Origin of the sequence: Mesorhizobium sp. L103C131B0 (genome assembly GCF_000502275.1) — a bacterium.
GTDB lineage: Bacteria > Pseudomonadota > Alphaproteobacteria > Rhizobiales > Rhizobiaceae > Mesorhizobium.
On sequence record NZ_AYXC01000020.1, the window covers coordinates 1 to 57,671 of the forward strand.

Consider the following 57,671-nt stretch of genomic DNA (forward strand, 5'->3'; position numbering starts at 1 on the left):
TTGGCCGTCGAGACCAATGAAAACTGGATGGAGGCCAACCGATACATCAATATGGACGACCTGCGCGAGCACAAGAAGCTCGCTCTGCGCCAAGCCGCATGACCAGCATCATGGCCGCCCCATTTTGCAGAACTTGACGCACACAACCCTGTCCGGCTGATGCAGACAGAGTGATAATGTAACTTACGGACAGTGGGTGCGGTGGACAGATGGGCCCGCCTTCAACACCAGACGATCTGCCCCTTCCGGACGATGAAATGACTTTTGCAGCCGCTGCGCCGCCAGACCGAAGGCATGAGCGTTGCCGGGCCGCTCGCTGCGGACGGCACGGACCACCGTGGCCGGACCTGGGGCAGAAGATTGAGTCCGATCGTCTCGCCGCAACCACATGGGCACGTCATCGCGGCGCCCCAGAACTCGCCGGCATCGCCGGCAAGGTACACGCGGCCGGGGGCGGGCTCGTCGGGGAAATCCTCCACGTGCTCAAAGAGCCAGATAACCTGCCGGCGGAACAGGCGGTGAAACAGCCGCGAGGGCGCTGAAACGAACCAGGCCCAAGCGGCGAGCAGCAAGGTCAGGATGGGGTTCACGACTCCTCCTCGCTCAACGCCGGCATGTTCAGCTGCGGCGTTGCGTCGCCCCGCCCAACCCATTTTGAGAACATGCCTGACGGTTCGCCTTCCGCGCTGCGGATCACTTCGGAGCCAACGAAGTTGACGCGGACAATGGCGGTCGAGGCGTTGTCGTCTAGCCGGTACGGATGGAGGCGCGCCAGAAACTCGTTCACAGCGATGCTCGCAACCTGCATGTTGATGCTGATCACGGCGGGACGATCCTCCGAGACGCCGCGAATGTAGCCGCGGGCGACTTGGTCGCGATAGGCGGCGGGATCGGTCCGCCTCAGGCCCTCGGCCATCAGCTGCTTCTGGGTAAAGACGCGGCGGTCCATCAAGGTGTCGCCATCGGGACGCAGATAGTGGATAGCCCCAACGGCTTCATCGACGCCGCCCTTCCCGTCAGCTTCGAGCTTCACGCCAAGGTCGAAGTACGGAATGGTGTAGAAGGCAGCGATGCGGTTCAGGATCGCACGGCCTTCGACGCCGTCCATGCAGCCGAACAGGACATCGCATTGGGCGACGGCCTCGATGCCGGCTGGCGTGCTGAGGTCGGCGCGGATGATCTTCAGCTCGGTGCCGAAGCCCATGGCGGCAATCGATCGCGCCATCACTTCGACCTTCGGGCGCTCAAGGTAGCTGTCTTCGCGCGTGCTGTTGAGGATGCGATTGAGGTTCTTCTCCTCAACGACGTCGGGATCGATCAGCACGAGTCGACCAAACCCGAGGCGTGCGAGCTGCTCGATCAGCGGGCTGCCGGTTCCCGAGCAGCCGACGACGGCGGCCGACATCAACCTGAGACGGCTCACGGTGCCGGCCCCGAACATCTGGGCGTGCCGCCGCGCGAAGCCGGGCGTCGCAGCCGAGGTCACCGGGGTGAAAATCTTGATGTCGTCGCCGACGACCGAGATAGCGTCGAGCGGCTGCATGCTGCCATCGGGGAGAATAGCCCGCCCAAACATTTCGCCGTCGGGCAGCATCACCGCACTTACATGCGGAAAGGCGCTGTCGGTCCAGCCATAGACCGAATTGAAAATGTCAGCGTCGGACTCGTCGTCTACGGACGAAAAAGCCCGATAGCCGCCGGGGTGGCTGTGAATCTTCAGGACTGCGAGATCGTATTTGGCCGCACGCTCAAGCAAGGGGATCATCCGCCGGGTCGACCAGGTCACCCGATCAGGCCGCCGTACGCTGCATTCGTCGTAGGGGATGGGGAGGATCTCGAGGACACTCACCGCGTGCACCGCATCGCCGCGCCTGCGCCCGCAAAGGGCCACAGCGACGGCCTCAAGGCCGTCGCCGGGCAGAAGGTGCGCCTTGAGGGCCTGCTGCTGGCACCCGGTCATGCGCAGCTTGATCGCCCTCATTTCGCAAGCTCTCGCTGAAGCCATGTGTCCACCTGCAGCAGGTGCGTGCAGACATTGTCGATGCCCGGCCGCCACGGGTTTTCCGCCGTGCGATGGCGTGACCATTGCTGGTACTGCCTGCCGTCGAGCGCCAGCGGGGACAGGTTGGCGATCATGCGGTCGCTTTTGAGGGAGATCGGCGGGTCAAAATAGACCATATCGATCTGCTCATCCGGGTAGTTCGGCGGAATGCGGAGCGCGGCCGTGGCCGTGCTCACGTTGTAGCCGTCCGGGATCTGGTGACCGGGAAGGATCAGCCACTTGGCATCACCTTCCCGGATGGCTTCCCAGACACGGCCGCCCTGCGCGAGGCACTCCTCGTCTTCTTCCGAAAGCTGAAATGCCTTGCGCATATCAACCTTCCGAGGGATCGAGGGCGAGAGTCTGGAAGCGCTCCACGTGGTCGACGTGGAAAACCACCACCTGATCGGGAGCCACCGGCTGGAAGCCGGCGCCGTGCACCTTCATCGACAGCAGGTACTTGTCGGGCGCCTTGTTCACCAGGGCCAGGATCTGCGTCCCGGTCATCTGGTGTACCTCGACGACCTTCTTCTCCTTGTCGATCCGCAGACGGTACTTCTTTGCCTTCTTGGGCTTCTGGCCCGCCTTGGCCTGCTCTTCGAGGTCGATAAGCTCTTCAAGCTCCTCGATGTCGCGCTCCAGCTCAGCCGCGTCATGCTTCAGTTCCGCGATCTCGCGGCGTTCATCTTCGGTGTCAGTCATCTTCGCGTTCCTAGGTCTTTGTGTTCGGCGGGCGATGCCGCGCCGGAGGTCGATCTCCGACCCTTGATCAATCCTTAGCATATGAGTTTACGTTTTGGCAAGATACGTTTACACATGAGAAAAAAGTGTTGACTAAGTGGCTGAAAAGGATGACACTTTGAGCATGGAAATCAGCACAAAAACACTCATCACCCTCCTCCAGGCCGCGATGTCGGCGGACTACACCCAGGTCCGCAGGACTGCGAACGGGCTCTCCAAGCAGCTGCTCGACACGAAAGACGTCGACGGCGCACGCGCAGTGCAGGCCGTTGTCCGAAAAAAAGGCGTTCCGCTTCAAACGTCTGGCTATGTCGAGACTCTTCCGGTCGACGCCGGAACGCGACTTCCGCTCCTTGAGGAGGGCGTGGCGCCGACGACGCCTGTGATCCTTGATGAGGCGGCCGGGCATGTCGTAGGGCAGTTCATTGAAGACGCTCAGAATCACGACCAGCTGGAACAGGCTGGGGTGGACGCGCCCATCCGGCTGCTGATTTTCGGCGAGCCTGGGACCGGCAAGTCCTTGCTCGCCTCCCATATCGCGGCGCAGCTTGGCCGTCCCTTGTACGTGGCGAGGCTGGATGCGGTGATTTCGTCACGGCTAGGCGAGACCGCGAAAAACGTGCGCGGGATATTTGATTTCATTCCGGTCCGGAACGCCGTTCTGTTCCTCGATGAGATGGATGCGATCGCGAAGCTGCGCGACGACAGGCATGAGCTGGGCGAGCTCAAGCGCGTGGTCAATGCCGTCATTCAGGGCCTGGATACGCTGACAAACGACGTCATTGTCATTGGCGCGACCAATCATCCTCACCTTCTCGATCCTGCGATCTTCCGCCGGTTTCCGTACAAGCTTGAATTAGGCCTACCATCAACCGCCACGCGCGCGGAGATGTGGAAGGCGTTTCTACGACTTGATTCGCCAGAAGGCATAGCTGACGCGGAAACACTGGCGATCGTATCGGACGGCCTGACCGGAGCAGATATCCAGAATATTTCCTTAAGCGCACGTCGCCGAGCGGTTCTGGATAAGGCAGAAATAAACCTGCCAAATCTTCTCGTGGCGCTGCTTTCATCAAGGCGTGGAAGCCCTTCTCTTGCTGATACACGGAAACTCACAACCGATGATAAGAAGCAGCTTGCCCTGACGCTCCATGACCGTGCGAAACTTCCAGTAACGGAAATCGCGAGAATGGTCGGTGTGAGCCGTCAGATGGCACACAGATACCTGAAGGGAGAGGACGGGGAGGTAGATGGCTGACGAGCAACCACGGCGCCCGATCCTCAATCCGGTCCTGCGGTTCACCAAGGACCCGCGCCCGGAAGGCATAACTGGCCGGTCGAAGAGCCGCACGGGAATCCGCTTCGAGCGGCTGGACGATCAGCGAAACGCGCTCGGCGATGCGTTCGCTAACTTGAGCCGTCGTAGAGAAGCTTTGCCGTCTGCGGCGGGGCGGACGATGATCTATGCGTCGATGTTCAGCGACTCGCGGGCCACGACTTGGACCCCGACCGACATTTTCCACGCTAATCGCGGTGCTTCGATCATTGCACCTTATCGGTCGGGGTATCTCATAGAGATCGAGACGAAGCGGCTCGCGTTCTACTCTAACCTCATGATGGCGGCGGACGATGACCGCGACATGGTCGACATCTCTCGCGTTGAGGATGTCCGGGCGTATGATGTGAATGACGTCTCGCACGGCTATAGCGTTGACCAGCTGTGGGACTTGGCGCCGGAGACGCCCGAAGGCAGGGCTTTTACCCTGTGGTTCATGCCATATCGGAGCAATGACAGCGTCGAGGTTGTCCTGCAGGAGATAGCCCGTCTGCGCAATGAGCAGGTTCTGGGAAGCCTGCCGCAGGCGCCGCTTCTGCAACTGCCCGCCCTCCCCGTCGCTCCCGGCGATGAAGCCAATCAGCGTCAGAGGCTCGTCACGACTCTGACGGACCGTATAGCATTTGCCCTGCGCGACTACCGGGCCCGGCATCGCGCAAAGGTGGGCGTGACGGTGCGCGACAAGGACCATCTGGCCTCCATTCTGGGGTCTGCGGCAGTATTCCGCCTCGACCCGTTGCCGGTGATCACCTCGACCTCGCCCGGCCAAGGCACTGAACCGCCGCGGCCGCTCCCCTCCTCACTTGCCGCAATGCCGATCGTCGGCGTCGTCGATGGCGGCCTGACGGCTGCGTCGTATGGCGCGGCAGAGGCCTGGAAGGCGCAGCCGCTCGTGCCGGCTGGAGTTGCCGATGCGGCCCATGGCAATATGGTCAGCTCCCTGATCGTACAGGGGCATGACTGGAACAACAACCTGCAGCTGCCACCGCTGTATTGCCGGGTCGGCACCGTACAGGCGGTGCCACGTGCGAACGCGGGCTACCTTCTCGATCCGGACTCCCTCGTCCCCTATCTTGACATCGTCATGGGCGGGCATCCGGAAACCAAGGTCTGGAACCTGTCGCTCAATCAGCGGACGGACTGCGACCTGAACTCCGTGAGCGCGCTTGGGCACGACCTCGCCGTCCTTGCGCGCAAGCACAACGTCCTTCTCGTGATCTCGACGGGGAATCAGCCGAGCGGGCGCATTCAGCCGCCCGCGGATTGCGAGGCGGCGCTGACCGTGGGTGGACGCCTGCACAGGCCTGATGGTACGCCGGGCGCAAAATGCCCCGTGTCCCTGTCTGGTCCGGGGCCCGCCAGCATGCTCAAGCCGGAAACGGTCCACTATTCGCATGTGCGTACGATTGGCGGCTCCGTTTCGGCCGGGTCCAGCTTCTCGACGGCCCTTACTTCACCCCTTGCCGCCCACACGATGGCGGCGCTGCGTGAGCCCTCGCCGGACCTGGTGAAGGCGCTGATCCTGCACAATGCGGACAATCCCAAATACGATGTCGCGCTTGGCTTTGGGTCGCCTGGCGTTTCCATGCCGTGGAACAGCCCGCCGGGAGGGGTCACCCTGCAGTGGACGGCATCCCTCAAGACGGGCGCGGCCTATTACTGGGAGCTTCCCATCCCCGCCGCCCTCATTACAGGCGGAAAGCTCAACGGGTACGGCAAGCTCACAGCCGTTCTGGATCCGCACCCCCTCGTCAGCGAAATCGCCGGGCCGAACTATTTCTCCGCCAGGCTTGCGACAGCGCTGCAGGTGGAGCGCGGCGGCAAGAACCACAATCTGCTCGGTTCGCTCGATACCAAGAAAATTACCGAGGAAGAGGCGCGCGAAATCGATCACAAGTGGAGCCCCATCCGGCATCACCACAAGCGCTTTTATGGTGTCAGCTTTGATGGCGATAACCTGCTGGTCTACGCCCGCATCTACACGCGCGACCTGTATCTGTATGGCTACGACAACCCGGACGAGACGCCTGAAATGAGCGTCAACTTCGTGCTGACTATCGGCACGGGCCAGGAGAATGACGCCGTCTTCAACCAGATGCATAGCTCTCTCGGAGCGTTTGTCGAAAACTCGACCATTGAGAGCGACATCGAGGTTAACGCCTGAGCTGGATCCCGGCATGCGCCTGCCCAGACGCGACTGTCGTTTCGCCTCATCGCGGAGTCCCCATGAGGCGGAGCGTGGCAGGCCGGCACATCGCCCCTCTCTCCTGCAACGCCCGCTTTTGGCGCAAAGGAGCCAACGCGCGACGTTTGATGGATGTCCGCTTCTGGGCAGCGCCCGTCAACACGGCAATGACCGAGAGGAGGCGCAAAGCTGCCATTCACGTCGTGGAGAACTTATGAGAAGGCGACCTTGACTGCTGAGTGTACTGCATCAAAATCTCTAGTCCTTCCACTTATCAGATTTGCTTTGGTGATAATTGCCTTGGCGCGTTCGACAAGCTGCCCCAATCTTTCGATGGTCGGGGGCGCTTCGGTGCCTGCCTCCGTATGACTATGGTGTTGATTTTCACTGAGAACTGACCCGGCGTTTCCACCGAGATTTGACCCGCCTTTCATGTATGTTTCGGTTCGGGATTGAGGGTCAAGGTTCTGGCTTTCTCCTTCGCTTTTTTAGGCTCGTGGGCAGAGCTGTTTTTGAATCGGAAGCTGTCGTTTCCGGTTTCGCGGATGTGGCAATGATGGGTCAGCCGGTCGAGTAGCGCGGTTGTCATCTTGGCATCGCCGAAGACACTGGCCCACTCGCTGGGCTATTGGCGATCTGGCCCGATCGTCCCTGTGCCTTCTGCTGTTCCAGCGCATTGACCAGCTCGACCGTCGAGAAGAAGCGAACCCACTTGTGATGATGCTTGGCATATCTTAGCGCTGATCCTTCTCGACGTCTCAGAGCAAACCCGACACTCCAGACCGTGCGCTCTTGCGCGTCGAGGCACTGACACTTAGGTGAGAAATGAGCCGCCTGCAGAACGACGGGCAGCAGCTGAATATCTCGGCAACACCGGGACGTCCTTCCTCGTCAGCATATTCTTGCGCAACGTCTGCGAAATCAGCACTGACATTATACCGGCACCTTCACTTGCAAGCGTTGAATGCGTGGCTCTGCGCCCGGTTTTGGGACATCGGATATGTCGACGAATTGTAAATCGCAGAGCTGATAGGTGATTTTGACATTCTGCTGGGAGCCTTCCGGGAGAGGAAGCCCGCCCTGGGAGTCAAAGCGGATGATCTTCGTGGATTGGCCGTCGACGGTCGTATTGTCTGCGGTCGTAATAAATATCTCTGGATATGATTGACCCGAGCTGTCCACTACCTGCTTGTCATCTTCGGTATAGGAATAACACGGGTACCGCTTGAAAACGATCGCCGACCTGAGCCCGTAGTTCACGAACAAGATTTCAACATACCCGGCCTCCCCCGGGCTGGACCCTCCGCCCACAAAGCTGGCAGCCACAATGGCACGATTTTCCGTCACTTGTTTGGTTAGTGCCGGAAGTCCGACGACCAGAAATGTGGCGATTGACGCCAAACCGGTGATTATAGCCAAGACCGTTGACGCGTTCCCAAGATTGCCCCACCAGCTCTTCTTTTGAGATGTGCCACAGTGAGGACACTTTTCGGCGCCGTGTTCGATTTTGAGCCGGCATGCCATGCAGCGGTCTTCTGAGAAATCTGCAGCTTGAAGTGTCACGGTTCCGTCTCCTTTAAGTTAGCAGGTGCAACACGCTGCGTTTTGGCGGGTGGCTGCGCGCCTTTTCCATGAGTGATTGCTCAGGATCCGCCAAAACCGTTTATGGGTCGTAGGTGGTCACGACTGCGAAGTGATCGGACCCGTGCAACTGACAAGCTTTCGCCGCCCAATCGGTCTGCGCCAGGTCGACGCCGGCGTTGCAACCAAGCGTCGGCGCTTTGAAATCGGCTTGATCGCCAGCCGGCACAGCCATGTGATCGATTGCAGCGTCGGCAAAAGCGGTGTCCTTGTAAGTGCGACCCAGCCCCTGTGTAAGCAACGCAAACGCGCTTGCACCGATGAGGGGTGTCGTCAGGATTGCGAAAGTATCGTCGAACCCGTCGCCGGCGACGCAGGCTGCGGCGGGAAAGGGCGCTTTCTTGCATTCAAACGGCTGGAGATTGCAGTCCGCGAAAGCGGACCCTGCTTTGCCCTGTTCAAGACTCGTATTGAAGTCGCCGGCGATGATCGTTGTGCGGCCTTCTGCGGTCGCTTTGTCGGCGACGACCTTCACCGCGGCGATCACGCGTTCTCGCTCGGCCGCGTTGCGTTTATCGGCATCTACTTGACGGGCAAAGCCTTGTGCTATCGCTGTGGTGAGCTTGGCTGGAACATCGATGGCCATATTTTCCAATGCCCGGTTTGCGTCCGTCGCGTCGGAGCATGCATTGTTGATATTGCTCTTCAGATGCACAGGAAAGATCGTAAGGCCGTTCGCCAGATCCACGCGCAGGGTACCGCGGTCGTTGCCTCCTGTTGGCTGGACCTGCGAAAGACCGCTCGAAGTTAGAAGTTCTTCCGCCACTTGCAGTCCGCCGAAGCTTCCAAAGACCTCATGCGTCCGCCCGTCGAGTTTCACATCGTACTCTGTGACGCGGATCATCGGAATCTTGGAGATAACCGCGACCTCCAGGCCCTCGTGGGCTGCTGTATTTGGAACCGATAGGTCGGATACCGCCACGTGATAGTTTGACCGCCCTAAGTGATTGGCAACGATTACGGCGCCAGTTCGCCCGATCACCACGACCATTACGACCACATCGGGTGACAATTCAGCATCCAGGCCCGCGAAGTCAGCTTGCCGGCCAAGCATGGACTCCTCCAACCCAGGACCTATGTTCCAGGATACAATTGTGGTCGACTGTGCAAGACAACAGCCCGTCCACGCACAAAGCCAAGCGAAAGTCACAATTGCACGCATCAACGTCGTTCCTCTAGGTGCTCACCCTGCGGTGGGAGACCTCACACCGGCAAGTTGCGGTAAGCGTTCTTCATGGTTCGTCGCGGGAAAACGGCGAAGGACCCACGTGGGACCTGTCTTGTGTCGGCGGCAGTATCCTGGACAGTGCTGCTTCGGCGTTGCCGCTCTTTTCTGCTTCAAAAATGTAAGGGGCAACATCGCGCGTTTCCGCGGCCTGGGATGAAAACTTTAGATCCACCCAACGGCGAAAATTGAAAATGCCACCCGCAAGCTGGAGTGAATAGTCGAGCGACTGGGTCTCGGCGACGAATGGTTCTGTGGGTGCGCGATTCTTGAAATAATGTCTCAGCGCCTGTTCATCGTAAGGATTGATGGTGAACGGCAAAAGGCCATTCATTTCATCAAAAACAGGGCCTTCAGGCGGAATTCCCCGACCCCAATCGAGGGCACGCGCATGGCAGGCAAGGCATGCAGACTTGAAGTTGTCGACGGGTCCATTGAGGCGCCCAAACAGTCCAAGATGGTGCCGAGGCAGCGAGAAAAACCGGGCAGCTACCGTGGGATTGACCCAGCTCTCCTGCACGGTGCCTCCATCTTCCTGATACTTCTTGGCAGTCAGTTCAGGGTCGTTTCCCCACATCAGTCCCACGGGAACGAGCTTTGACCAGACATCGTCACCAGGTGCATAGGCGTCGTACATGAACGTGCCAAAAACCCAACCTGTCAGGGCGCCAGCCGCTGGATCCTTCACCGCAACATCCACCTGCAAAAGGCGCATTTCCTGCACGGAGCCGCCTTCGCCGATGGCGGCGTTCCATATTTTCGACCCGGTTAGATATGGCACCCGCGAAACCGGCGCGGTGGTGAAGAGCAGCTTGATTGCAAATGTGTTGGGCGGGAACACCATGCCCTTGGTCTTCGGTCGCGCGGGGTCCCCCCAAACCTGACCGAGCCCATAGCATCCAACCCCGTTGTAGAACCCAATTGCCCAGTTTTCGGCGCGAGAGCGTTGATGCTCCGAGAGTTCGAAGAGGCGCGATCCTCGCTCGCGGGTCATACCGTGAATGCGCTCGCGAATATCCTGAAACCACGGCGCGTGGCACCAACTTTGCGATCCTTTCTCGATCCTCCAGTCAATAGAGACATTATCCTTCAGCCCATAGGCAAGAAGAGTGCGAAGGTAACGCTCAGGCTGTACTCGAAAGTCGATCCCACGCCATGGAGTCTCCACGGCTGGGAGGGTCTTCGGAAAGGAAAAATTGGCAACGAACTCCTTCTCCCCGGCAGGCAGACCAGCAAGAGCCATAGTGCTTGAGCAGTTGAAGAGGATACTCGCCGCCGTATCGAGCGAGGCGTTCTCCGCAACGTCGCAGGCGGCGTGAGCCGGCCGAGGCGCAATAGCAAAGATGCCGAGCAACATCCAAATCAGCGTTATAGCATTTGCACAGACACGCATCCGCGTCCCCCATTGGTGTAGTCACCGGTCTGCCAGATTATGTTATACCTGCAGTGATCGTTATTTTAATACCGCAAGGTCCCTCAGTGTCGTCAGGCATAAGGTCTGGCAAACCGTTGCTTCGGGCGACGGTGTTCTACCTCAGGGGATCGCTCTCGCCTTCGACGATACCCCGTCCCACTGTCCATTTTCTGGGCGATCCGTGTTAGATAGACAGTACGGTCTCAATTGCATCAGCAACGATGTCGGCGTGATGTGGTTCATGGCCGTCGTGGAACACTATCTGCAACGAGCTTTCGATCCACCTTTCAGCTTCCGGGCAGTGTGTCTGCTTATAGTCAAAGACAGTCTCGGGGATATCCGGAAAGATTTGTCGCGCAACCAGCTCGGCCGGCCAGATTGGAGTTTCGTTGTTGGGTTGTCCGAAAGTGTCGAAAAAGTTTCGGTTCCTGAACACCCCAGTCCGATAAAGGGTCTCATCGCCGTAGGATTTACCGACGCCCATGCCGACCGAAGTCGCAGCGGCGCGCATTGCCTTCAGCACATCTTCCCGGCGCGCTACAAGATCCGGCTCCAATCGAAACATTTGAAAGAAATAGCTGGAGATCGCTTTGCCGTGGTGTTGCTGCGGCCGCACACCGGGGATCTTTGACAGCCTCTCATCAAGCCGTTGGCCAACGGCTGTAAAGCGAGCCGCTACTTTAGCCAATTTGGGAAGCTGCGCCAGGAGCATGGCGAACTCCAGGTCGCTCATCCGGTAATTCACACCTGACCCGTTGTATATGTAGTGCTCGCTATTGGGATCCGTGACGCCGGTCCGGTTGCGGTGCTTGTCGGAGAAGTTGAGGCACCGCAGGAAATCATCCTCGCTCCTTACGAGGACAAAGCCGCCCTCGCCACACGTGATGTGTTTTTGGGAGTTGAGGCTGAAGCAGCCAGCATCGCCTCGCGTTCCCGCGGGACGTCCTTTATAGCTGGCCCCCTGAGCCTGCGCAGCATCTTCGATCACTTTGATATTGTGTTGCCGACAGAAATCAAGAATCGGATCCATATCTGCAGGCGAGCCCCCCAGGTGCACGACAATGACCGCCGAAGTGCGACTGGTAGCGACGCGCGCGATCGTTTCGGCCGTCAGCAATCCGGTATTCGGATCAAGATCGGCGAACACGGGAATCGCGTTCTGAAAGATCACCGGCATGACAGTTCCCATGTCGGTGATTGGTGGAACGATAACCTCCGTTCCGGCGGGAATTTGGAGGCCGCCAAGCGCGACGTGGATGGCGGCGGTGCCAGATCCCGCCGGGACGGCGCGGAGACGCTCGCCGCTCGTGTCGCTATAGTAGTTTTCCAAAGCCTCACGGGCCTCGTTCCAGAAATTCCGCTTTGGATCGCCGCTGCTGGTATAGGGCCATAGTTCCTGCCCTGCCAACGCGGCGTCAAGCAGTTGCCGCTCGGCACTGTCAAATCTGCGTCGCTCAGGTGCGGTCACAGGCTGTCCTTTCTGGTCGCGGGTTGTCGTGCGCGACATGCGTCGATTTCTTCACGCCCGAGGCGATCGCGACGTTCGGGCAGTTTGTTTGTCCACCCAGGCAACAAGGCCTCCTAGCTGAACGCGATTGAAGCTTTCTTCGAGTAAATGCGCTTCAGGAAAAAAAGGATAGTGGGCGCTGGGGCTCTTCAGGCCGTCGGGGACGAATTCACGACGATTTCACGCAACGGCGGTAGGACGCCAGACCGCGTCGCTAGCGGATGGGCCAGCTACGCTTCCAGCCAGTCATCGGCCCGGCCCGCAGCCTTCTTTTCTATTGCTGCCATGATCGGCAGCCGCCGCAGCGTGTTGACCGGATAGGCCGGATCAAGCAGCGCCGCTGGAGCAAAGTCGGGCTCCTGCTCTCGCAGAGCCTTAACAGCTTGGCGAAGCTGGGGCACTTCAACGCGGCGCAGCTGCAAGGCCACCTCATAACGCCGTGTCGAGACAAAATCCGGGCGGAAGCGAAGCGCCGTTCTGGCGTGCAGCAGCGCCTGATCGTAGTCAGCCAGAGCGGTTGCGGCCATGCAAGCGAAATGCTCGAAATAGAACTGATAGGGACTGTGCTTTGTAAGTTCCAGAGCACGCCGGGCTGTCTGGTATCCTTCTTCCAACTTGCCGTTTGTGCTCAGGGCGTTGGAGAGCAGCGCCCATCCCAACGGGTCCGTCGGATCGCGCTCGACGCCGCGCTGCGCCATCACGAGCGGGGTCCGCAGATTGCCTTGGTGAATATATTCAATCTGCGAACTGATTGTCTGGACAACGGCATCGTCGGGCGAGTGGCGGAGCGCCTCCGCAGCGAGCTCGGTGACCGGCGCAACGTTGTCCAGGAATGACATCGTTCGATGTTGAAAGAATGCGGCATTGCGCAAGAAGCCCCGCCACACCAGGTACCGGCCGCGCGGCTCTATCTCAAAGGCGCGCTTGAACAGGCTGTCAGCAGCAACGAGGCTTTTCTTGTCAAGACGAAAAAACAGGTTCCGCGCCTGGTGCGCCAGGACAGATGCGCAAGCATCCGCTCCATCAATCGATGCCGATTCGGCAAAAGCTTCGCAAACCCGTTCGACTGTGTTGAGCGCAAGCCTATCCAAGTCGACCGACTCGTGCATCGCGCCGATGGCGCCAGGTACGCTTGCATTGTCGGACCACAGCCGTCTTCCATTCTGAATTTCGCAGGACAGGAAAACGTCACCACCAACCGCAACGGAAAGCACCCGGATCAAGAGCATCGCCTGCGGTTGGCCTGCGGGTGCATCGAGATCATCCGCGCCGCCGTCCCCGTCCGCACTCATGATCTCCAAATCGTCCATCTGCCGCAATGCGCTCAGAATCCGATTCTGCAACAATCGTGCGCCGACATCGGCCGCTGGCGCTCCTCGTGCATCGCTACGCACCAGCACGATGCGTCTTCGGCGCGGCGCTGCCCTACGCTGCTGCATCCATCTCTCGAGGACATGGCTGCGCACGTCGCGGATAACATGTTCGAATTCATGGTCGTGCACGTCGACGTCTTCAAAGGCCTCGACCGTGCCTGCCCGCCTCATGTCGGCAGACGCTTCATACACGACCTTGAAGCTCGCTGGGTCTAGAGTCACGGCATGGCGCGAGGCCACCAGCAGTTGGCCGTGCGGCCCCAACGCGCGGCGTATCTCACTAAGGGCCGCCCGCAAACTGCCTGCCGCTTGTTCCGCGGCCCGGTCGCTCCACAGGCGCTGCTGCAGCCATGCCCGCGTGCGGGTGTGACCAGGCGCGACGGCCAAAAGAGCAATCGCGCCGCGCGCCTTGCCACCTTGTGGCGCGAAATCACGCCCCCCCTCATCGGTGAGGGTAAGCCTGCCGAGAGCATTTAGCTTTAGCATGTCCGCCCTGCAGAAGTATTCTGTGCCCCATATTTACTTACTGCAATTTTCTGCGTCCCGCTATCCATTAGAAGAAGCAAATGTTCATGCGTCCTTGCTGATCCTCGTGGGGAAAAGCAAAATCCTGCTGCTGAAGGGAGCGAAGTCCGTTCGGCAAGAGTTGCTGGGTAAGCGTGAGCTGACACACGCACAATAGCGGCTCCATTCACCCCTTAAGCTCGCATCGATGTATTTCACGGTGTTTTCACGCCCGCGATTTTTTTCCTGATCTAGGATTGCGAGCATCTCGAACGAACAATTTTGCAAAGCCGATTTGGTGAGATCGTTCGAACGATTGAATTGCCCATCGAAGGAGGATGCGTTGGATACCCAGGCACCGAAAACAAAGGTCAGATCGAATACCGGCTCGCACCGGGCAACCAGCGCGGCATCCGCCGATCCGCTGGGCATCATTGTCGACCTCTTGCCACCGGGTTTCCCGACGCGGCCTGGCACACGGATACGGCCGACCACTATTACCATTCACAACACCGACAACCCCGGTCCGGGCGCCGATGCCGACGCGCACAATCGATACATTCGCGGCAGCGACGCAGTCGCGCGCAAGGTATCGTGGCACTTCACGGTGGACGACAACGAGATCTACCAGCATCTCCCGGTCAACGAGATGGGCTGGCACGCCCATGCTGCCGCCAATGCATCCAGCATTGGCATCGAGATCTGCATGCATCGCAGCATGAATGAAGCAGCCGCATACGACCGGGCGGCACGGCTTTGCGTGTTTCTGGGCATGCAGCTCGGCATCACCGTGCCCGAGGGCCTGCGCCAGCATCATGACTGGACCGGCAAAAACTGCCCCAGCGTCCTGCGCGGGCGGCCAAATGGCTGGCAAACGTTCCTCGACCGCGTCGCCTTCTACAGCAGGGGATCGCGCAGGCGCGCAATGCCCGACGTCACCTTTGTCGCAGCGGCAAAGGCGGGAGCCGCGAGCAAGCTAGCTCCAGAGGCCATGGACGACGCGCTCAGGTCCATCGATCATCACTTTGCAGCGCATGCCGACGCCGGCACCGCTGCCGAGCAGGCCCTGCCGATCCCGACCGGGGACCCGATTGCGTTCGCCGCGTCCACAGCAAGCACAGTCTATTGGCCTGTTGTGACGCGCCATCCGCGCGCCTTGGAAGTCAACACGCGACTGGTCGGCGGAGGCGCTTCGGGTGCCAACGCCTCACGTCGCTTCCTTGCCGATCGAAGCGGCGGCGCCCGCTATCACTGCGCGATCGATCTCTATTGTTCCGAAGGAGACGCGATCGTCGCCGTTGAAGACGGCAGAATCGCAAATTTCTACCCCTTCTATGAAAACACCAACGCGCTCCTGGTGCAGCACGATGGATATGTGGTCAACTACGGCGAAGTCTCGCCCAACTCGCTCGCATCGCTCGGCCTGAGCGTCGGCGACCGGGTGAACGCCGGGCAGCGGATCGGCACTGTCGGCCGATTGAACATGCTGCATTTTGAAACTTATTCGAGCGGCACGACCAAAAACTATTCCTGGCCGAAGGCCAACCCCCGCCCGAGCCGGCTGCGCAATCCAAGCCAGCTTCTTCTTGACCTCGCTGTATCTGCCGTGCGGCTCGATGCCGATCACGCCACGACTGCCCTCAATGTTGCAAGATCGGACCGCATGCAGACTGTCAGCGCGCCCTCGATTGCTTTCGCGCCGACGGCCGTCCCGCCAATGGATGAGAAGGATTGGCATCCTTTCGGCAACGGAACAAGGGAATGGCGGTACGACGCGCGTGGCCTTGCCACCCGCGAGAACGGCACCGTCGAGCAACAGCGTTCGGAGCAAAGTCTCGATACGATAAGGAAGATCATGCAATACATGGGCTCGGAGCTGCTTGCCGCGAGCGCCAAACACGGCATACCGCCGGCGCTGCTCTTGATGACGGTGGCGACCGAGACGCACATCTACAAAACCGACAAGTTCACAGGCCCGAAGACATTTCGCTGGGAGGCGCATGTCGAGAACGATGACGTCAATCCGCCGACGCTTGGGGACTATTCGGCGGGCCCCGTGCAATCGCTCGGCACGACGGCGCGCTGGGTCATCCGCTCGAAAGGCACGGCGTTCGGCCTCAACTACGATCCTTTTGCGGTCGCACCGGTGTATCCGGCCAAACCCCACCCCAAACCGGACAGTCATCCGCTGTATGACTTTGCGACCAATCTTGATCTTGGCGCTGCAGAAATACGGATCCGGCTCGACAAGAGCGGCATTGATCCGATCTTCGTGGCAGCCGCGTTCAACGCCGGCGGACTTTACAGCAGCGCGCATAGTCCGTGGGGTCTGCGCACTTATGGCGATCATCTCGACCGGGCGGCAAAATGGTACGGCGATGCCTGCGCGCTTTTGATTGAAATCGGGATTGTCTAGCCGGCGGGTTCGACAGACGGCAGCAAGGAGGCAGCTATGAACAGGAGCGTCGGCATCGCTATCGTTTTCTTTTGCGGAGCCGCAGCGGCCGGATCGACGGCCGACCTGCAGCGATACAGTGGGATTTGCGAGCCCTCCGGCGGAGCGTTTATCGGCCCATCAAGGTTCGCCGTCGCAAGCGACGAGTCGAATGTGATCCGGATTTATGAGCGCGGATCACCCACCATCTCTGCTTCCGTGGATCTTACGACATTCACCGGGTACGAGAAGTCTGATCTCGAGGGCGCCACTGCGAGAGGCGACACGGTCTATTGGACTGCCTCCCAGTCCAATAGCTCGGGCGGTAGCGACAAAAAGAGAAAGGTGATCTTCGCGACCCGGATTGTGCAGGGCAACGGCGGCACGACGCTCGAACCGACGGGGGTCTTGCGCGAGGATCTGAAGCCGCAGCTGGTGAAGCTTTCAGGATCATCCGACGGTCGCATCAACATCGAGGGTCTCGCCGCCGCACCCGATGGAGGCTTGCTGTTCGGGTTTCGCAATCTCGTCGACGGCAAGGCGGCGGTTGTGAAGCTGAAGAACGCCGACCTGGTGCTCGCCGCGAAAGACAGTCTGGCTGAATTCGGCGATACGGCGATGCTCGACCTGGATGGGCGCGGCATTCGCAGCCTGGAACGGGTTGGGGATCGCTATTTGATCGTTGCTGGCAAGGCCAGTGACGCGGCAGCCGTCGATTACGCGCTCTACTGGTGGGATGGGGAGCCCGAGCACAAAGCGGTGGCTTGGGGGACACAACCGAATCTCTCCGGTCTTGATCCGGAAGTTGCCATGGTGCTCCAGGACGGACGCGCGATCCAGATTATCAGTGACGATGGAGACCGTTGTGCGGAAGTCGAGGAGGAGGATCCCCCTTCAGATCAGCGCGGCTTCTCCAGCATTGACGTTCCCCTCTGAGCGGCAGCGAGAACTACGAACTCGGATCGAGGCGATCAACTAGATGCGGCTGCGGGGCCTAGCCGCCGAGTACCGTGAGCTGACAGCAAATGAAAAGCGGCAGGTGTGTCGTCAGCGTCTCACCGCCAATCGCAGAAACACTTACGATGTAACCTGGAGCTAAGGGTATGAACTCTCCGATGACTGCATTCTTCGGCAGTGTTATCGCAGTACTTCTTCTATGCCTGTTTTCGTTTTCGACGTTTTATGTGATTTCGTTGGTCGTCGAAAATTGTCGGTCCATGCCGGTATGCGAGCCGGCATCTCCGTTATTTGGAGACGGCTTCAAGTATGTCGTCACCACCGTAGGCGGCTTGGTCTCTGCATTGGTCATTGCCCACCTGACGGTTACCGAACCAGGAAATGCGCCCACCGTTGGTTCCTTCGCGCCGGAATCCAAAGCCGCCGTCTACGCGACCAACACCGTTGTTGTGCTCTACCTTCTGGCATGGATCGCAACTGGCTTGGCCGCACTCGTTGTCGGCGTCATGCTCTACCCAAAGGCCAGTTCGACCCTTTCCGATATCGGCTCCACCTGGCTTGGCCTGGCAGTATCAGCGGCGTACGCATATTTCGGCATCAGGCCTTCATCCGATAGACGGGTAGGCGGCGGTCCTGCGACATTTACCACTGGCGACCTATCGCAGGGTCAAAAGGTCCCCAACGCATCGGAGTTGGTGACCTGCGGCCCGATCACTAAAAAAATTACACGCACCGATCCCGAATTCGCCGGTCTTGTCACGAATACAAACGCCAAGATCGTATTCAAGGACGAGGAAAACACCGGCGCGGATCGCATGATGACGCCCCGCCTCAAGAGCAAACTGGATTCCCTTGCCAATGTGGTTGCGTCGGAATGGCCCGGCGCCAAGCTGCGGGTTACGGAGGCTTGGGATGAGGACAATGAACATGCCGACGCCTCGCTCCATTACGAAGGCAGGGCCGCCGACCTCACGACCAATCCGGTCGACGGTGCAAAGCTCGGCAGGCTAGCTCGCCTGGCGGTGGATGCGGGTTGCGACTGGGTTTTCTTTGAGGACTCGTCCCACATACACGTCTCGGTGAAAGCTGGATAGGCAAACAAGAAGGTCAACTGCAGCGGCAGGTGTTTCTCGTCACCGCGACACACGTAAGTTATTTCTGGCAGCACAGATCAGCTTGATCGAACTGCCAAAGGTCTTGTGTTGAGTCGCATAGATACTGTTTTTATCATAATATACTGTTGTATCATACAAACAAGTATGACATATATTATAATTTCTAACTGCCGTAATGTGTAAGATGCGTAAAACTGACGTCAGCGCAAACAATGCGCATGCACCGAACGTATTGGAGGATAGGTCGATGGCACGTTCACACGCGAAGACTACGGCGTCCAAACAAGCTGGTAACGCCAATCCGTTCAAACTGACGAGAACGAAAAAGGCGCAAGTCAAAGACGCCCACATTATTAGAGAGGGTGTGCGTTGCGACACGGAAAAGAGGGGGCACACAACGCCACACGGACGCACGCCGCTAGAAATTGTGGTCGATGCGTCCGAGGGCTTTATTCCGCTGTGGGCCAAGGGCACCACACTGCGCTGGCGTTTCCGTGACAATTCCTTCGCAGTGTTTGAAAATCAGGCCGCGGCGAAAGCGGCTGTAGAAGAACTGCTCGGCCAAGCCATCTTAAAGTGGGGCGACTCGGCTCCCGTCAAATTTGCCAAGCGCGACGATTCCTGGGACTTCGAAGTCGTCATGAGATCGACGGACGATTGCGATGACAATGGGTGCGTCCTGGCCAGTGCGTTTTTCCCAGACGCAGGGCGTCACAAGCTAACGCTTTATCCGCGTATGTTCGAACAGCCTTCGGAAGAACAGGTCGAAACGCTTATCCATGAGATCGGCCACATATTTGGCTTGAGACATTTTTTTGCATTGATCAGCGAAACCGACTGGCCTGCCGAGATTTTCGGGGAGCATAAGAAATTCAGCATAATGAATTACGGCAACGACAGTAAGCTAACCTCCCAGGACACATTCGATCTCAAGCGCCTTTATCAGATGGTGTGGAACGGCCTGTTGACGGAGATCAATGGGACACCGATCAGAATTGTAAAGCCATTTCATGCGAGCGGCGCGGCCACCGAAAGCGCGCTGGCGCTTGCGGCAACGCGGACCGTTGTCGCGCCATTGCCCGGGGCTTGAGATTCGCGACAGCGGAGCGGGTTTCGCCAGTGCAGACCGTCGGCAAACCACCCATATTCTGAACTCAGATAGTTCTGCACTGGAAATTGACGCAAGAGGCATCGAATCGGTCATGACTTCCTTTGCATCGCAAAATCAGCTGCGCGAATTCCTCACGAAGACGACGGCGTCCAAAACGATCGAAGAAATGATGCCCGGTGCTTCTGGGCCGGAAAGCGCGGGGGCGGCTGAAACTCTGACCCGCACCACACTTCAGAAGCTGGACCGTGGCGAAATGCTCGATCCCCGTGAACGCTACCATCTTGAAGCGGTCATCTTGCCGGCGAAGCGACCCGCCATTGACATTGTGGGCGGCGACTTCAGCACACGACACCCCGATTGGCTGCATCTGAACAAGCCGGAACTCCGCGACCGACTGAAGGCGAAGTTCCCCGGCATCGGCCGGATTGAACTGCCAAATCACCCCACGCTGCCTTATGGCGGCACCGGCTTCGTGGTCGGACCCCGACTGCTCATGACCAACCGGCATGTCGCGGAGACATTCGCGGAGGGCCTCGGGACGTCGGGTCTGAATTTCATTCAGGGGCTCGAAGCAGGCATCGATTTCCTGAAGGAGCGCGGTCTCCCAGCGACGGCCTATCTGCAGGTGTTGCGGGTTGCTATGATCCACCCCCATTGGGACATGGCCCTCCTTGAGGTCGAAGGTCTACCCGCGATCCGCCAGCATCTGCGTCTCTCAACCCTCGATCCCGGCGCGATGACGGGCAAGGAAGTCGCCGTGATCGGCTATCCGACCTTCGACATTCGCAACCCCGCCGACATCCAGAACGATGTGTTCGCGGGGGTCTACGGCATCAAGCGCCTTCAACCCGGAAAGATACGCGAGATCGCAGCCGTCGACACCTACTACAACCGCGTCGTCGACGCTGCCCTCCATGACAGTTCCACGCTCGGCGGCAATTCGGGGTCGTGCGTGCTCGATCTTGAGACCGGCGATGTGCTCGGTCTCCACTTCGGTGGGCGTTACGCCGTCGCAAACTATTGCGTTCCCGCGGGCGCCCTGGCCGCCGACGGGCGCGTCATCGACACGGGCGTGACCTTCGCATGCCCGGTCACGCGCAGGGCGACCGCATGGGACGACGCCTGGCGCCAAGTGTCCACCGGCTCGGCTCGGCCCGAGCCCGTCGACATCACGACTGGGCCTATCGCCGCGGACGCATCCCCATCATCTGGCTCAGGAGGACGTGCAATGGCCGCGAATGGCGAAGAAACGCGCATCACCATACCGCTCGAAATCACGGTCCGCCTCGGCCAGGCGCAACTCGGTGCCGCGTCCGTGACCACGCAACAATCCAACGCTACCGCGACGGTTATCGTCGAGCGCGCCGTCGAGCCGGTGCACGAGACCGACTATTCGACACGCAAAGGCTATAATCCGACATTCCTTGGGGTCTCCGTCCCCATGCCGAAGCCGCGACGCCCGAACGAACTGGTCCGCATGGCGGATGGCAGCCACGAAATCTCCTACCATCACTTCTCAGTGGTTATGCACAAGGCGCGACGGCTGGCCCTTTTCGCGGCGGCAAATGTCAGCGCCGATCCCGCCAGGAAGAGGCCGGGCAATCGGCCACAAGCGGACTATGGCCGCAAGGGCCTCGGCGGCATGGGCAAGGACGATAGCGAGAAATGGTTCGGCGATGGGCGAATCCTCGACACCGAGCAATTGCCGGACAAGTTCTACAACAAGGACCGCAAGGCCTTCGACAAGGGTCATATCGTGCGGCGGGAGGACGTCGCCTGGGGCGACACCTACGCCGAGATGCAGAACGCCAATGGCGACACGTTTCATGTCACCAACTGCTCCCCGCAGACAGCCCGTTTCAATCGGCCCGACGAGGAGGCCGACAATTGGGGCGCGCTTGAGAACCTGGTGCTGAAGAGCGCGCGAACCGAGAACCTGGCGGTCTTCGGCGGACCTGTTCTCGCCGGGGACGATCCGATCTTTCGCGGCGTCGACACGGAGGGCGAGATCGCGATCAAGATCCCTCGAAAGTTCTGGAAGCTGATTGTCGCCAGCACCGAGGGCCGGCTGCAGAGCTACGGCTTCACACTGGAACAGGACCTGTCGGGCGTCGACACCGAGTTGGTGGTGCCCGACAAGTGGGTCAAGTACATGCGCCCGATCGCCGAAATCGAGCAACTCGCAGGGGTCGATTTCGCCCGCAAGATCCGTGATGCGGACCAGTTCACCACCGCCGAGGGCGCCGGCATCATGGCGTCGGCCGGGGTCGCCGCCGGGCTGGCGGCCGGCGAAGGTCCGGCCGCGCCGCCTCCGCCGGCCGGCGCCGACATCGCCGATATTGTGGCCTTCTGGGGCGACGTGCAGAAAAGCCAAAAGCCCTCCGCCGACGATATTCGGCTCGTCGTCACCCTGTCGACCCCGATGACCGACAGCACTATTCGCGCTGAGGTCAGCCGAGCGCTCAACCTCGATGTCGAGGTCGGGCCGCTGTTCGATGCCGATCCTCAGCTCGACCGTTTCCGTCTCATCACCATCCCAGGCGTGGTCGCCACTGATCGCTCGGACCTGTTCGACGTCGCTCGCCACCTCAACCATCTGCTCGGCAGCGAAACGGTGGAGCCGGACCTGTCGACCAACTATTTCGCCGTCGGCGCGGCGCCGCCGGCGGACGGCACCGCCGAGAGCGCGAATTTTGCCTTCTGGTGTTGGGTGGACGAGAAGGACGACGCTCCGCTGGACCCGGACTGGGCAATCAACAAGACCAATGTTCGCCAGGCCTGGGCATTCTCGCAGGCGCAGGGGCGCCCGCGCGGCGGCAAGGGCATCCTCGTGTTCCAGCCGGACACCGGTGTGGTGCCAACCCACACGGAAATGCCCACGAAAGTCGACAAGGACAAGCGCTCGGCCAATTTCATCGAGCCCGGCAAACCGCCCGTCGATCCGATGAAGGGCTCTGGCAACATTGGCCACGGCACCTCGACTGGCAGCGTGGTTGCCAGTCCCGAGGCTGGCGCGATGAGCGGCAGCGCGCCGGAGGCCACCCTGATACCGATCCGCGCCATCACCTCCGTCGTCGTTATCGACCAGAGCCGCGTGGCCCAGGCTATCAACCATGCCAGGCTGCAGGGCGCGCATGTGATCACCATGAGCCTGGGCGGGCTTTTTGGTTCGGCATTGCAAGCCGCGGTCCGTAAGGCGGTGGACGCCAACATCATCGTCCTCGCAGCAGCCGGCAACTGCGTCGGGACGGTCGTCTGGCCGGCGCGCTATGACGAGGTCGTGGCGGTTGGCGGCATCAATGAGAAGATGCTGCCCTGGAAAGGCTCGAGCCACGGCCAGGCCGTGGATATCTCCGGCCCAGCAGAACTTGTGCTGCGCGCTGACGCGCGCGATCCGACCAATGCCGGCAAGGTGGGCGGCGGCGAGGGAACATCGTACGCGGTCGCTCACCTGGCTGGCGTCGCCGCGTGCTGGCTTGCCCACCATGGGCGCAACCAGCTTGTTCAGAACCTCAGGCCCGGAACGAAGTTGCAGTCTGTGTTCAAGGCGACAGTGCAACGAAGCGCCCACGTACCACCCGGCTTCGACACGGACGAGTATGGGGCAGGGATCGTCAACGCCGAAGCGCTGCTGCGCCGCGCGCCCGACTTCGCGGGGGCACCCGAAGCGGCCGGTGCTCGCTCGACGACGGATCAGGTGCGGGATCTGCTGGCGGAGACCGGAGCCTTCAGCCAGCTCGAGGCGGTGGCCCCGCTGTTTAGCGACAATCAGGGCTTGCTGGAGCTTGCCTGCATGGGGCTCGACCGTGCCCGCATGGCGCGTGCCCGCGAGGGCAGTCTGGAAGCCATGCCACCGGCGCGGATCTCCAGGGGCTTGCGGACACAATTGGGGCCGTCTCTGACACGCACCACCGCCACGGGAGGGCGGCCATGAGCGATATCGACACGCTGCGGCTTGAGCATACAGCGAGCCGCGTACACAAGATCCTTGGGCGCGCCCCGGGCCAGCTTGAGGCAGGCGGTGTGGCGAAACCGATGGGTAGTCTCGAAAGCACTGGCGCGGAGTCGGGTGGCGCGTCCAGCGGCGGTCCCGCTGACCGCGACGTCCTAGCCATCGCCAGGCGACTGATGGCCTCGCGTGTCCAGGAAGGCCGACCTATCGGCCCCGCGGAGGCGGAAGGGATCGCCCGTACCATCGTCGCCAGCGCCAACCGGGCGCTTCTGAAACTCGACGTAGCGTCCAACGGATCACTCAACCAAGCCGAGGCGATCGCTCTGGAGGCGGTGGTCCATGTGCGCGGCCGCCCTGCGGTCAGGGTGCTGTCGGAGGGGTTGGAGGACATTGGCGTCTACCCGGAGGCCGGTCTGTGGAAACTGCTCGCCGATGAGCACTTCAAGAACCTTTGGACGGTCACGTCGGCAACCGCTGCAGTGCGGGTCACCGACCGGCTCATTGCCAACCGGCCTCCCTGGGTCCAGGGAACGGCATTCCTGATCGGCCCTGATCTGGCACTGACCAACCGCCACGTCCTGTTCCCGCCTGACGGTGGCGTACGCATCGCGCGGCGTTTCCCTGGCACGAACAAGGCCCGCATGAAGGGTGACTACGAGGTGCTGCTCGACTTCGCCTTCGACAACGGTGCGGCAAGGCAGATCCTCTACCGGATAATGGACGTGCCGTTTGTGGCCTCCGATTCCGATCCTGTCGACGCCGCGCTGCTGCGCGTCGAATGTGTGCATGGCGCCGGCCCGTCTCCCCTTGCCGTATCACGCGCCGATGTGTTCGACATCGACCGACTATATATCGTCGGCCACCCCGGCTATCTGGAGAGCGTGCCCGACGACATCATGGCGGTATTCGGCCGCCCGGACGAGCGTAAGCGCGTGAGTTTCGGCGAGTTGATGGACCCGGTAGCCCCGGAACAGACGCACATCGTCCACGACGCCTCCACGGTCGGCGGCTATTCGGGGGCCGCCGTCGTCGGCTTTGCCGCGCCGGACGTCCGCGCGCTGCACTACTGGGGAGACTCCAAGTCCGGCAACCGCGCCATCCCGGCGGATGACATCGTGAACCACCCCGAACTGGGCAATCTGCTGCCGCGGCCATGAAAAGCCAGCGTCTTGCCCCGAGACTGCGAACATGAAGCTGACGCCAGCAGAACTGGACGTCTTTGCCACTGCGTGCGCGCGTGACGTCGCGCCGAGCCGTCTTGAACGGGAAGTGCGCGCCTTCGAGATTGTTCCCGACTACGAGGCGTTCGTGAAGGAGAAGTCCGCCGGGCAGGCTGACCCCGTGCTTGCCCTGTTTCGGGCGCTCCTTCATGAATTCAACGAAAGGGGACTTGCGTGCGATCTCGCCGAGAGGCTCTTCTTCGAAATCTCATGGTCGGGGGATCACCAGGAAAGGATAGCGGCATTGGCGCGATCGGTTCGAATGCCGGCCGCGCCGCCAAACGCCCTCCAGGCGCTGCTGAAAAAGCGCAGCCATTTCATCACCGACCGAGGACTTTCAGAGCTGTTTACCAAGGTCCGCCCACGGGTGGCCATTGTGGTGGGAACATTCCTCAACGCCCAAGGTCAAGCTGTCTCGACAAGCGGGACCGCCTTTCTCGTGGGTCCCGACCTGATCTTGACGGCTCTACACACCTTCGACCCACTGCTTTCATCAGGTCGGTCCGCCCAGGTGCCTCAATCGTTTAAGGTCGTTTTCGACTATTGGGCGGGTGATCCGATTCAGGGCACGGCCGACCTCGCCAATCTCCATGGCGTGCGCGTGGTTGGATTGCACCCAACCAACTGGTTGGTTGCACAAAGCTCGCCCGTTCCATGGGCGGGCACCGTGGCGGCGCTGAACGACGAAGAGCTCGCGCAGCTGGCAACCGATCTTGATTTCGGGCTTATCAGGCTGGACGAAGCTGTTGGAAACCTTCCCGTCAGCGGCGGCTTCAGGGCGCGACGTGGCTGGTTCGCCGTGGACATGCCTGCGCCGCCGGCCTACGCAGTCGAGAGCCAGGTCGTCATGCCGCAGCATCCGCAAGGCATGTCAATGCAGCACGCATTCGGCAGGATACTCGGCAACTGGGATCCCAACACCCGTGTGATCTACGAGTTGGAAACTGACGAGGGCTCTTCTGGCGCCCCCTGTCTCAACAGCCGGATGGAACTGATCGGCATCCACAGCGCTGCATACAGGCCTGCAGGGGTACTCAAGGGAAATCTGGCCGTCCGCATCGATGCAATCCATCCGAAAGTCCTCACACATCTTCCGATCAACTCCGTGCAGCGAGCGGCAAAATCGATCTGGCGCGTGACACGGCCCGGAAGTGCCTTGGTCCCGGTGCTGGGCAGGGATAAGCTTCAGACGTGGCTCGACAACGCGACAAGTCCATCGCCCCAGACAAGGAGCCGCAGCAACAGGGTTTATGTCGCCGATGCGCCACAGAAGGGTGCCGGAAAGTCGTTCACGGCGGACATCGTGAGGACCTTTCTGGCGGCCGATGGAACGCAGAATATTATCGTGTTGGGCGGCGACACCGAGCTCATTCCCGAAACTCTGGAGGACTTCGTGCTCGCGCTCGCAGCCGGATTCGGGATGTCGAAGGAAGACCTTGGCGCCTTCCCACCAAGGCCCAGCGTTGACTTGCCAAAAGACGCCAAGGACGGGGACAAGGTCGATCGCTGGGAATCCCAGGAGATGCCGGAGTGGTTTTCCAAGCGGCTCGCCGCGCACCGCACGACCACGGTCAACACGACCGAAGTCTTGAAACGAATTGTTCAGGACAACATCGCGCTCGGGCGTCCCAACACACAAGAGGATCTCGCCATCGCAAACGCGAATCCGCCGGTGATGGTGTCGTCCGTGAAATGGGCGAAAACTTGGATACTGTTGGACGACCTCGACCAGCGTCCGCTGTCATCTCAGGTCCGCAAGTTCACAGCCGGCCTTATCGGCGCCGACATTGATGAGGGTGCGGTGACGGACGTGCGCGCCGAGCTGCAGTGGTTATTCCTAGGAGCCGTTCCAGAGTTCCTGACCTCGCAAGACATGTCCGTCGAGACGTTTTCTCCGGCCGACGTGCAAGTCCAGCATATCTCGGCCACATTTCAGGCAGCTTTTGACGAGGCCGGCATCCTGCAGGATCCGCTCGCCCTTGCATCGGGCGTACTGCTGCTGGTGCCCGGCGTTCTGCAGGGCGAACACGCAAAGGGCAATCTTGACCACACGCCGTTGAGCGTTTGTCAGCAGATTCTGGCAAATCTCATTGCCGGCGCCTACCAGAGCAGCGGGCACAAGCTATGAAAAGCCTCTCCGCCGACTATCTGACCAATCTCCTCGCAAGGTCGGACATTCGCGACCAGTTGGAGAAAGCGGTCGGAAAGACTGCTCTGGAGACGATCGTTCGGTTCGACGCGGCGTGGACGGGCCCCAACCTACCATCGTTCGAGCCGGCACGACCAGGCTCCGATGTGTCGGAGTTCGGAGCGCAGAAAGGCGGTCCCGACTTGCCGGCGCTTGAGGCAGCGGGCCTGTCCACGCCTGCCGATGCCGCGACACCCCCGCTTGATATTTCTGGGGCGTTGCTGCGCGCGGCCATCAGCTACAATTACCACCTCGACGCACTAAACCCTGACGTCAGGACGCGAGCATGGCTGCTTCGCCAGTCGGTTCTTGTTTCTGCTTCGGGCGCCAAACACCTGCGTCTTTTGAATGCCGAGCGACAGCGATTGCTGAATTCGGTCGACGCGACACTCGCGCTGCCTAGCTTGCTTGGTGAGTACGAGGCCGACGACCGCGCCATGCTGTCGACCCCGAACGCCGAGCTCGAGAAACTCGCCGACACGTATCTGCGCGAATTCCTCCGCGGACGCAGCGTCTCGGATGCGCTCTTGGCCAATCACCGCCGTGCGATCACGGCCGCCCGCGAAGAACTCGAGGGCGTCATGAACATCTCGCCCTCCGTCCCCTCGCTGGCGGAATGCCGGCGACGTGCCGGCCTGGCGGAAATCCTGATCCCGCTCGGCATTCTGATCGGAGTAGATCCGGCCAAGGCGCCAAAGAGCGTGGGAGACCGGTTCGTCGGGCGGGCCGAGGAACTGCTCATTTTGCGCAGCGTTGTCGATGAGCTGGCTTCGCACTCCGTCCTGGAATCGGCCAGCCGCGGCTTTCATCGCGTAATCCGCAGCAAGCCGAGGCTGCTTTCTCTTGTCGCGCGCGGCGGCCTAGGCAAGACGGCGCTGGTGGCGAAGTTCCTCTACGATCATGCGACGCTTTCCCGGCAGCAATTTCCGTTCGCGTATCTCGACTTCGATCGCTCGGATGTCCAGCCTCGCGGCCCCGGCTTGATGCTGCTGGAAATCTGCCGTCAACTGTCCTTCCAGTATCCGAACGCTGAGCAGGCTCTCCATCAATTGAGCGAACAAATGCGGCAGTCGCTCATGGGCCGGGCGACCGGCGACCTCAGGCAATGGTGCAAGACGTTTCGCAGCATCATCAGAACTGCGCTCAGGTTGAATGGCGCCGCGACGTTCCTGCTGGTGCTCGACACGCTGGAGATAGTGGAGTCCGACCTGGCAGCGACGGAGGGCGTCGTCATCTTGCTGCGTACCCTGGGCGCCGATTCCGAGGATCCATTTCTCGAATTCTGCGTTGTTGCCGCGGGAAGGTCTGGTGTCGACCAGCTTTCGGTCGGCGATGCGTTTGAGGTCACCCCGCTGAAGCTACAACCGCTCTCAGTAGACGACGCGCGGGGCATGGTCGAGCAGTTGGGCAAAGACCTGCTCCCCAATGAATGGGTTGAAAGCTGGTCGCGGCGGATTGCGGGGCGCAAGAAGGACCCCGACAGCCGCCGGGAGCCGCTCAGCCTGCGAGTAGCGGTCGAGATGGTGCGCGACACGAAGCCCGACATGCGAGCGACCGTCGTCGACGACATCGTCCGGCTGGGCGAAAGCGCCGACGACAAGTTCGTCGCCGCACTCTATGAGCGGCGCATCCTGGACCATGTCCGCGACGAACGCGCCCGCAAGCTTGCATGGCCCGGGCTGGTTGCGCGCAACGTCACGCGCCACATGGCGCGGGAGGTGCTGGCGCCGGTCTGCGGACTTGATGCGTCGGAAGCTGAGGTGGCTTTTGATCTCTTGTCCCGGGAGACATGGCTCGTCGAAGGACAGCCCGGCGGTGACAGCATTCGTCACCGCAGGGAACTCAGGGCGCGCACGCTCCCGCTGATGCGCCGCCGCGATCCGGAGAGGTTCAACCGGGTAGTCGAGGCGCTGATTGTTTACTACGCCGACCGGGACCCCGTCGAGCACGTATACTATGTCCTGCTGCGGGGCGACAAAGAGGAAATCTACTCGGATCGGAGCCTTCACGGTTACCTCCCCGAGTTCGTGGTCGACATCCAGGATTTCGAAACCGGTTCTCCAGCCTGGAATCTGATTCAAGCGAAGTTTGGCAAACGATCACTCGAATTCGACCATATGAGTCAGCTCCCGGATGATCTCTTGTGGGAGCATCTCGGTCGCACCGGCAGCGGTCTGCGCGGCATAAACGACCGCAGGATCGAGCCGCGTGTACAGCTTCTGGCCGAGCGCGACAGGCCGGCCTCGTCCGACGATGTTGGACAGCAGAGTGCTTGGCAGGCAATCCAGATCAAATGCGGATTCTGGTCGCGCCTCGACCCGGCCGCTCTGGTGATCCCCTCGGCCCAGTTCGATCTCACCCAATTCGCATTCTACGTAGCCCAGCTCTCGCTTGCCGGCGAACGCCCGCCAGCGTATTGGACCCAACGCTATCCTGCGTTGATCGATTCGCTGTACAGCAGCCGCGGCAACGACAACTGGCATGCGCTGACGCAGTCGTTGATCACCGCAGGACTCTACGACCCCACGCTTTTCGCCCACATCGAATGGCGCCTCGGCGATTCGCTCGCCGGCGCTTCCGGCCAGGGCCGTATGCGGGAATGCTCGCTACGATTCCTGCTGCAGGTCGGTTTCGAAACCCAAGGCACTGCACTGACGATCTGGGCAAAGGCGGAAAAGGATCGCATACTGGGCGGAATCTCATTTGCCGAATATGCCATTCTCGTCCACTGGGCGGGCGGCAGCGGTTCGCGCGGACGCGGAGCCTCCGACAAATTCCGCGCTCTTGCAACCGAGCATAGAGACGCTATCGAGCGCGGCTCGATGGCGGAGGTTCCAAGGCAGATACTCAAGGAGCGCGACGTCATCGCTGAGGCGACAACCCTTTTGAGCGCGATCGCGACCTGGGGTGACCGCAGCCGAATTCAGCGTTTCGCGCGACAGTACTGTTCCGTCAGGCAGCCTGAGTGGATCGTGCCGTTCGCCTATTTGCTCAACGCCTGCTTGCCCCAAACTTGGCAACAGGTGGTAGGGCAGGAGGTTTCATCAGATCGATACGACCCCGGGCGCCAGGGGTTCTTCGGCCAGATCACGTCGACGCTACGGCGCTCACGGATACCTGCGGACCTGATCGAATACTTGATGCTTGCTGATCGTGCGGGCGACTTTGATACTGTAGTTCGGCGCCTGTGCGAGTTGATCGATGCCAATCGAAATGTTGACATCCAGAGTTTGGACAAGATCCGACGGCAGGCACGCACGAAAATGGTAAATGTCGAGATGGTCGTTCCCGGGCATACTCGCAACGGGTGACAATGGCCAGATGCCCGAACAAATGTGGCGTTCGCGGTCTCAAGAACCGGCTGCGCATGATCCCGCCTCCGTCCATCGGCCCGGGCCGGCTCGGGCGCTTCCTGTGCCGACCAGGCGTTCCACCGGCGTTACGCTGTCAGCCCGAGAAGCGCCTGCGTTTCAGGGATGACATCTACACTTCTACGCAAGCGCCTGGGACAGGTCGTCGTGTTCGAACGCCGACGCCATGCGGTTGACTTCGGCCTTGCCGATGCCGGCTTCAGCAGCGACGCCGCGCCAGTTCTCGACGGCTTCACCTCGCCAAGCGGCTGATGAGCCAGACCTTCGCGATTTTCGAGATCTTCGCCATTGCCGGCGTGCTCTACCTCGTGATCAATCTGCTGCTGATCGCGATCATCCGCGCCATAGAGCGCTCTCTCATGCGCCACGAGACCTCCTCTGGCCGAGATCTGGCGGCGGCGCAACCAAATCGATCGACCGTGGGTTCGTGGCGCCCCTGCTAAGATAGAGCGATCCGAAGACAAACTTGTCCGCTCAAGCACACACTCGAACTGAATTTCGCTGTCGGGGACGTCCGCTTTCAGGCGGCGGCTACGAGGCCCTGGACGGCCGAGACGGGGGCGCAAAGCAGTGGTTGGCGAAGTAAAAAGATCGAGAACTGTTCCTGTCGCCATCACGCCACCGCCAGTGCCGGCCGATTGCCCCAATTGGAACGGGCCCTGTATTCGGCCGTACGCTGCTCAGACTTGAATTACTCGTCCGGCTTCTGCAGAACGGGCGACGAGGCATTGGTGGTTTCTTTAAATTTCCGGTGACGCGAAACGACTTCGTCGCACGACAGTGGCTTTTCATCGAACATACGGCGGCATGCCACGGTAGTCGGAGCGCAGGTCCGCAGTCGCATTTCGGACGGCAAGAGGGCAACCTTATCCACCAAGGGCACCACTTGCGTTGTTGGCGATGGCGACGAGCGTCGGCCGCATCCATGCAGGTGCCCGAGTGGCGCCAGCGACAAGTGCTTTCTTGTCGCTCACCGATAGCTGGCGCGCGGCCACCTGGGCAACGTCGTGCGCAAGCATTGGATCCAGGTGACGCAGAGCGTGCACGACGGTGCCAGCGGCGCTGCCCGGGGCGATCAGATGCTTCGGGGAGGCGTGACGCAGATCCACAACAACGCGACGAGAAGGCCATCGGCCAGGTAAGTGCTCCTGGCCGGAACTTGCGTCAGAGGCCAAGCACGCTCGCAGCGCGAGCGCCCGCGATCTGCACCCGCGAGCCGATCTCGCGAGCGAGGGCCTGGGCGACGTTGTCAGGAGAGGGCGAGAGCGGGCCCAACCCAGGCGCGTTATTCCAAACGAGCAGGGACAACTTGCGGGGGTATTGCCGACTTCGACGTTGGATATTGGGGCGTGGGTCCATTTTGCATGTTGCCAACTGAATCACTGAGTGCCCGAGTTGCACGCGGCCAGTGGAATGAGCAAGCGGCGGCGGGTTTATGAATAGGTGGGGGCCGGTATTTTGCCAATGCTCAAATCGATTATAGTTGTGAAGAGCAGTTTCGGCCGTTTACTTGCCGCACAAGTCCCCATAAAAGGAGACAGCATCGATTCGATGTTATCCCTTGTCTTTCGCGTACTCGCGGTCCGTGGCGCCGAGTGGACGAATGAGGACCGCCAGCCCGCTCACTAGCAGGTCTGCACTGGCGGCTTGGGGCCCGTTGGTAAGCCACAGGAGTAGGACAATGTCGAAGGATTCGGGCAAGGGCGAAAATCACGGCGGCGGCCCCGGGAAGATCGAGATCACGGTGGTGGTGAACGGCCAGCCCACACAGGTCGAAGCCAATCCCAACCAGCCGCTTCACGTCGTCCGCACCAAAGCGCTTGAAAATACGCAGAACGTCGCCCAACCGGCCGAGAATTGGGAATTCAAGGACGAGGCCGGCACCTTGCTCGACGTCGACAAAAAAGTTGGCGATTTCGGTTTCGCGACCACTGTGACCCTGTTCCTCAGCCTGAAGGCGGGCGTCGCAGGTGCCTGAACTCCAAACTGTGGACCCGGAGGTGTCCCGAGCGAAGTTCGGTCGGCAGATCGGCTGGTTCCAAACACAAGCAGGTATTTACCGGGCTCAGGGTTGTTTCCTAATCGAGGCGAGCTTCCCGACGGCCTTCTTCATCTTCGTACCGCCGAAGATAAAGCCACAGATCATCGGTGCAGCTGTCGAGATCGACTTCTCCAATTACGACCTCCGACCTCCGTCGGTGGTCTTCGTAGACCCCTTTATACGCCGGCCGATTGCCCGGAAGGATTTGCTGCTCAGGATGCTGAGACGACCGCATCTACCCGGAACCCCACCGGATATGATTTTGGTCCTCATGCAGCAGAACGCTCTGTCGCTGTCGGACTTCATCCAGGCCAACAGTGCGGAACACACGCCATTCCTGTGCATGTCAGGCGTCCGGGAATACCACGACAATCCAGCCCATTCAGGTGATTCATGGCTTCTCCACCGGGGTTCTGGCGAAGGCTGTTTGGCCTTCATCCTGGACAAGATCATCAAGTACGGGACCGGTCCCGTGGAGCAGCTTCAGTATCAGTTCCAAATCTCAGTGGGAGCCATGATAGCACCCCTACCCGCCATTCCAGAATGACCGAGCTCAAGGATGTCGGGACAGTCGCTCTTCCCCGAGACTGTCTTTCAAGTGTCCAGGCGCACCTGCGCTCAGTTGGGCGACAGGGCCATGAGGGGATGGCGCTCTGGGTCGGCGTTCAGCAGGACCAGCACTTTGGCGTAACAGAGACCGTTATACCGGCACAGCGTCACATTCGGACGGGCGACGGCGTTTGCGTGATAGTTCCGGCCGAAGAACTACACCGGCTCAATGTCTGGCTCTACAAGAGCAGCCTTAAACTCTTCGCCCAGATCCATAGCCATCCGGGCCGAGCCTACCATTCGACGACCGACGACGCCTACGCGGTCGCTACGACGGTTGGGTGTCTGTCGCTGGTGGTGCCCAATTTCGCCCGCGAGCCTTTCGATCTTGCTCGGGTCGCCGCCTATCGACTTGACGCGAAGGCGAACTGGAATGAGGTCCCATCCGCGGCACTCAGGCGGATGATCACGATAACGGGTTGAACGATGGCACTCGCTAACTTCATCGACCGCGCCGCCACGGCAGCTTCTCAGGTGCTGGCCGACTTTCATCTATGCGACTTCAAAGCAGCCCTCGAAAAGCAGGTCGTGGCTGTGGCCTTCGACAGCCAAGCCGCTTCGTGTGCCGAGGGCCAGGCGACGCTTGACCTTACGGTCAGGTTGCTTGCCAGACTTTATCCGGTTCTGGCCATACTCCCCCTGGACATGGCCGCGAGCTCTCAAGCCCAAGCGCTCGAGCGCTTGGCAAAGTCGATCAATCCAAAAATCAGCATCCGGCGTTCCGGCAAGTATGCGACGGTCTGTGTAGCTGCAGGCGCGGTGCACCCATCACTTCGGTGCCCAACGTTTTTCATGGGATCGCAGGGTTGGGCGGCAAAGCTGTCGCGTACGGACCCGGTGGGCTCTGGCTCGAGCTTGCTGCCCTATGGAGCCGGCGCCGCAAGCTGCTTTGCCGCCGCCAACGTCTTTCGAACCGTCTTTGCTTCCCAGTTGACCGGCGCCGAGCTGGACGAGAACATCGACCTCTCTTTATGCACCTACAACAAGAGCAACGCCGGCGATTCCAGCCCCTTAAATTTCCCTGTCGACCTTGGCGAAACGCACCTCGTTGGGCTCGGCGCGATAGGCCATGGCTCGCTCTGGGCGCTGGCGAGGCAATCCGGTCTGTCGGGGCGCCTGCATGTAGTTGATCACGAAGCTATCGAACTCTCAAACCTGCAGCGCTACGTGTTGGCAGGTCAGGCGGAGGTCGGCCTCTCTAAGGCGGCCCTAGCAACCCACGCCCTTCGGTCCACCGCCCTTGAAGTGGAGGCGCACCCTATGAAGTGGGCAGAATATGTTGCGCGCCGGGGCGATTGGGTATTCGACCGAGTGGGTGTGGCGCTTGACACCGCCGCCGACCGTCTAGCTGTCCAAGGTGCTCTGCCCCGATGGATCGCGAACGCCTGGACTCAGGAGCAAGATCTAGGCATCTCGCGGCATGGTTTCGATGACGGCCAGGCTTGCCTTTGCTGCATGTACATGCCGACCGGGAAATCCAAGGACGAACACCAACTGGTCGCGGAGGAACTCGGAATGCCGGAAGCACACGAGGAGGTAAAAACGCTCCTGCAGACCAATACCGGAGTCCCCAATGAGTTCGTAGCTCGGGTGGCTACGGCGATGGCTGTGCCGTTTGAGCCGCTCGCCGCGTTTGTTGGCCAGCCCCTCCGTTCCTTTTATCAGCAGGTTATCTGCGGCGGCCTGGTGTTCCAGCTTAGCGATGGAAGTCGTCTCCTTCGAACCGTGGTTCCGATGGCCTTTCAATCAGCGCTTGCCGGGATCATGCTTGCCGCAGACCTGGTCAAGCATAGTGCGGGTTTTCCGATGAGTCCGACGACCAGCACTCGCGTGAATCTACTGCGCCCCCTTGGTTCTCACCTCCATGATCCGAAAGCCAAAGATTCCAGCGGCCGCTGCATCTGCAGCGATGAGGATTTCGTTGCCGCCTACAGGCTGAAATACGGCTGTGCCGTTGAACAGCTGAGCAACTGGTCCGCCTGAGAAAGATCTGAAGTCTTCGTTACCGCGGACGGCGCGCTGTCAAGCGCTCACCGACGTTTTCGACCACGATCGAGTGCCTGGAGAGCGCGGGGCGGATACTATGACACGCTCGGCCCGCTGCTTGCCAATGTCAGGCCCAGAACCCACGACAGAGATCCTTGAGCGACGCCTCGTCGTTTAACTTTTTTGTACTGTTATCTACGTTCGACCATATTCGTCGTCGAAGCGAACGATATCATCCTCGGCGAGATAATCGCCGCTCTGCACTTCGATGATCACCAGGTCAATTCTGCCTGGGTTCTCGAGCCGATGCTTATGGCCGCAGGGGATGTAAGTAGATTCGTTTGTCCCCAGGAACAACTCCTGCTCGCCATTGACGATCTTGGCGGAGCCGCTGACCACGACCCAGTGCTCCGAACGATGATAGTGCATCTGCAGGCTCAACTGGCGACCGGGCTTCACCTCGATGCGTTTGATCTTGAAGCGCTCGCCTTCCTCCAGAACCGCATAGGAACCCCAGGGCCGGTGTACCGTGCTATGGACCAGATGAGCTTCATGTCCCGAAGCCTTGAGGCACTCGAAGAGCTTCTTAACGTCCTGAACGCGGTCGCGGGATGTGACAAGCAAAGCGTCCGGGGAATCCACGATCACCAGATCGCTTACGCCCACCGTGCCGATGACGCGCTTGTCGGAGCTCACATAGGTGCCGGTCGTGTCGACCATGTGCACATCGCCGTGTATCCTGTTCCCGCTTTCGTCGGGGGCGATCAAATCGGCCATTGCGTTCCAAGATCCGATGTCGCTCCAATCCATGTCGCAGGGAATCACGGCAAGTTTGTTAGTTTTCTCCATGACAGCGTGGTCGAGCGAGATCCGCGGCGCGGAACCGAAATGCTCAAGCGCGAGTTCGATTTTGGCAAAGCCTTGGCATTGACTGGCGCGGCCGTTCTCGTAGCTGTCGGCGACGGCCTGGAGCACCTCGGGACAATGCAAAACCATCTCGTCGAGCATGGTTTGCGCACTGAAGCAGAAGATGCCGGCGTTCCAGAAGAAGCGTTGAGACGCGACATAGGCTTTGGCTGTATCCAGATCCGGTTTTTCAACGAAACGGACGACGTTCTCACCATCTGCTTCGATGTAGCCGAATGCCGTGTCCGGTCTGGTTGGGGTGATGCCCAATGTGGCGATCCGCCCGAGCTTCGCATGTTCCATGGCCAGGCCCATGACGTCTAGAAACGCAGGCAGGTTGCTAATCAGGTGATCGGCCGGGAAAACGCACAGGATCGCGTCAGGGCCTTGCGTTACCCTCGCATGGATCGCGGCTGCAGCCACGGCGGCGGCCGTATCCCGAGCTTCGGGCTCGAGCAGAAAGGTGCGTGGCAGGACCACGGAATCCAGTTCGTCAAATTCGTCCTTGGTCAGGAAGAGGTGTTCCCCGGATGTCACAGCGACGAGTTCCACGACACCTTCTATCGAAGCGGCGCGCAGCACAGTGTGCTGAATGAGAGAATATCCATCCGCTACTTTGAGGAAAGGTTTGGGGTGCGATTGCCTTGAGGCGGGCCATAGCCGCGATCCGGCTCCGCCGCTGATGATCACGGGAATCACTTTCATAACTAACCTCGATTTCGTCTCTGGAGTGATCGCCCGCGTTCTTTCGAGCGTCAGCGTCACGATCGCCGTCGCTCTGGCTTGTCTGCGGCCCCCCGCGTAACAGCGAAGTTCTGGCGCGTTGCGGGCGGCGCCAGATGACGACCCTATCGGTAATGTACGACGCCTCCACTGGCGTCGATGAGAAATGCGCATTCAACTAAGCCTGTTGGTTGCCTCTGCCGAATTGCGCAGGTCGCGGGTCTTAACTGAGATCAGAGACTTGGCTGTCTTCTATCAAAGTCAAACGACTTGGCTCCTTCAGATCGAATTCAATTACCCGTGGTGCGAATAGACGTGCATATCGTGTAAAGGCGCTCGTCGGGGGAAACCGAATTACGGTATCGCAGCGCCCGAGAAGATACATCTCAACGAGGGCGGAAATTCCGCCGTCAATCCCGAGTGCTGCAGTGTGTAAGGGGCCACCTTGATTGGATCCGAAGTGCTTCGGGACAGTGAGCAGATCGGGAAACCTGGCCGACAGAAGATCCAGTATCCGCGCGCTGTCCGTGCATAAGAACAGCCGCACAGGCCTAGGGTGCGGTAACGCCTTAGCCTTCTCAATTGCAGCGCACACTTGCCGAACGGCGAGCTCCGGATCGGCCCAGTAGGGCGCATGCTCCATGATGTCTTCACCGTTGCCGTGCCGAACATGAATCCCGATGATGCTGTGCCCCTCAAAACATTCCTGATAAATGGCATCTATGCGGGCTTGAATTTCTGGCCGAGGCTTGACACTCTGGAACACCTGCCGCTCTGCTTCCTCATCGCACCGCCACATCAGACAAGCGTCACACACTACTGTGTTCGCTTCGACATCGTGTTCGGCCTGAAAGAGCTCGCCCAACTCATCGCGCTCTTGGAAAATCTGCTCATCTGGCCGGTAAAGGCACTCGATCGCCGGCCTGTTCCACCACTCTGGGAAGAATGGACCAGGGAAGGAAACGTCGTTGATCCGGTCGTCGGAAATAGCCGGCACCCCAGCGATGTCATTGATCGGCTGGAAGAACACCGGAAACGCATTTGTGAAGGGTTGGTCGAGGTAGCAGGCCCCCCGCCAGTCGATGGCTAGAGTTCGTCCCGACCGCTGCGCGTAGCGCCAAGCGGCCGCCAACGACCACAGACAATCACCGAACCCCGTACGCCTCCGAGAGACGACGAACCGGCGCTTTTCCAATCCACTAACATGCATTTTCGGAAATCTCGTTTCGGAGAGGAGGTTGCATCCGGTTTGGAATCCTTAGTCGACACTAGTAGACCCTGACGCCGGGCCCTTGGCAGAGGCCGGGCCATAGGGCAGAAGAGCTCACTCAGCACTGCCCACTAATCCCGTGACGCTCGCAAAGCTTGAAGCCGATGCCCTCGCTTAGGGTTGCCCTCGCTTCCGGTTCAGCCTTCTCTACTGGGCCTCCGCCGCATATGTAAAATCTATTGAGTGGATGCCGGCCATCCATGTGTTGGATGCCATGATGAAGGGGCTCGGCTGACGCGGGCCCGGTCAATAGAGCCGAAACAGCCGGAAACGCTACGACACTGCCTGCCGAAGCAAATCATTCCGTCGACGCCGTACGCCAAGGGTGCAAGGCTGCATACAGCAACCGGTACCGGGCGAGATGAGGTCGACGGCTCGACGCGCCTGGAACCAGCTGATCGACAGAATCCGCAGTCGGCTCCCAAAGTTCTGCACGACCTGTGCCGGATGCTGTGGTGACGCTCGCGGCCACGAACTTTGTCCTCGCCCCGAACGGAAGCTCGCGCTACGACTCCGGGCCGGCGATGCGCCCCCGCTGCTCGCTCAGACCATCCATTCTGTGGATGCACTTTATCCAAACAATCGATTTCACGGATCCAAACAATTCCCATTAGAAGACGCTGAAGCAAGAAAGAAAGGCGTCCTCACTCGCTGATAGAAGAGCAAATCAGCTGCAAGGTGCTGGGAGTACATGTCGCTCAGGGCGTGAGCTGAGCGGCACTCAGACCGCATGTACGAGTCCGACAGGTTAGCGGCGCGACTCTATTTTTGCTCGTGACTCTAAGCAGAGCAGGTGTGCTCGGCTGGCGGACAGTCAATGACGATCTTCGCGCCGCATCTGTCGAAGTGCTCCATGGGGCACGGGGCGGGCCGCACATTGTGTCGGCGTGGCGAGCCGGAGCCGAAACTTTAAACTTTAATTGAGCAGGAATAGAATGGGTGATAGCAGGAAAGTTGCTCTTATTACGGGCATAACTGGACAGGATGGTGCCTATCTTGCCCGTCTTCTTCTCAAAAAAGACTACATCGTTCATGGGATTAAGCGACGTTCCTCTTCCTTCAACACCGGTCGTATCGAAGACCTCTACCAAGACCCGCACGAATCCGATCCGCGCTTAATCTTGCATTACGGTGATCTCACTGATTCGACTAACCTCATCCGCGTGGTTCAGGAATCTCAGCCAGACGAAATTTACAACTTGGCTGCTCAGAGCCATGTCCAGGTGTCGTTCGAAACACCTGAGTACACAGCAAACGCGGACGGTATCGGTACATTGCGACTTCTTGAGGCGATTCGCCTCCTCGGTCTGACGGACAAGACCCGCTTCTATCAAGCCTCGACGTCAGAGCTATACGGCCTCGTGCAGTCCGTACCGCAGAACGAAACGACGCCTTTTTATCCGCGCAGCCCTTACGCCGCCGCCAAGCTCTACGCCTACTGGATGGTCGTCAATTATCGTGAGGGCTATGGTATGCACGCTTCCAACGGCATTCTTTTTAATCACGAAAGCCCCCTCCGTGGCGAAACTTTTGTGACGCGCAAGATCACCCGCGCTGCCGCTGCTATTTACCTGGGCAAGCAGGACAAGCTTTATCTCGGCAATCTCGATGCTCAACGCGATTGGGGCCATGCGCGTGAGTACGTGCGAGGTATGTGGATGATGATGCAGCAGGATCAACCGGATGATTACGTGCTGGCTACGGGCAAAACGACTCCTGTCCGCCAATTCGTCGAGTGGGCTTTCGAAGATGTCGGCGTCGAGATCGAATGGCGGGGCAAGGGTGTCGACGAAAAGGGCTATGATCTAGCGAGCGGCAGATGCCTAGTCCAAGTGGACCCACGCTACTTCCGCCCCACGGAAGTCGATCTTCTCCTGGGTGACGCTACCAAGGCGAAGGAGAAGCTCGGCTGGGTGCATGAGATATCCGTGCGCGACCTTGCTGCGGAAATGGTCCGCGAAGACCTGAAGGTCATGCAGACATCTGTAGTCATGAAGGAAGCGTAATGTATGATCTGAACGGAAAAACCGTGTGGGTCGCTGGCCACAAAGGTATGGTGGGCAGCGCTGTTGTACGCCGACTCGCGTCTGAAGACTGCAAAGTTGTGGCCGCCCCTCGCGGAGAGCTAGATCTCAAGCGACAGACCGAGGTTGAAAACTTCGTGGCAGTGATGAAACCGGACGCTATCATTATGGCGGCGGCAAAGGTAGGTGGTATTCTCGCGAACGCCACCTATCCGGTCGACTTTCTTTACGACAATCTGATGATCGAGGCCAATATCTTCGCGGCAGCCCACGAAAACAATGTCGACCGCGTCCTCTTCCTCGGCTCGTCTTGCATCTATCCGAAGATGGCACCACAGCCCATTCCTGAAAGCGCGCTTTTGACCGGGCCACTAGAGCGCACCAACGAATGCTACGCCGTCGCCAAGATCACCGGCATCAAAATGGCTCAAGCCTATCGCCAGCAATATGGCCGCGACTACATCTCCGCTATGCCGACGAATCTCTACGGGCCAGGCGACAATTATGACTTGCAGTCAAGCCACGTCATCCCAGCGCTGATCCGGAAAGCGCATGAAGCTAAGCTCATAAGTGATAAGCGAATCACCATCTGGGGCACGGGCACACCACGTCGGGAATTCATGCACGTCGACGACTGCGCCGACGCATTAGTCTTCCTTCTGAAGAACTACTCTGACCATGATCACGTCAATCTCGGCTGCGGACAGGACATCACGATCCTAGAGCTGACCAGAATGATCTGCCGTGTAGTCGGATTTACTGGGGAGATCGCGCATGATCACTCTAGACCTGACGGTACACCGCGAAAGCTGATGAGCGTCGACAAGCTGCGCACTTTGGGATGGGCAGCAAAGATCACTCTCATGGAAGGCATCGAGAGTGTCTATCATGCATTTCTGAACGGGAGCTACACCGAACGGCGATAGATAAGAGGATTTGCTGTACGCGCTTTCGGGACCCAGAGCTAATGTAGACTGAGACAATCACTCGATGGCGATAGCGCTCATGTGAGCCAGCCGCGAGGAGCCCTGCCGGGCCCGGACCCCATCCGCTCCAACTCGTCGCCGTGAAGGTCACGGTGCGCTGCCCACGCCGACGCCGACTGCGTCAATCCTCACAAGGGTAACCCTCGATAACCGAGCGCGTCTACGGTAACCGAATGTACTTCTTGTTCTCGTCCGAGGGATCTGTCGATGGGCATTCCGGACGAGCCAAAGTTTGAGCATGTTACCCTCAAAACCCGGTTAGCAACGTCGGATTTGGTATGAAATTCGGAACAAGTGGATTACGGGGCCTGGCGACAGAATTGGCAGGAGCCGCCTCTGCCCTATATGCAACGGCATTCGCGACATTCCTGCTGGAATCCGGCCTCGCCAGAATTGGCGACGAGATACTCATAGGGCGCGACTTTCGCGCCTCGAGTCCGGCCATCGCCGCCGTCTGTGCGGCGGCACTGTCTGCGCTCGGCTTCATCGTAGTCGATTGCGGCGCCGTCCCCACCCCTGCCCTGGCACTGTATGCTCAGGCGCGTAAGAGTGGTTGTTTGATGATCACAGGCTCGCACATTCCGGCCGACCGTAATGGAATAAAATTCTATCGACCCGACGGTGAGATCGACAAGGGTGATGAGCGGGAGATAACGCGCATCGCCTTGCAGTTGGAGAAGCGCGGATACGTCCTTGAAGGTGCTGTTGCACGTCGGCAGCACCGGGAGGCCGAATGCAAGGCCTTTTTCATGGCGCGCAATCGAAAGCTTATGGAGATTAATGCTCTAAAGGGCTTAACGGTGGGCGTATATCAGCACAGCACAGTCGCGCGCGATCTCTTGGTTGACATTCTCTCATATCACTGTGCGACGGTCGTAACCCTGGGACGTTCGGAAGGTTTCATTCCTGTCGACACTGAAGCGGTCTCGGACGAGACTGCTCAACAGTTCAAGCTCTGGGCCAAAGAGCATCGGCTTGATGCGGTCGTCTCGGCAGATGGCGATGGTGACCGCCCACTGGTAGCTGACGACCACGGAGACCCCCTTCGCGGTGATTTGTTAGGCCTGATTACGGCGAACTTCCTGCAAGCGAAGGCAGTCGTCACGCCGGTCACATCAAACTCTGGTATCGAGACCGCAGGTTCTTTTAAAGTCGTGCGTACCAAGGTTGGATCGCCATTTGTTATTGCTGCCATGCTCGATTTGGTTGCGTCGGGTCACGAGCGCGTGGTTGGTTTCGAAGCAAACGGTGGTTTGTTGACCGGCACGGACTTTGACCCGAACGGAACTAAACTGCCAGCGCTACCTACACGCGACAGTTTTCTCCCCATCCTTGCGGCACTTTCCCTTGTTAATACAAGTGGGCAGCCACTGTCGGAGATTGGCAGTTCCTTTCAATTGCCAGCGGCGGTTGCGGATCGCTTGGAAAATTTTTCCATCGAAAGCAGCACTCGCCTCATGACATACCTTCGTACAGCGGAAACTAACATCGCCGCCTTCGTCGGGTCGATTGGAGTGGTAAGCAAGGTTAGCGATGTTGACGGGCTTCGTATCACTCTCGCGGATAAGCGTGTCTTGCATTTGCGTCCATCCGGAAATGCCCCGGAAATGCGGTGCTACGTCGAAGCCGAAAATCGGGAGGACGCGGAGCTTTTGCTCCGGACTGGATTGGATCGAATTCGTAATTGGACGCAAGGCTAAATAAAAGCCGCCTCCCTGCGTATTCCAGGTGACCCTGGGGGTCGCACGAGCTACTCTAGCGCGATCAGAACGTCCACAGTGTCCCTGGCAGCTGTCCGCTTTGAAGCGAACCGGAACGCCCGTGGAAATGGCCGGGCGGTGGACGTGAGCCGATCCGTACCGGCCCGAAGCGTCCGGTAGCTCATGGTCAAGGCAGCGCCTTCCGGTAGCGAACAGCCGGTCCCGCACTTACCGCCTGTGCCGCATGTACGATGGCGTTGGTGTCCAGGCCGTGGTGACGGTAGAGGTCCGTAATAGTCCCCGTCTGGCCGAAATGCTCGACCCCGAGCGCCTTCACGCGATGCCCGTTAACCCCACCGAGCCACGCGAGCGTCGCCGGGTGGCCGTCGATCACGGTGACGATGCCGCAGTCACGCGATAGCGGCGCGAGCAGCCGCTCGATATGACTCAGGGCGCCAATCGCGCCACGCTGCCGGGCTCGTTCCGCCGCCTGCCAGCCCGCATTAAGCCGGTCCGCGGAGGTGATCGCGAGCAGCCCGACATCGCGCCGGTCCTCCGCCAGAAGACCCGTCGCGGCAATCGCCTCCGGCGCGACAACGCCTTGGTAAGCAATGACGACACTCGCGTTCGGCCCGGGCGGACGCAGCCAATAGGCGCCGTTGACGATGTCCCGCGCGAGCGCCGGTTTCATGTCGCGCAGCGGCTGCTCGAGCGGCCGGGTTGACAGGCGAAGATAGACCGATCCTCCGGTCTGATCACGCAGCCACGTCATCTCATCCGGATCCCCCTCGCCATTACGTTGCATGTAATCGAAGGCAAAGCGCATGATCACGGACAGTTCGTCGACGAAGGCCGGTTCGAAGGCGCAAAGCCCATCCTGCGCCATGCCGATCAATGGGGTTCCGATCGACTGGTGTGCCCCGCCCTCGGGCGCCAGCGTCACGCCCGAGGGCGTTGCGACCAGCATGAAGCGCGCATCCTGATAGCAGGCGTAGTTTAGCTGGTCGGCCGATCGGTAGATGAAGGGATCATAGACTGTCCCGATCGGCAGTAGGCGCACGCCATTAATCGAGTGCGAGAGACCGAGCGCCCCGAGCATGATCATCAGGTTCGACTCGGCGATCCCGAGCTCGAGGTGCTGCCCCTTCGGCCCAAATTCCCAGGTAAAGGTCGACGGAATGCGTTCGGCCTTGAAGGTGTCCGCCATGGTCTCCCGGGCGAAAAGGCCGCGCCGGTTAACCCAGCCACCGAGATTGGTCGAGACCGTCACATCGGGCGAGGTGGTGACAATGCGGTCGGCAAGCAGACTGCGCTCTCGTGCGATGTCGTTCAGGATCTGGCCGAAGCCCATCTGGGTCGAGAGCGGTTTGCCGGGCTGCCCCGGTGACGGAAGGGTTTCGGGCACCGGCACCGACGGCGCAGACAGCCTCCTACGGCCCTCACTGAAGAACGGCGCCCTTGCGAAGAAGGCGTCAAGTTCCGCTTCCGGCAAGTTGGCGGCCGCCCATTTGTCCCACTCCTCACCCCGCTTTACGCCCATCTGCAGGCGGTAGTCTTCCATCTGCGTGGGCGTCATCTGCCCCGCGTGGTTGTCCTTGTGTCCGGCAAGCGGCAGACCGTAGCCCTTGATGGTGTAACAGATGAAGCAGACGGGACGGTCATGCCTGGACGCCGCCTCGAAGGCTTCGAGGAGGCTCGGCATGTCATGCCCGCCAAGGTTCGTCATCAACGCCTGCAACTCGTCGTCGGAGCGGCGTTCTATCAGAGTGGTTACCCGCCCTTGGTCTCCGATCTCGTCGAGCAGCCGCTTGCGCCAGGCAGCACCCCCTTGGAAGGTCAGCGCCGAATAGAGCTGGTTCGGACAGCGCTCTATCCACTCGAGCAGCTTCTCGCCCCCCGGCTCGGCAAAGGCAGCCTCTTGCAGAGCGCCGTGGCGCAGGACCATCACGTCCCAGCCGAAGTTGCGAAAAATCTGCTCGAACCGCTGCCAGAGGCCCTCCCGGATCACGGCGTCGAGCGACTGGCGATTGTAGTCGACCACCCACCAGCAGTTCCTGAGCCCGTGCTTCCAGCCTTCGATCAGGGCCTCGTAGATGTTGCCCTCATCCATCTCGGCGTCGCCGATCAGGCTGACCATTCGGCCCTCGGAACGCTCCTTCATCCAGCCGTGACCCGAGACGTAGTCCTGCACCAGTGACGAGAACAGCGTCTGAGCAACGCCGAGACCCACCGACCCGGTCGAGAAGTCGACATCGTCGACATCCTTCGTCCGCGAAGGATAGCTCTGCGCGCCCTTGTAGCCGCGGAAGTTCATGAGCTTTTCGTGAGTCTGGTTGCCCGCCAGATACTGAAGTGCATGGAAGATCGGCGCCGCATGGGGTTTGACCGCCACCCGATCCTGCGGGCGTAGGACCGAACCGTAGAGCGCGGTCATGATGGTGCTCAGCGACGCGGACGAGGCCTGATGCCCCCCGACCTTGATCTCATCGCCCTCGCGGACGTGGTTGGCGTGGTGGATCGTCCAGGCTGCGAGCCAGGAGACGCAGCGCTCGATCTCGTTCAGATATTCCAGTTTCCTCGTCATTCAGTTTCCCGCAAATCAGCTGCCGGTCTCACAGGACCCCCGCCCAAATGGTCAAAGATCGAGTTTCAACAAACCTGTCGCGCGCGACACGCAGGGGATGAAGCGGTGGCCGCGTGCCTCCTTGGACAGGACGGCATCCCGATGGATCGGCTGTCCCGCCAGCATTGCGCATTCGCAGGTCCCGCACACCCCATTCTCACACGAGGCCATCAACGGCACACCGGCCCCGCGCAGGGCCGCGAGCGCCGTGGTCTGCGCCGAAACCTCGACCATCCTGCCCTCACCCAGTTCTATGACGAATGGTTCCGGTGGCGCGCCATCAAACTCGGGAGGCTGGAAAGTTTCGAAATGAACAGTACCCTCGGGCCAGTGTTCGGCCGCGCGCCCCACAACCGCCATGAAGCCAGGCGGCCCGCAATAGTAAACCTGAGCCTCGGCCGAACGGTTCGCCAGCAGCGCGGCGATGTCCTGCCGGGTCTGAGGCTCGTCGTCGAAATGAATCCGCACATTGCCGCCGGGAAGATCGCGCCCGATCGCCGCCAAGAGTGGCGTGAGCGCCCGGCTGCGGGTGAAATAGTGCAACTCAAAGGGCTTGGCCTGCCGGGTGAGCGCGCGCGCCATGGCCAGAATCGGGGTGATCCCGATTCCCCCTGCCAGCAGCAAAGTCGGCCCCTCGCCTGGCTTGAGCGCAAAATGGTTGCGTGGCGCGGAGACAGGCAGTGTGGAGCCGACGGCAATGGTTTCGTGGATCCACGCCGAGCCGCCACGGCCGTCATTCTCGCGCTTCACCGCGATGGTGTAGCGGCCCAGCTCGGTCGGGTCGCCGCAAAGTGAATACTGACGCACCTTCCCTTCAGGCAGATGGACGTCGACGTGAGAACCCGCTTCGAACGCCGGCAGCACAGGTTTGCGTGGGTGTTTCAGGTCGATGACCAGCACGTCGCCCGGCTCCTTGCGGACGGCGGTCACGGTCAGCTTCATGATAATACGCGGCGAGGCCATGGCGTTTCACTCGTCGATGGGCAAGATCAGATCACCAGGGCGGATCACGCCCCCGACGTCGATTGTGCAGTTCAGGCCGGAGCGGTTCAGAAGCCCCTCGTAGAGACCCGAAAGCCCGAGCAACTCCTCGATATACTTGCACGGCACATTCATCCGGGCGGCCCTGAGAATCGTTTCCCCGACCCGGAAGCGTTTGCCGACAAGATGGCTAAGCGGAACGCCTCGTGTCGTCAGATTGCGCCGGTGATCCTCGGGTGCGAGCTTGGCCTTGAAGCCCGGAATTCTGGGTTCGCCCTGCGCGATGGCGTCCAAGACTTCAGCTTCGATCAGCGTCACTTCGCGAACGTCAGGACGCGCGGAATAGGTCCCCGTCCCCAGGTAGTAGCGGTCTCCGACAATGCCTTGGCCGGCAATAAGCTGCGCCTGCGCCAGCTCCTCCATTTCATAGGAGGCAGCGGGCGCGATATGGACGTGAAGCAGCTTTCCTCGCCAGGTCATCATCGCTCTCGGAAACCGTCTCGTGGAACCTGCTGCAAAACTGGCCTGATCAACAGCGCCAGTTGCATGGCATTTTCCCGGTCCAGTTGGCTGTCTGTAAAGAAATACGAGGAGTCTCGGACCGTTTTCAGCGCCAGCTTTCGACGTCGCCCCGTCTCAGTTGTTCCGCGCCGGCATCGCGTCTTGCACCTGCTTGACAACCTCTCGCAGGACCTCAACGCCCTTCCCGATCTGCCGAATGCTCAAGGCGGCATAGCCCATGACAAGTCCGACGCGATCGGTGCGGCCTTCGTCCGATGGCCGTTTGTAGAGCGGCGAGATCAAGTGTAGCCCCAGGCCAGCGTCGCGGGCGGATTCGACCAAGGCCGTTTCCCGCGATCGTGGCAGGTCATTGAACCAAACCGCGACGTGCAGTCCCGCATCAGCTCCCTGGACAGTGATGCGATCCCCGAAGCTGTGCTGCAAGGCACCCAACAACGTTTCCCGACGCTCGCCGTTCAGCCTGCGCACACGACGCACATGGCTTTCGTAGCCGCCGCTCTCGATCAACGATGCCAGCGCTTCCTGTTCAGCGACCGGCGAATGCCGGTCTGCGAATTGTTTGGCGGTTGCGAAGACCTCCTGCAATTCGGGCGGGAGGACGAGGTAGCCGATGCGCAGCATCGGCGAGAGCGTTTTGGAGATCGTGCCGAGATAGATGACAGCCCCGTGGTCCTCGAGACTGTGCAGCGGAGGGACCGGATTGATGTCGTAGCGATATTCGCTGTCGTAGTCGTCCTCGATCACATAGGCGTTGTTGTGCCGCGCCCATTCCAGAAGCTGATGGCGGCGCGCGATCGGCATGACGCCGCCCAGCGGAAACTGATGCGACGGCGTCACATAAGCCAGTCGTGCTCCGATCCCCGCCAGCAACTCGGTCCTCATCCCGTCTTCGTCGACGATGACCGGGATGGGTGAAGCACCCGTACTGGCAAAGACCTGACGCGCCATCCTGTAGCACGGGTCCTCGATGACGAAGCGGTCGGCGGGATCGAGAAGCAGGCGCGCGCACAGATCAAGGCCCTGCTGCGAACCGCTGACGATGACGATCTGGTCGAGGTCGCAGCTCAGGGTCCGGGCGCGCCAGAGATATCCCTGAAGCGCCTGGCGGAGCCGGCGCGAACCGCGAGGATCGTCATAGGCAAGACGCAGCGGGCGCTGCCCCATCGCCTCGTTCATCGCGCGTTTCCAGACCAATGATGGGAAATCCGACGGTGCCAGGTCCCCATAGCGGAACTCGACCTTCAGCCCAGTCGGCAGATAATCTGGCCAGGGTGACGTCGCGCGCAGCCGCTCGCCATATGCGGACAGGTGGATTGGGCCGACCCGTTTCGCGTGAGTGCGGCCCGTCTCATGGCCGATCAACGAAGACGCAACGCGAGGTCGCGCGCCTTGACGGGCTTCGATGAAACCCTCCGCAGCCAGTTGCTCATAGGCGACCGTCACCGTGGTTCGCGAAACGCCGAGGTCATTTGCCAGGGCCCGGGAGGATGGCAACTGACTGCCGGTTTCGTAGACGCCGCCGAGGATTTGCTCGCGAAGGGCTTCGTAGATCTGGCGTGCACCCATCGCATGCGAGCGCGCTGCAGACCCGGCACTTGAAGACTGGACCATCTCTTTCATCGCCAACTGGATATTTCACATTGGCCAGGTTGCCGTCAATCTTTCGGAACCCCAAGAAAGATCGCAGAGGCCGAATGACCAGCTCCCTTCAATCCGAAACCGATACTCCCACGGGGTCGCTCAACCGCACCAGCCCCGGATTTGCCACCCGGGCGATCCATCATGGCTACGATCCGGCCGGCTTTTCCAATGCCGTCCAGCCGCCAGTGTTCCTGACGTCAACCTATGGGTTCGAAAGCGTGGCAGCAAACGATGCCGCCGCCGCCCTTGGTGGACGGCTCTATGCGCGCGAATACAATCCCACGACCGAGATCCTCGAGCAGCGGCTCGCGATTCTGGAAGGAGCCGAGGCGGGGCTGGTTGTTGCCTCAGGGATGGCGGCCTTCGGCACTCTGATCCTGTCGCTGCTGTCCCAGGGCGATGAACTCATCGTCCACAAGACGCTTTATGCGAACACGCTTGCCATGGTCGAACAGGCGGTCCCCCGCTTCGGCATCAAGGTCGTCGCGGTCGATCTGTCAAATCCCCAAAATCTCGATGCTGCGATCACCGAGCGGACGCGGCTGGTTTTCTTCGAGACGCCGGTGAATCCGCTGAGCCGCATCCTCGACATAGCGGCAATTGCCGAGCGCGCTCACGCGCGCGGTGTAAGGGTTGCAGTCGACAGCACCTTCGCCTCGCCCGCGCTCCAGCGACCGCTTGAGCACGGGGCGGACATCGTGCTCCATTCGCTGACCAAGTACATCAATGGTCATGGCGATGCCCTTGGTGGGGCGCTTCTCGGCGACGCCCAAACGCTCCGTACGCTACATGAAACGGGCCTGCGCTACATCACCGGCGCAGCGCTCTCGCCGATGTCAGCTTTCCTGATCCTGCGCGGTCTCAAGACGCTGACGCTGCGTATGGAACGGCACAGCGCCACGGCCCTTGCGGTGGCTCGGGCGCTGGAAGCGCACCCGGCGGTGGCATTTGTGAGTTATCCGTTCCTGGACTCGCACCCTGATCAGGTGACGGCGCGAAAACAGATGTCCAACGGATCGGGCATGTTGGCCTTTGGCCTCCACGCTGGATACGAAGGCGCGCGCCGGATGATGGACCGGCTCAACCTGATCATTCGCGCCGTCAGCCTCGGCGATGCCGACAGCCTCATCTATCATCCAGCAAGCCTCACCCGTGCTCGGCAGCCGATCCGCAAGGATGCCCATTTGGCCGATGGAGTGGGCGAGGACCTCATGCGTCTCTCGGTGGGGCTTGAAGACGCTGATGATCTGATCGCCGATCTGCGGCGGGCTTTGGACGTCTTGTAATGACCTGGCATGCGGTCACCTCTGCGCTCACACATAGATCTGGAGCCTTGCCATGGCATTCCTGAGCGGTCTTTCCGCGTTCCCCATCACCCCAACCAATCGTGACGGCCGCGTCGATAGCGTTGCCCTGCGCAGGCTGATTGCTCGGCTTGGCATCGCTCAGGTCGATTCCATCGGTCTTCTCGGCAGCACCGGCACATACATCTATCTGTCGCGCGAGCAACGGCGGCGGGCGCTCTCCGAGACCTTGGACCAAACGGCGGGGCAAATGCCGGTCGTGGTGGGTGTGGGCGCGCTGCGCACCGATGAAGCCGTGGGGCTCGCGCAAGACGCCAAGGCCCTTGGAGCAGCTGCGGGTTTGCTTGCCGCCGCATCCTACACCCCGCTTACTGATGACGAGGTGCTAGAACATTTCTCCACTGTGGCGCGCGAAAGTGGCCTGCCGATCGTCGTCTACGACAATCCAGGAACGACGCATTTCCATTTCAGTCCACCCCTTGTCAGCCGCCTGGCAAAGGTGGCTGGGATTGTCGCCATCAAGAATCCGACAGACAAAAGCGATGCGATCAAGAACCACCTGACCGCCCAGAGGCGCACACTGCCGGAAGGGTTCTCGATTGGCTACAGCGGCGACTGGAACGCCGCCGAGGCCATGATCGCCGGGGCCGACACATGGTACAGCGTCCTCGCGGGCATCCTGCCCGAGGTCTGCATGACGATCGTCACAGCGGCGCAACAGGGGGATGCGGCCGAAGCGCGACGGATCAATGCCGCGCTGGTCCCGATCTGGAGCCTCTTCAAGGAGTTCTCGAGCCTTCGCGTCGTCTATGCACTCGCTGAATTGCTCGACATTTGTGCCGACCCCCCGCGTCCCATCCTGCCTCTGCCCCCAGCAGCGAAGCGCCAGATCGCCGCCGCGTTGAAAGGTTTGCCATCGGATGCCAGCCGGTGAACAGCAAACCTCGTTCGGCAAGTGAAAGGAAGTGTCATGTATTTACCCGCTCATTTCGAGAACTGATCGAAAACAACGCACTCGGCGTGCTGATAGCCATGGCTTGAGCGGTCTCGACGCCAATAACACCCCCCTTCGAACTCAACAATCGACTGCGGAGGTACAGACTGCGCAGGCACTCCGCCCATGCCGCACCGTTCCCCTTCAAACTAGGAATCGGTGGTTTATCCATTGGGATGGCATCGAGCCGGCGCTTTACTTCCGGCCCGGTGCGCGCATTGAAGCCAGTGCCAATGCCGCCGGCGAACACCATACTTCCGTCCTCGACATTCGCCAGAGCACGCTTCCCGACCGCCGTAACTGTTGCCGGGTTCGCAGCCGATGACGATGAACTCACCACTCAGCACGCATTTTGTCTCACCCATTCTTAGCGCCGGCCGGATGGATATGGACTGACACGAAGCTTGGAGACGGTGCCCTCGAGGCCGAACTGGCAGACTTGCGCGAGAATGTCGCTGCCGCCGCTGATCTCGTCGCTCAGAACGATGCCGTTTGGCGGCGTTTCAGCAGGTTAACTAGCGCTTTGCGTCGATCAACGAGTGGCCGATCGCGAAGACCCGCGCCGTCGATTTGAGCAGGTCGAAGCCGGCAAGCATGGTCCTGACGTCTCCCGCCGCGGCCAAGAGCCCGCTGAAGACTGGGAATGCGCGACAAGCCTTCTGGTCAACGACGAACGCCTCACCGTCTATTATAGCGTCCGAGGCGCCGAGCTCGGCCACCGCCCGGGACGATAGTCGGAAACCTGAGGGTCCAGTCGTGGAGGTTGCGGGTCGAGGTAGGCCCCCATCGATAGTCGTCCCATTTCATTTCGTGTAGCCAATCAGGGCCCTGCCGGACGCGGCCGACCAGCGGTCGATGTTCGCGACGACCCGAATGTCCAGTCTGTGTAACCCAGCCTAAGCGGCCTGTCCGCCCAAAAAAATGACATTCAGTTGCCTCCAGCCTTTCGACACGACCCACTTCACGATCTCGTAACTCGCCAAACTAGCGGCTTGTTGCTTGAGCTGCGCGTTCCTACGGTGTGGTCGCTAGGCCCAGCAACAAGAGCTCGGTTGCCAGGCGGGCGGAGGCTCAACGAGATAGCCAGCTCAGGACAAGGAGAGCAAGCAATGGTCGCTTTTACCCTCAATGGCGAGGCGCGAACACTCGACGTCGATCCAGAGATGCCGCTGCTCTGGGCGGTCCGTGACGTCATCGGACTCACGGGAACGAAATTCGGTTGCGGGCTTGCCCAGTGCGGCGCTTGCACGGTTCACGTTAACGGCATGCCGACGCGCTCGTGCCAGACCGCAGTCGGCGACATCGAAGGAGCCTCGATCACCACCATTGAGGGTGTGTCGGGCAAGATAGGCGAAACGGTCCAGGCCGTGTGGGCCGAGTTCGACGTACCTCAATGCGGCTATTGCCAGTCTGGCCAGATCATGTCGGCCGTGGCCCTCCTTACAGAAACGCCTAAGCCGTCGGACGATGATATTGATTCGGCGATGAGCGGCAATCTCTGCCGCTGCGCCACCTATCATCGCATCCGCGCGGCCATCCACGAGACCGCCAACCGGCTGGAGACTTGAGGCATGTCGCAGTTTCTCTCGAAGCATAACTCCGTGCGGCCCACGCGCCGCCGGTTCCTCGTCGGCGCGGGCGTCACCACCGCTGGCCTCGCCGTAGGCTACCGGCTAGTGCTGGCGGCGTCCGACATCGCACAAACGACTACTGCAAAGGTTCAGGCGAACCCCTTCCAGACCTATGTCGAGATCACAAAGGAGAACCGAATCATCATCTACTCCTCGCAGTTCGAGATGGGACAAGGCTCCTATTTCGGCATCGCCACCCTGGTTATGGAAGAGCTCGACGGCGACTGGGCGCAGGTGGACGTGGTCGGCGGATATGGCAATACCGCGCTCTACGGCAATCTCGCCTGGGGCGGGGCCGCACAGGCAACCGGTGGCTCCACGTCGATGAGTTCGTCGTGGGAACGCTACCGCAAGGCGGGTGCTGCCGCACGGGCCTTGCTGGTGGCGGCCGCGGCGCAGCGGTGGGATGTGCCAGCCGGCGAGATCAAAGTCGCTTCCGGGGTCGTGTCGCACGCCTCAGGGATGCAGGCGCGCTACGGTGACCTGGCTGAAGCCGCAGCGGGAATGCCGGTTCCCGACGACGTGCCGCTAAAGCCGCGCGACAAGTGGGCCCAGATCGGATCGGACAGCCTCAAGCGCTACGATTCCGCCGGCAAGACCAACGGCGCGCAGACCTACACGATCGACCTCATGATGGAGGGACTCCAGACGGCCGTTATGATCCATCCGCCGAAGTTCGGCGCCGAGATCGAGAGCTTCGACGCAACCAAGGCGAAGGCACTCGACGGCATTGTCGATGTCGTCCAGACGCCGCGAGGCATTGCCGTGGTTGGCAGGGACACCTGGACGGCGCTCAAGGGCCGCGAACTCGTGGAGGTGACCTGGAACGAGGAGAAGGCCGAAGGGCGCGGCACGGCCGAGATCATGGCCGAATACAACAAGGCAGCAGACGATCTGGGCGCGGCCACCGCGCGCGACGACGGTAACACTCCCGCAGCGTTCGCCAGTGCTGAGAAAATCATCGAGGGGCACTACGAATTCCCCTATCTTGTCCATGCTTCGATCGAGCCACTCAACGCGGCCGCCCGAATCAACGAAGACGGCACCATCGACGTCTGGGGCGGACACCAGATGCCCGACCTTTATCAGGCGGCTGCCGCTCAGGTAGGCGGCACCACGCCGGACAAGGTGAGGCTGCACGTGATGAAGACCGGCGGCAGTTTCGGCCGCCGCGCGGTCTTTGATGCAGATGTCATTATCGAAGCTGTTTCCACAGCGCGTGCACTGGGACGCGGCAAGCCAGTGAAGGTGCAGTGGACCCGCGAGAATGACATGCGGGGTGGGCGGTACCGGCCGGCCTATGTGCATGCAGTCAAGGCGGGGCTCGACAAGAAAGGCAATGTCGTCGCTCTCCATGACCACATCGTGGGCCAATCGGTCTTGGGCGGTTCGACCTCTGCGGCGATGATCAAGAACGGCATCGATCCAACCTCCGTAGAGGGCGCCACCAACCTGCCCTATGCGATCCCGAACCTGAAGGTCGAGCTGACCACCACGGACGTGAACATCCCGGTGCTGTGGTGGCGTTCGGTAGGCTCCACCCACACCGCTTACGCGGTGGAAACCCTGATCGATGAGCTCGCCGCCGCTGCGAACCGTGATCCGGTCGACTTCCGCTTGTCAATGCTCGGTCACCATCCACGGAATGCCGCCGTGCTTAAAGTGGCTGCTGAGAAGGCAGGCTGGGACAAGCCTCTGCCGGAAGGCCGTTTCCGCGGCGTGGCCCTGCATGAAAGCCTCTCGACCTATGTCGCCGATGTGGTGGAGATCACCCTCAACGATGAAAATGGTTTCAAGGTCGACCGCGTCGTCTGCGCGGTAGATTGCGGCACCGCGATAAATCCTGACCAGATTCGCGCTCAGATGGAGGGCGGTATCGGCTTCGGGCTAGGCGCGATCCTCCAGGAGGAGCTGACCCTGAATGGCGGTGTCGTAGACCAAGAGAACTACGATACCTATACACCGCTCAGGATCGAGCAGATGCCGCGAGTCGAGGTGCACATTGTGCCGTCCGAGGAGCCGCCCACGGGAGTTGGTGAGCCAGGTGTGCCGCCTATCGGCCCGGCCGTCGCCAACGCGCTACGGGCGGCGACGGGCAAGACTATCCGCAAGCTGCCGATTATAAAGAACATGTCAGGAATGACACCATGAAACAGCCGCGATGAAGATCGCGCCGTTTTCGAAACGCCTCCTGACAGGCGCTCATCTCCATGGGTCAAATTCCGGCGGCTGCCCGCTCCAATATCCGGTTTGGAGACGGCACCCCGTGTTCTGAACGACCACAGACGGGCCTTGGCGCCGGTTCCACTGAAGAACCGCTTTCGAGACGCAAATGCGTCCACTCCATGAAGAGCACAACCGTATAGCACCAGGAAGGCTAGCTACCTCCATCGCTTCGGAGACCCAGGCCCTCAGAAAACCGAACCTCCCGAGCTCAGAGGCGCTCGTGATCACAATCGCGCTGGTGCGTGGATCATTGTTCAAGGGTTTGCCGATAGGCAGGCGAGATGGCCGATCGACATGATCTTCGCCCGATGCTCTACAAACACAATGCCAGCCGCTGTCACGGAGTCGCGAAGACGAAGGCAATGTGGGTCGACGCCGATACTCATCGTTTTGGTTGACAGAGCGCTTGGAATGCCATGCGCTTCACATCGGAGTAGCCATCCGGGAAGCCTGAAGCGCTTTAAAAACGCATGTGCTGCGGCTGTTATTCATAGCGTGGATGACTTTGATCAAAACAATCGATTTCATCACCCTTCCGGAATCGTGCATGGACAAAAAAGAGCCTCACGCACCAATCACACGCTGCTCTATCGCGTGACGAAAGCTGCCTTAGGAATAATCCAAAGGAGAAAATCTTCCATGCGCCCTGACGTGCAGTGGAGGTCGTGCCGAGAAAGTGAGTTGCAACTGGCCGACAATGTCGGGCGGTGCGACCATGGTCGCTTCGGAGAATGAAATCGGGCCAGTTCACGGGGGCGGTACTGTTATTCGTCGACGGCCGCCCTTCCCAAGAACAGGCGGCATCGCAAGTTGGTTCTGCCGATGAAAACGACATTGCCGGATACATGTCAGCAGCCGCTCAGGATTGGATGATCCAGCCAAGCTCTCGGCGTGATGGCACCGTAGGTGTCACAGTCGAAGCATCTCATTGATCGTTTATGAGGCTTTCTTCGATGCCGCTGATGCCTGACGGGCGGTCGCAGCTGCAGGCGACAACACGGCCTATTTAGTTGGAACAGTCGAGGTAAGCCAATTTGGCTTCCCGTTACTATTTGGAGAAAGAAATGCTGTGTCTAGGAATCAGCGGCGGACTTGACCAAGTCCATGAAAACCGATTCGAGCGTCCGAACGCCTTTATGCACGATGGCGCCGCGGTGCTCGTCCGAGACGGAAAGGTGATAGCCGCCGTAGAAGAGGAACGCCTCAATCGAATCAAGCACTCGAACAAGCTGCCAAGTGGTTCGATTCAATACTGTCTTTCGACGGCCGGGGTTCAGCTCAGCGACATTGATCGTGTCGCGGTCTACGCCAGCGAGCCCTACGCCAACGCCATGCTTGAAGGTATGTCCGCTTCCCAACCAGACATTCTCTCCATTCCGTTGGATGCTAAAATGTTGGTGCAGAACCTGTTAGCGCGTGAGTTCGGCACTAAGTTGGACAGTTCACGTATTTCATTCGTAGGTCATCATCAGGCGCACGCCGTGAGCGCCTTTGCAATGTCGGGCTTCGAACAAAGTCTCATTCTAGCGATTGATGGCTGTGGTGATTTCCTGTCGGGCCTTGTGGCGGTAGGGTCTGGCACAGAAATTACGCAAATCGAGGCTTTCCCGGAGGACAATTCTCTTGGGCTGTTTTATCTCGAGACGATCCGCTGTCTCGGCTACGGCATGTTCGACGAGTATAAGGTAATGGGACTCGCGCCCTATGGCGACCCCGCTCCCTATCGCGAGCTCTTCGAGCAGTTGTACGAGCTCTCCGCCAACGGTGGCTACCGTGTTCACCTCGACCGCATCGGTCCGGCGTTGCTCCGCAACATCGAGATCAGGCGGAAGGGAATGCCTTTCACCCAGCAGCATCGAGATGTGAGTGCGTCACTGCAGGAAGCGCTTGAGCGGATCGTGTTCCACATTCTCCGGCACCACCGTGAGGCCACCGGCATGAAGCGGTTGTGTCTGGCGGGAGGGGTAGCCCACAACTGCACGATGAACGGCAAGCTGCTGTATTCAGGGCTTTTCGAAGACATCTTCGTGCAACCCGCGTCTCACGACGCTGGCTGCGCATTGGGAGCTGCGCTGATAGTCTCTAACGAGATGGGCCGCCCCGCGCCGCGTGAGCGACTGCAGGAGGTCTATTGGGGTCCTGATCTCGGGAGCGACCGCGCCGTGGAACAGGAACTGAATGCATGGTCCGGACATCTCGAGGTTGAACGCTCTTATGACGTAGCGAGCAGTGCAGCCCACTGGATCACCAACGGCGCCGTGATCGGCTGGGTGCAGGGTCGTTCGGAGTTTGGGCCACGTGCGCTGGGCAACCGCAGCATTCTTGCCGACCCTCGGCCCGCTGCAAACAAGGACCGGATCAATGCCATGGTCAAGAAGCGCGAAGGCTACAGGCCTTTCGCACCATCTGTGCTGGAAGAGGATGCGAGCGAATTTTTCGACCTCCCGGACGGTAAGCACGAATTTCCATTCATGAATTTCGTCGTTCGCGTGCGTGACTCAAAGCGCGCCTTGTTGGGTGCCATTACGCACGTCGACGGTACGGCTCGGCTGCAAACAGTATCGCGCGATGCCAACCCAGCTTACTGGGAGGTCATCAATGCGTTCAAGAAGCGGACAGGCACTCCAATTCTGCTCAATACGTCCTTTAACAACAATGCTGAACCGATCGTGGATACGGTTGCAGACGCGATTGCCACATTTTTGACGACAGAGCTGGATGGACTTGTGGTCGGGCCCTTCCTGGTAAAAAAACGGGCTGCAACGCTGCAGGATTGGACTGCGCTTGCGATTTCATTGCCTCCCTCAGTCTCCCTCCATCAAACCCGTGCTTACACAGCGCGAGATCATCAGGAGACTGTCTGCGAGATTATTCCGAACCACTCCAGCATTGACAGTGTGCGAATTTCAAACGACTTGTTTAATCTACTGATGCGGATCGAGGGCGAAGCCGTGTTGCGAGATCACCTCAATATGATTGAGCCGGATCAGGCCAGGCATGCAGCTCTAATGGAGGCCCTGCGAAGACTGTGGGAGCAGCGCCTGGTTCGGTTGCATCCCTCACAAGCTGGTCGGATGGATCATGGGTCCGATCAAACGCTGGACCAGCCCAATAAGCAAGCAGCCTGATAGAGATGCACCTCAAGCTCGGCCAATCAAGGGTGTTTGTCGACCCCGCCTGCGAGCTCCC

General features: G+C 60.2%; 41 protein-coding genes and 2 pseudogenes. 24 read left to right on the forward strand and 19 right to left on the reverse strand.

From position 1 onward, the window contains the following. Positions 1-221: 221 nt before the first annotated feature. From X730_RS140295 to X730_RS05040, 4 genes are read right to left on the reverse strand one after another with little or no spacing between them, the layout of a single operon-like run. Positions 222-590 carry a DUF6527 family protein gene (locus tag X730_RS140295; RefSeq protein ID WP_023827280.1) on the reverse strand — a complete coding sequence of 123 codons (369 nt, stop codon included), beginning with the start codon at positions 588-590 and terminating at the stop codon, positions 222-224. Further along, positions 587-1,981, reverse strand: a complete 1,395-nt coding sequence (locus tag X730_RS140290) for a ThiF family adenylyltransferase (RefSeq protein ID WP_023827281.1) — start codon at positions 1,979-1,981, stop codon at positions 587-589. The genes X730_RS140295 and X730_RS140290 overlap by 4 nt, the downstream gene beginning before the upstream one ends. Continuing rightward, on the reverse strand, positions 1,978-2,373 hold the full coding sequence (locus X730_RS05045; RefSeq protein ID WP_023818713.1) for an E2/UBC family protein: 396 nt from the start codon (positions 2,371-2,373) through the stop codon (positions 1,978-1,980). The genes X730_RS140290 and X730_RS05045 overlap by 4 nt, the downstream gene beginning before the upstream one ends. A gap of 1 nt (position 2,374) precedes the next feature. Further along, a complete protein-coding gene (locus X730_RS05040; RefSeq protein WP_023818714.1) occupies positions 2,375-2,743 on the reverse strand; it encodes a multiubiquitin domain-containing protein in 369 nt (122 codons plus the stop codon). Positions 2,744-2,906: 163 nt separating this feature from the next. On the opposite strand from X730_RS05040, the gene X730_RS140285 reads away from it, so the two are divergent. Both X730_RS140285 and X730_RS140280 read left to right on the forward strand, forming a co-directional pair. Next, positions 2,907-4,040, forward strand: a complete 1,134-nt coding sequence (locus tag X730_RS140285) for an AAA family ATPase (RefSeq protein WP_023818715.1) — start codon at positions 2,907-2,909, stop codon at positions 4,038-4,040. Further along, complete coding sequence (locus X730_RS140280; protein WP_031197299.1) at positions 4,033-6,282, forward strand: S8 family peptidase; 2,250 nt, start codon at positions 4,033-4,035, stop codon at positions 6,280-6,282. The genes X730_RS140285 and X730_RS140280 overlap by 8 nt, the downstream gene beginning before the upstream one ends. Before the next feature lie 451 nt (positions 6,283-6,733). Here X730_RS140280 and X730_RS1000000166680 read toward each other — a convergent pair. The 6 genes and pseudogenes from X730_RS1000000166680 to X730_RS140260 form a co-directional block, all read right to left on the reverse strand. Beyond that, positions 6,734-7,041, reverse strand: a pseudogene (locus X730_RS1000000166680) (ATP-binding protein); the annotation flags it as partial. A 195-nt stretch (positions 7,042-7,236) separates the two neighbouring features. After that, entirely contained in the window at positions 7,237-7,866 is a 630-nt protein-coding gene (locus tag X730_RS140275) for a hypothetical protein (protein WP_155922515.1), read from the reverse strand. Positions 7,867-7,966: 100 nt separating this feature from the next. After that, positions 7,967-8,998, reverse strand: coding sequence for a hypothetical protein (locus X730_RS140270; RefSeq protein ID WP_155922516.1), 1,032 nt, complete (start codon positions 8,996-8,998; stop codon positions 7,967-7,969). A 178-nt stretch (positions 8,999-9,176) separates the two neighbouring features. Then, positions 9,177-10,526, reverse strand: a complete 1,350-nt coding sequence (locus X730_RS140265; RefSeq protein ID WP_023827284.1) for a hypothetical protein — start codon at positions 10,524-10,526, stop codon at positions 9,177-9,179. A 241-nt stretch (positions 10,527-10,767) separates the two neighbouring features. Further along, entirely contained in the window at positions 10,768-12,090 is a 1,323-nt protein-coding gene (locus tag X730_RS1000000165480; protein ID WP_023827285.1) for a DegT/DnrJ/EryC1/StrS family aminotransferase, read from the reverse strand. 230 nt (positions 12,091-12,320) lie between these two features. Next, complete coding sequence (locus tag X730_RS140260) at positions 12,321-13,949, reverse strand: hypothetical protein (protein WP_155922517.1); 1,629 nt, start codon at positions 13,947-13,949, stop codon at positions 12,321-12,323. Between X730_RS140260 and X730_RS1000000168295 the strand changes: the two genes are divergently transcribed. The 10 genes from X730_RS1000000168295 (at position 13,948) to X730_RS140230 (ending at position 30,758) form a co-directional block, all read left to right on the forward strand. Then, the gene (locus X730_RS1000000168295; RefSeq protein WP_155924196.1) at positions 13,948-14,145 is read left to right on the forward strand and encodes a hypothetical protein; all 198 of its coding nucleotides are present in this window, start codon (positions 13,948-13,950) and stop codon (positions 14,143-14,145) included. The genes X730_RS140260 and X730_RS1000000168295 overlap by 2 nt on opposite strands. A 165-nt stretch (positions 14,146-14,310) precedes the next feature. Continuing rightward, a complete protein-coding gene (locus X730_RS1000000168300) occupies positions 14,311-16,383 on the forward strand; it encodes an N-acetylmuramoyl-L-alanine amidase (protein ID WP_023827286.1) in 2,073 nt (690 codons plus the stop codon). A gap of 36 nt (positions 16,384-16,419) precedes the next feature. Next, entirely contained in the window at positions 16,420-17,337 is a 918-nt protein-coding gene (locus X730_RS140255; protein WP_023827287.1) for a DUF3616 domain-containing protein, read from the forward strand. Positions 17,338-17,516: 179 nt separating this feature from the next. Next, positions 17,517-18,452, forward strand: coding sequence for a hypothetical protein (locus X730_RS140250; protein ID WP_196814844.1), 936 nt, complete (start codon positions 17,517-17,519; stop codon positions 18,450-18,452). Between the two features lie 268 nt (positions 18,453-18,720). Continuing rightward, positions 18,721-19,563, forward strand: a complete 843-nt coding sequence (locus X730_RS0134555) for a matrixin family metalloprotease (RefSeq protein WP_031214812.1) — start codon at positions 18,721-18,723, stop codon at positions 19,561-19,563. 112 nt (positions 19,564-19,675) lie between these two features. After that, on the forward strand, positions 19,676-23,518 hold the full coding sequence (locus X730_RS1000000165490; RefSeq protein ID WP_023827290.1) for a DNA/RNA non-specific endonuclease: 3,843 nt from the start codon (positions 19,676-19,678) through the stop codon (positions 23,516-23,518). Further along, positions 23,515-24,693 carry a serine protease gene (locus X730_RS140245; RefSeq protein ID WP_023827291.1) on the forward strand — a complete coding sequence of 393 codons (1,179 nt, stop codon included), beginning with the start codon at positions 23,515-23,517 and terminating at the stop codon, positions 24,691-24,693. The genes X730_RS1000000165490 and X730_RS140245 overlap by 4 nt, the downstream gene beginning before the upstream one ends. A 31-nt stretch (positions 24,694-24,724) precedes the next feature. After that, complete coding sequence (locus tag X730_RS140240) at positions 24,725-26,884, forward strand: serine protease (protein ID WP_023672410.1); 2,160 nt, start codon at positions 24,725-24,727, stop codon at positions 26,882-26,884. Further along, a complete protein-coding gene (locus X730_RS140235) occupies positions 26,881-30,255 on the forward strand; it encodes an ATP-binding protein (RefSeq protein ID WP_023818724.1) in 3,375 nt (1,124 codons plus the stop codon). Before X730_RS140240 ends, X730_RS140235 begins: the two co-directional genes overlap by 4 nt. Before the next feature lie 311 nt (positions 30,256-30,566). Continuing rightward, complete coding sequence (locus tag X730_RS140230; RefSeq protein WP_023672407.1) at positions 30,567-30,758, forward strand: hypothetical protein; 192 nt, start codon at positions 30,567-30,569, stop codon at positions 30,756-30,758. A 423-nt stretch (positions 30,759-31,181) separates the two neighbouring features. Here X730_RS140230 and X730_RS1000000168775 read toward each other — a convergent pair. Further along, positions 31,182-31,596 (reverse strand): annotated as a pseudogene (locus tag X730_RS1000000168775) (DUF6088 family protein); the annotation flags it as partial. 400 nt (positions 31,597-31,996) lie between these two features. Between X730_RS1000000168775 and X730_RS140225 the strand changes: the two are divergent. The 4 genes from X730_RS140225 to X730_RS140210 all read left to right on the forward strand — a co-directional run bounded on the left by X730_RS140225 (position 31,997) and on the right by X730_RS140210 (position 34,948). Then, a complete protein-coding gene (locus tag X730_RS140225) occupies positions 31,997-32,293 on the forward strand; it encodes a DUF2604 domain-containing protein (protein ID WP_023672403.1) in 297 nt (98 codons plus the stop codon). After that, positions 32,286-32,903, forward strand: coding sequence for a putative metal-binding protein (locus X730_RS140220; protein WP_023746214.1), 618 nt, complete (start codon positions 32,286-32,288; stop codon positions 32,901-32,903). The genes X730_RS140225 and X730_RS140220 overlap by 8 nt, the downstream gene beginning before the upstream one ends. Before the next feature lie 98 nt (positions 32,904-33,001). Further along, positions 33,002-33,388 (forward strand): hypothetical protein, encoded by a 387-nt coding sequence (locus X730_RS140215; RefSeq protein ID WP_245261414.1) that lies wholly within the window; start codon positions 33,002-33,004, stop codon positions 33,386-33,388. Between the two features lie 3 nt (positions 33,389-33,391). Further along, positions 33,392-34,948, forward strand: a complete 1,557-nt coding sequence (locus tag X730_RS140210) for an E2 ligase fold family C protein (RefSeq protein WP_023672400.1) — start codon at positions 33,392-33,394, stop codon at positions 34,946-34,948. Between the two features lie 198 nt (positions 34,949-35,146). On the opposite strand, the gene X730_RS140205 is transcribed toward X730_RS140210, so the two are convergent. Next, entirely contained in the window at positions 35,147-36,562 is a 1,416-nt protein-coding gene (locus X730_RS140205) for a mannose-1-phosphate guanylyltransferase/mannose-6-phosphate isomerase (protein ID WP_031197302.1), read from the reverse strand. Positions 36,563-36,803: 241 nt separating this feature from the next. Continuing rightward, positions 36,804-37,790: a nodulation protein NodZ gene (locus tag X730_RS140200; RefSeq protein WP_023708037.1), complete on the reverse strand. Its 987-nt coding sequence runs from the start codon at positions 37,788-37,790 to the stop codon at positions 36,804-36,806. 995 nt (positions 37,791-38,785) lie between these two features. Here X730_RS140200 and gmd point away from each other — a divergent pair. The 3 genes from gmd (at position 38,786) to X730_RS140185 (ending at position 42,560) form a co-directional block, all read left to right on the forward strand. Then, positions 38,786-39,856: a GDP-mannose 4,6-dehydratase gene (gene gmd, locus X730_RS140195; protein WP_023672397.1), complete on the forward strand. Its 1,071-nt coding sequence runs from the start codon at positions 38,786-38,788 to the stop codon at positions 39,854-39,856. Then, positions 39,856-40,800: a GDP-L-fucose synthase gene (locus X730_RS140190; protein ID WP_023672396.1), complete on the forward strand. Its 945-nt coding sequence runs from the start codon at positions 39,856-39,858 to the stop codon at positions 40,798-40,800. Before gmd ends, X730_RS140190 begins: the two co-directional genes overlap by 1 nt. A gap of 338 nt (positions 40,801-41,138) precedes the next feature. Then, complete coding sequence (locus X730_RS140185; RefSeq protein WP_023827294.1) at positions 41,139-42,560, forward strand: phosphomannomutase; 1,422 nt, start codon at positions 41,139-41,141, stop codon at positions 42,558-42,560. A 187-nt stretch (positions 42,561-42,747) separates the two neighbouring features. Here X730_RS140185 and X730_RS140180 read toward each other — a convergent pair whose 3' ends face one another. The 4 genes from X730_RS140180 to X730_RS140165 form a co-directional block, all read right to left on the reverse strand. Next, positions 42,748-45,144, reverse strand: a complete 2,397-nt coding sequence (locus X730_RS140180; RefSeq protein ID WP_023827295.1) for a transketolase — start codon at positions 45,142-45,144, stop codon at positions 42,748-42,750. A gap of 51 nt (positions 45,145-45,195) precedes the next feature. Then, positions 45,196-46,146: a PDR/VanB family oxidoreductase gene (locus X730_RS140175; RefSeq protein WP_023672393.1), complete on the reverse strand. Its 951-nt coding sequence runs from the start codon at positions 46,144-46,146 to the stop codon at positions 45,196-45,198. A gap of 6 nt (positions 46,147-46,152) precedes the next feature. Next, complete coding sequence (locus X730_RS140170; RefSeq protein ID WP_023711837.1) at positions 46,153-46,644, reverse strand: MOSC domain-containing protein; 492 nt, start codon at positions 46,642-46,644, stop codon at positions 46,153-46,155. 156 nt (positions 46,645-46,800) lie between these two features. Then, positions 46,801-48,306 (reverse strand): PLP-dependent aminotransferase family protein, encoded by a 1,506-nt coding sequence (locus X730_RS140165; protein WP_032888641.1) that lies wholly within the window; start codon positions 48,304-48,306, stop codon positions 46,801-46,803. 74 nt (positions 48,307-48,380) lie between these two features. Between X730_RS140165 and X730_RS140160 the strand changes: the two genes are divergently transcribed. Then, positions 48,381-49,613: a PLP-dependent aspartate aminotransferase family protein gene (locus X730_RS140160; RefSeq protein WP_023750580.1), complete on the forward strand. Its 1,233-nt coding sequence runs from the start codon at positions 48,381-48,383 to the stop codon at positions 49,611-49,613. 52 nt (positions 49,614-49,665) lie between these two features. Beyond that, on the forward strand, positions 49,666-50,565 hold the full coding sequence (locus X730_RS140155) for a dihydrodipicolinate synthase family protein (protein WP_023747238.1): 900 nt from the start codon (positions 49,666-49,668) through the stop codon (positions 50,563-50,565). Positions 50,566-50,599: 34 nt separating this feature from the next. Here X730_RS140155 and X730_RS1000000167735 read toward each other — a convergent pair whose 3' ends face one another. Then, positions 50,600-50,878, reverse strand: coding sequence for a hypothetical protein (locus X730_RS1000000167735; protein WP_155922518.1), 279 nt, complete (start codon positions 50,876-50,878; stop codon positions 50,600-50,602). A gap of 262 nt (positions 50,879-51,140) precedes the next feature. Further along, positions 51,141-51,344: a hypothetical protein gene (locus X730_RS140150; RefSeq protein ID WP_023827297.1), complete on the reverse strand. Its 204-nt coding sequence runs from the start codon at positions 51,342-51,344 to the stop codon at positions 51,141-51,143. A 390-nt stretch (positions 51,345-51,734) separates the two neighbouring features. Here X730_RS140150 and X730_RS140145 point away from each other — a divergent pair, with 390 nt between their 5' ends. The 3 genes from X730_RS140145 to X730_RS140135 all read left to right on the forward strand — a co-directional run bounded on the left by X730_RS140145 (position 51,735) and on the right by X730_RS140135 (position 57,610). Further along, a complete protein-coding gene (locus X730_RS140145; RefSeq protein WP_023708041.1) occupies positions 51,735-52,193 on the forward strand; it encodes a (2Fe-2S)-binding protein in 459 nt (152 codons plus the stop codon). Positions 52,194-52,196: 3 nt separating this feature from the next. Then, entirely contained in the window at positions 52,197-54,407 is a 2,211-nt protein-coding gene (locus tag X730_RS140140) for a xanthine dehydrogenase family protein molybdopterin-binding subunit (RefSeq protein WP_023827298.1), read from the forward strand. Between the two features lie 1,139 nt (positions 54,408-55,546). Beyond that, positions 55,547-57,610 (forward strand): carbamoyltransferase, encoded by a 2,064-nt coding sequence (locus tag X730_RS140135; protein WP_023827299.1) that lies wholly within the window; start codon positions 55,547-55,549, stop codon positions 57,608-57,610. Positions 57,611-57,671 lie beyond the last annotated feature (61 nt).

Coding starts and splice junctions, on each gene's coding strand:
- X730_RS1000000165490 (WP_023827290.1), top strand. CDS start 19,676: ATGACTTCCTTTGCATCGCAAAATCAGCTGCGCGAATTCCTCACGAAG.
- X730_RS140180 (WP_023827295.1), bottom strand. CDS start 45,144: ATGACGAGGAAACTGGAATATCTGAACGAGATCGAGCGCTGCGTCTCC.
- X730_RS140235 (WP_023818724.1), top strand. CDS start 26,881: ATGAAAAGCCTCTCCGCCGACTATCTGACCAATCTCCTCGCAAGGTCG.
- X730_RS140145 (WP_023708041.1), top strand. CDS start 51,735: ATGGTCGCTTTTACCCTCAATGGCGAGGCGCGAACACTCGACGTCGAT.
- X730_RS140280 (WP_031197299.1), top strand. CDS start 4,033: ATGGCTGACGAGCAACCACGGCGCCCGATCCTCAATCCGGTCCTGCGG.
- X730_RS140205 (WP_031197302.1), bottom strand. CDS start 36,562: ATGAAAGTGATTCCCGTGATCATCAGCGGCGGAGCCGGATCGCGGCTA.
- X730_RS140135 (WP_023827299.1), top strand. CDS start 55,547: ATGCTGTGTCTAGGAATCAGCGGCGGACTTGACCAAGTCCATGAAAAC.
- X730_RS140160 (WP_023750580.1), top strand. CDS start 48,381: ATGACCAGCTCCCTTCAATCCGAAACCGATACTCCCACGGGGTCGCTC.
- X730_RS140155 (WP_023747238.1), top strand. CDS start 49,666: ATGGCATTCCTGAGCGGTCTTTCCGCGTTCCCCATCACCCCAACCAAT.
- X730_RS1000000167735 (WP_155922518.1), bottom strand. CDS start 50,878: ATGGTGTTCGCCGGCGGCATTGGCACTGGCTTCAATGCGCGCACCGGG.
- X730_RS140240 (WP_023672410.1), top strand. CDS start 24,725: ATGAAGCTGACGCCAGCAGAACTGGACGTCTTTGCCACTGCGTGCGCG.
- X730_RS05040 (WP_023818714.1), bottom strand. CDS start 2,743: ATGACTGACACCGAAGATGAACGCCGCGAGATCGCGGAACTGAAGCAT.
- X730_RS1000000165480 (WP_023827285.1), bottom strand. CDS start 12,090: ATGTCGCGCACGACAACCCGCGACCAGAAAGGACAGCCTGTGACCGCA.
- X730_RS140245 (WP_023827291.1), top strand. CDS start 23,515: ATGAGCGATATCGACACGCTGCGGCTTGAGCATACAGCGAGCCGCGTA.
- X730_RS140225 (WP_023672403.1), top strand. CDS start 31,997: ATGTCGAAGGATTCGGGCAAGGGCGAAAATCACGGCGGCGGCCCCGGG.
- X730_RS140170 (WP_023711837.1), bottom strand. CDS start 46,644: ATGACCTGGCGAGGAAAGCTGCTTCACGTCCATATCGCGCCCGCTGCC.
- X730_RS140255 (WP_023827287.1), top strand. CDS start 16,420: ATGAACAGGAGCGTCGGCATCGCTATCGTTTTCTTTTGCGGAGCCGCA.
- X730_RS140175 (WP_023672393.1), bottom strand. CDS start 46,146: ATGGCCTCGCCGCGTATTATCATGAAGCTGACCGTGACCGCCGTCCGC.
- X730_RS140290 (WP_023827281.1), bottom strand. CDS start 1,981: ATGAGGGCGATCAAGCTGCGCATGACCGGGTGCCAGCAGCAGGCCCTC.
- X730_RS140190 (WP_023672396.1), top strand. CDS start 39,856: ATGTATGATCTGAACGGAAAAACCGTGTGGGTCGCTGGCCACAAAGGT.
- X730_RS140270 (WP_155922516.1), bottom strand. CDS start 8,998: ATGCTTGGCCGGCAAGCTGACTTCGCGGGCCTGGATGCTGAATTGTCA.
- X730_RS140260 (WP_155922517.1), bottom strand. CDS start 13,949: ATGCTAAAGCTAAATGCTCTCGGCAGGCTTACCCTCACCGATGAGGGG.
- gmd (WP_023672397.1), top strand. CDS start 38,786: ATGGGTGATAGCAGGAAAGTTGCTCTTATTACGGGCATAACTGGACAG.
- X730_RS05045 (WP_023818713.1), bottom strand. CDS start 2,373: ATGCGCAAGGCATTTCAGCTTTCGGAAGAAGACGAGGAGTGCCTCGCG.
- X730_RS140285 (WP_023818715.1), top strand. CDS start 2,907: ATGGAAATCAGCACAAAAACACTCATCACCCTCCTCCAGGCCGCGATG.
- X730_RS140215 (WP_245261414.1), top strand. CDS start 33,002: ATGGCGCTCTGGGTCGGCGTTCAGCAGGACCAGCACTTTGGCGTAACA.
- X730_RS140210 (WP_023672400.1), top strand. CDS start 33,392: ATGGCACTCGCTAACTTCATCGACCGCGCCGCCACGGCAGCTTCTCAG.
- X730_RS140200 (WP_023708037.1), bottom strand. CDS start 37,790: ATGCATGTTAGTGGATTGGAAAAGCGCCGGTTCGTCGTCTCTCGGAGG.
- X730_RS1000000168295 (WP_155924196.1), top strand. CDS start 13,948: ATGTCCGCCCTGCAGAAGTATTCTGTGCCCCATATTTACTTACTGCAA.
- X730_RS140230 (WP_023672407.1), top strand. CDS start 30,567: ATGAGCCAGACCTTCGCGATTTTCGAGATCTTCGCCATTGCCGGCGTG.
- X730_RS140250 (WP_196814844.1), top strand. CDS start 17,517: ATGACTGCATTCTTCGGCAGTGTTATCGCAGTACTTCTTCTATGCCTG.
- X730_RS140185 (WP_023827294.1), top strand. CDS start 41,139: ATGAAATTCGGAACAAGTGGATTACGGGGCCTGGCGACAGAATTGGCA.
- X730_RS140265 (WP_023827284.1), bottom strand. CDS start 10,526: ATGTTGCTCGGCATCTTTGCTATTGCGCCTCGGCCGGCTCACGCCGCC.
- X730_RS140140 (WP_023827298.1), top strand. CDS start 52,197: ATGTCGCAGTTTCTCTCGAAGCATAACTCCGTGCGGCCCACGCGCCGC.
- X730_RS140165 (WP_032888641.1), bottom strand. CDS start 48,306: ATGAAAGAGATGGTCCAGTCTTCAAGTGCCGGGTCTGCAGCGCGCTCG.
- X730_RS0134555 (WP_031214812.1), top strand. CDS start 18,721: ATGGCACGTTCACACGCGAAGACTACGGCGTCCAAACAAGCTGGTAAC.